This is a genomic window from Oceanipulchritudo coccoides (genome assembly GCF_010500615.1).
GTDB classification, from domain to species: Bacteria; Verrucomicrobiota; Verrucomicrobiia; order Opitutales; family Oceanipulchritudinaceae; genus Oceanipulchritudo; species Oceanipulchritudo coccoides.
In genome coordinates this window covers 576,363-634,033 of sequence record NZ_JAAGNX010000002.1, presented here as the reverse complement: position 1 = coordinate 634,033, position 57,671 = coordinate 576,363, and the positions used below count along the sequence as shown (strand labels likewise).

Genomic DNA, 57,671 nt, shown 5'->3' with positions numbered 1-57,671 from the left:
CTTCCAGACCTTGAAGGATATCGTGACCAAGGACCCGATGTATGCGCGCTATGAAATCCGGCTGGAACACTACATTATCTCGACCGGTCTTGCAGAAATGATCAGGGGCAGTGCGATTGCTCCATATGTCGAACAGGTTTATGGGTGCGAACTAATCGAAAACCCGCTCCCACCGAATTTTGCCTCGCAACCGGAGTTTGAAATTTCAGGCCCGCGCGAAGTTTCGCAGATCGGCCACCTCGTCGATAACACGATCAAGACGCGTTATGTTTTTGAAATCAACAAGGGGACCAACAAAATCACCTCGATTGATGTGAATTCGCGAATCGCGCCCGAGGACCGGCGCGTCCCGGTCCGCAATATGATCTATGTTGCCGATGGGCCCAGTGACGTTCCGGTCTTTTCCGTGGTCCGCAAGCATGGCGGGAAGGCCTACGCCGTCTATGAACCCAAGAACGAGAAGGAATTTGCCCAGAACGATGCCCTTCGCGCAAGTGAACGGGTCGATCATTTTGGCCGGGCTGACTATCGGGAGAAAAGCGACACCTACATGTGGCTGACCACCCATGTCCGGCAAATCTGCAATCGCATCGTCGAGGAATCCGAGCGGGCCCTGACCCATCGTGTCGGACGTCCGCCACAGCACCTGCACCGTGACGATCCGCCAGTCATGAAAGGGTCCTTTCAGGAGAACCTGTTTGAGGATGAGCAGACCCAGCCCGAGGAAAATTCGTCTAAATGACCAGGTCCGACGGTCCCGCCCCTGAAATTCTGGAAGGCAACCTGCGGCGGTTTATCTGGTTCAGGCTCTTTTTCAACGCCCGCTTTTACTATCCGGTCTTCACCATCCTGTATCTTGACTACGGATTGAGTCTGGAACAGTTCGCCATCCTGAACCTGATCTGGGCCTTGACCATTGTCCTCGCGGAGGTGCCATCCGGCGCACTGGCCGACCTGATCGGCAGGAAACGCCTTCTGGTGTTTGCGGCCTTTCTCATGTTTATCGAGATGGGCCTGTTGACCGTTGTCCCGATTGGGACCTCCACCCTGCTTTTTGTTGTCTTCCTGATCAACCGGATCTTCTCCGGACTGGCAGAGGCTGCGGCAAGCGGTGCGGATGAAGCATTGGCCTATGATTCCCTCAAGGCATTGGGGCGCGAAAAGGATTGGCCCCATCTTTTGGAGAAAACAACGCGCGTCGTATCGATTGGCTTCTTTGTCACGATGATTACCGGCGCCCTCTCCTACGACGAGCAGGTGATGAACACTTTCTTGGGGTTTCTGAACAAGGACTGGGAACTCCAGAAGGAGACCATCATCCGCTTCCCGATCATTCTCTGCCTGGCCACTTCTTGTATTGTGATTTTCACGACACTTGGCATGCGGGAGATTGAACCCACCGGGGAACAGGCGCCCAAGGCGGAACGCCTCGGGTGGCGGGTCATCATCAAGCCATTCAAGCAGATCCTTGCCGCGGCTGGATGGACCCTGAACCATCGCTTTGTCCTGTTCGTGATCCTTGCCGCCCTGGCTATCGATAGCGTGGCCCGGCAATTCGTCGTTTTAGCGAGCGAGTATTACCGCATCATTGATATACCACCGGCATGGTTTGGATTCATTGGTGCGGGCATGTCCCTGCTGGGCATTGTGAACGCCCGTATTTCGCGGTATCTTGTCACTCATCATTCCCCGTTTTTCAATTACCTCGTTCTTTCAGCAATTCTTCTCGTCGGCCTGACCGGGATTCTCTTCACCATTCCTTGGTTTGGAGTGTTCTTCGCCATTGGAGCCTTTGCCATGATGGGCATGGTCAACTACCAATCCAGTTACTATATCAACCGCGAGGTGGACTCTTCCAAGCGGGCCACCGTATTGAGTTTTCGCGGGCTGGCCCTGAATCTTGGCCTTGGACTGGCGAGTCTGTTCTATACGGGATTGATCGCGGCCCTCAAGGCCCGGGAGGAAGCCGGCCTGTCGCCGGAGGCCCTTCAGGAATCCGTATTTATCGATTCCCTTAAGGCCTTCCCGGTCTATTTCCTCTTCCTGTTTGCCCTGGTGATTGTCTTCGGCCGCATGTTCATACGCCGGAGCCAGCTTTGCTTCCAGGTGGGGAACGAATCCAAGTCCCCTTCCTGAGAAAAACCTCACCGCCCCTCTGCAATTCGGCGTGCGCGCTTGTATTGTTCACGAAAATGCTCACTCAGCTCACGGGCCAATCGCACTTCCTCAATCCTCGGCGCTTTCAGGACCGCATCGATTGTTGTCTCAGCCTCCTCGTAGGAAATCGGCGTCATGTCCTGCATGATCCGCTCAGCCTCTTCGGCATCGGCCAACCTGCCTGCATTCTTCGCCTTAATAATTGCGGCCCATGCCTCGACCAATTCCTTTCGCACGTCAATGAAGCAAATCCGGATGATTGTGCGGATTTCGCTGAAAAGGCGTCCGGTCCAATCTCCCCGGTAAGTAAAGTCCCGCGCTGCGACGTAGGGGTTGAATGAAGCATCGGATCGCTTCTGATTCCATTCAGGGCCATAGAGCTCTGGACGAATGGGGGGCCGACGCAAACTGAACAATTCCGGCCCGCCGGGTTCCCCAACCTTGAAATTCCAGAGTTTCTGTCCTTCGAGTGAGAGGACAAACTCAATGAACAGGATCGCCTGCTCTTTATTGCGGGCTCCTCGCAGCAAGCCAATCGGATCCGCAGAGACAGTCGTCCCACCCACGGGGACATGAAATCCAAAGCGTGTATCCCCGCTTCGATCGAGAATGTTCTCCTGTTGAAAGCGCCCGTAGAAATCAATTGACATACCGGCGGCACAGTCGCCTGTCGCCACGTCAATGTTGGGCTTCTGCGAGGTATCCGTGAAATAGCGGGCATTGGCGGCAATTTTCTGCACAACCTGCATCCCGCGTATCCAGCCCTCCCGGACCACCTCATGCTCGTCCCGGTTTCCTTGTCCCTCCAACAGATGCATCTGCTGCTGGATGATCATTTCGAAGGCCTGCGCCATGGATCCGCTTTTTGTCGGATCACTGACCGCGATCTGGCCAAAGTAACGCGGGTCGGTGAGATCCACCCATTGCCGCGGCTCATTGGGGATTTCGAGGCGAGCCAAGGCATCGCGATTGTAAATGATGCCGTAGCTCGAGAGTACGGTGCCGTACCAGCGCCCTTCCCCGTCATAAAAGCTTTCCCCCGAAATACTCTCCGGAATAGCCTTTGGGATGGCGCCCGGAATCACCGTTTCCTGAAACCAATCCGGACGGGATCGCAAAAGTCCGGCATCCACGAGATTGCCGATATTGGCCTGCTTACGGAAATCGTAGGCGCCACCACCAAAGAACAAGTCAATACCGCTGCTGGCCCCACTGGCCAGAAAGGCACGGCGCGCCGCTTCCGCGGGCGTATCGTCCCCCGGTGTCGAATCGGGCATGGTGTAGGGATTGGCGAAAGCCGCCTGAACCGCCTGGGTCCACTCCTGCTGCAGGTCATTCTCCCAATGGTTACGGAAGGAATTGGTAAATTCTGAATTCAGGAATTTACCAATTTCACTTGTTCCCCCAATCACCCGGTAGTCCACGTAAATGGACCGCCCGGTCTTCTGCTGGTACCACTTCTCAAAGGCACGGGCAAATTCGTAGCGAATTGATTCCGTGTGCGGGGTTATGATCACCACCGTGTCATCGGCGAAACGGGTCACTTTTTCCGATTTCTGCAGGAGAAACGGGAGGCCCAGAACAACCACCAGCGCCAGGACGATGAATAGCTTGCCCGCTTTATTCATTTGGAAAGAACGACCACATCATCCGGGTCAACATAGGCATACAGCCCTTCCTGCCCGACGCGGTTCAAATAGCGCGGATTCAATTCAAATACCTTGAGGTGGAAATCCTCGCCGCTGAAAAACTCGTACTGGGCCAATTCCCCGTAGTAGACCGACTCACCGATTTTTCCGGCAAATCCATTTTCCTCAACCGGATAGGTATCGAGTTTCACGCATTCCGGACGGATAGAAAGGGTGACCTGTTGTCCTTCCGTAAAGGAATCTTCCGGGTCGCCAGCCACCCCGCTTAGATCACCGATCAGGGTTTTCACAAGGATGTTGCCTGCTCCAGCGCGCACCACCGTCCCCTCGATGAAATTGGTCTCGCCGATGAAGTCTGCGACAAAGGCACTTTTCGGTCGCTTGTAGACACCGGCAGGCGTGCCCAGCTGGAGGATTTCCCCCTCACTCAGAATCGCCATCCGATCGGCGATTGAGAGAGCCTCCTTCTGGTCGTGAGTGACGTAGATCGTGGTCAGGTTGTATTCCTTGCAGACCCGCCGGATTTCCTGCCGCATTTCCATCCGCAGCTTTGCATCAAGATTGGAGAGGGGTTCATCAAGGAAGAGGCACTGCGGGCGAATTACCAGCGAGCGGGCCAGCGCGACGCGCTGCTGCTGGCCGCCAGAGAGCTGGTTAGGCTTCCGGCTGGCATACTTTTCCATCCTGACCGAGGCCAATGCCTCCTCCACCCGGGCCTGCTTCTCCTTGCGGTTCACATGGCGCTGTTCCAAGCCGAAGGCGACGTTCTCAGCCACAGTCATATGGGGCCAGAGAGCATAACTCTGGAACATCATCCCGGTGTTCCGCTTGTGCGGAGCCAGCCGGGTTACATCAGATTTGCCAAAATGAATTGTTCCCCGTTCCGGAATGTAAAATCCCGCCAGGCAACGCAGCAGGGTTGTCTTTCCACACCCGCTCGGGCCCAAAAGAAAAAAGAGCTCGCCCGGGGCAATCTCAAGGTCGACACCCTTGAGTGCCACCACGTTGCCAAATCGCTTCTCCACATTCGAAACCGTCACCGGAACCATGGGCCAAGAGCTATCCCATACGGAAGCCCTGTCAAAACACTTTTCCAGATAGTCCCGGCACCATGATTCCCTGCCCGATGTGAACAAGTTCCAATATCTCCTGCTTGTGTTTTCAAATGGAAATTCATCTCTGAATAGCTGCGGTATAGCTCGACCGGAGAAAAAACTAATAAGGACTATTAAATACCGTTGACACCATATCTAGTGCAATTTGAGTTTAACAACCCCAACATGTTGGGGTGGGTGTTCAAATCAACCTCAAATAGATATTCGTTATTTTTATTCACTTCAATATCAACCAGTTAGCAAAACAACTTCATGGAAACGACCGTCGTAAAAATCGGAAACAAGGAATTCGTACTCGATAAACAGAAAGCAGAAGCGGCCTTTTCGGCCAAGAAAGTCATCAACGGGAAGGAGACCATGTTCTTCAACATTCTTCCGTTGAAGTACCAGTGGGCTTACGAGCATTACAAGACAATGAAGGCCAACCACTGGGAGCCGGAAGATGTGCCCATGCAGAAGGATGTCGAGCAGTGGCGCGACACCTCCGGGGCAATCTCTGAAATCGACCGCTGGATCATCAAGATGGCCATCGGGTATTTCAGCGCCGCGGAAGGCATTGTCGGCGATAATATCCTACATGTTACCCGGGAGGTCGTGACCGCCCCCGAACTGAAGCTGGTCCTCGGCCGCCATGCGCACGAGGAAAACATCCATGCGGACAGCCTTGTCTACATGATCAGCTCCCTCGGGCTGAACCCGCATGAGTGTGAGGCGATGTTTGAGGATGTCCCGACGATCAAGGCCAAGAATTCACTCGTGGTGAACAACAGCCGGCAACTGCGACGGGATATTGACCTGACACAGACTGAAAACAAGCAGGAGCTGGCCAAGAACATGTTCCTGTTTGGCCAGTGTATGGAAGGGACCCAGTTCTACGGCCTCTTCGGCATGGTCCTGAGCCTGTACAGACAGAACAAATTCCCGGGAATCGGGCAGATGTTCCGCTACACCCTGCGGGATGAATCCAACCATATTTCCGTCTTCAAGAACCTCTTCGTGGATCTCATCGAGGAGAACCCGGACATTTGGACCAAGGAATTCCAGGCGGAGCTTGTTGACCTGATGAAAGAAGCCGTCCGGCTTGAGAAAGAATTCATTGAAGACTGCCTGCCAGTCAACGCCCTCGGTCTCAGTGCTTCCGAGTTTACCCAGTACATTGACTACATCGCGGACCGCCGCCTCGAAAGTGTCGGCCTCCAGCCAATTAATCCCGGCGTCAAAAATCCACTTCCCTGGCTCGCCGAGATGATGGATATCCAGAAAGAACAGAATTTCTTCGAAGGGCGCGTCACGGAATACCAGAAGTCCAGCTCGCTTGAAGTTGTTGATGACGACGAGCTATAGAAAAACCACTACAAACCAGACAAACGAAGAAAAAGGATTTCACACATGATTGAAAATACGGCCTACGATGAAGACATCGCCCTGAAACGCTTTACCCGGACCCCAAAGGAGGACAAGCCACGGTTTGACTGGCGGGGTGTTGTCGATGACGACACAAAGTTCCCAGCGGATATGATTCCAAGCTCCGTAAAGGTGAAAGCCGGCAACGGGGTATCTAACTTTGATCTGGCTGAAGTAGCTGAAACTGTCGGAAACGCGTTGACCAACCTGATCCTTTCACGCGATGCGGAGGAAACGGATATCTATAATGATAAAAACTGCCAGTTTGTCGCGGCAGTATCCTCAACCGTGGCCACGCGCCTTGGCGAACTGGCCAAGGAAGGAAAGCCACTCACCTTGAGCGAGTCGGAAATCTACCTCCTGATCGAAAAGACATTGATCGAGAACAACGCGCCTGACGTGGCCAAGAGCCTGCTCCTCCTGCGCAAGTCCACGCGTACACCCGGTCGGCCGGTTTCGCTCAATGTGGCCGTCATCCGGCGCAACAACAAGATTGTCCCTTGGGATACGACCAAGGTGGAAATTGCTGTCCGCAAGGCCATGCTGACCCTCGGGATGGATTCCGAACCGGCAGTCATGGTGGCCGACGCCGTCGCGGAGAATCTTCTCAACCAGCGCGTTTCGCGCGTCCACATTGAGGAAGTACAGGACATTGTTCAGGAAGAGTTGATGCGCCTTGGTCATTACAAAGTGGCTGAAGCCTATATCCTTTATCGTGCCCATCGCCGCCACCTGCGTGATTCGGAAATCTTCGAACCGAAGGATGACGAGCGCCAGGAGAGCATGATCATGATCACCCTCCCCAACGGAGCAAATGTGTTCTGGGACGGTGTGGACCTGAAAAAGCGGATTGAGTTTGGTATGATCGGCTTGGATCTATGCCTCAACAAGGAAGAGATTGAAGCCGAACTTCGCCGCTCCCTCTACAGCGAGATGAAGCAGGAAGACCTGCAGAAAACGATCATTCTCAACGCCAAGAGCCTCATCGAGCGCGATGCCGATTTCAGCAAGTTTGCCGGACGCATTCTTCTTAGCTACATCTACGAGGAGGTTCTCGATTGGGAAATTGGGCGTGACGGTATCGGCAAGCTGAAGGAAGCCCATCAAAAGGCATTTCGCCGCTATTTGAACCGCGGGGTGGAAATCGGACGGATCAACCCGCAGATTGTCCATAAGTACGACCTTGGAAAGCTGGCCCTGTCGCTTGATCCAGGTGCGGATATGGATTTTGATTATCTCGGGATTCAGACTCTCTTCGACCGCTATCTCATCGTGGACAAGGTGGCTGAGCCATCGCGGCGACTGGAAGTTCCACAGTTTTTCTGGATGCGCGTTTCGATGGGTCTCTTTATCAAGGAAGAAGAACAACCCGAGGAATGGGTCATCAAGCTTTACTCGATGTACAAGAGCCGGCGCTTCTGCAGCAGCACGCCCACCCTCTTCAACTCGGGTACCTTGCACAGCCAGCTTTCAAGCTGCTACCTCTACCAGGTTGGCGACTCCATCGAGAGCATCATGCAGCGCGGCATTTCCGAAAACGCCTACCTGTCAAAGTGGGCGGGCGGACTTGGCGGCTCATGGACTTCCGTTCGCGGGACAGGATCCTACATACAGGGAACCAACGGGGAGAGCCAGGGCGTCATTCCATTCCTCAAGCTGCACAACGACCAGCTGGTCGCGGTCAACCAAGGCGGCAAGCGGCGTGGTTCAGGATGCGCGTACCTTGAGACGTGGCACAACGACATCCTCGACTTCCTGGAACTCCGGAAGAACACCGGAGATGACCGTCGTCGTACCCACGATATGAATACAGCCAACTGGATTCCAGACTTGTTCATGCGGCGCATGGAATCCCGTCAGGAGTGGACACTTTTTCGCTCAAACCAGGTTAAAGACCTGCATGACCTTTACGGCAAGGCGTTCGAGGAAAAGTACGAGTACTACGAACAACTCGCCGAGGAAGGAAAGATCTGGGGACAAAAGATGCCGGCCATCGATCTCTGGAAACAAATGCTGAAAATGCTGTTTGAAACCGGCCATCCGTGGATCACTTTCAAGGATGCCTGCAATGTTCGCAGTCCACAGGATCATTGTGGAGTCATTCACAGCTCCAACCTCTGTACAGAGATTACCCTGAACACAGGAGCGGATGAGACAGCTGTCTGTAACTTGGGGTCCGTGGTTCTTGAAAACCACCTCGCTGAGGATGGATCCATCGATCACAAGAAGCTGCGTGAAACTGTCCAAGTCGCGATCCGTGCACTGGATAATGTGATCGATATCAACTTCTACCCGACGGAAGCCGCACGCAATGCCAACCAGCGCCACCGGCCCATCGGCATGGGCATCATGGGATTGCAGAATGCCTTGTTTGCACGCGGCCATTCCTTCGCCAGCGAGGAAGCTGTCGAGTTCAACGACACCTTCATGGAAGCAATTGCCTACTACGCATATGAAGCATCCAGCGACTTGGCAGGCGAACGCGGCACTTACAGTTCCTACAAGGGATCCAAATGGGACCGCGGGCTTTTGCCTCAGGACACCCTTGATCTTCTTGAGAAGGAACGTGGTGTGGAATTGGATATGTCACGCGGAGGAGCCATGGACTGGCAACCCGTCCGGGATAAGATCGCCCGACAGGGAATGCGGAATTCCAATGTCCTGGCCATCGCACCCACGGCGACAATTTCCAATATCATGGGATCAAGCCCCTGCATTGAACCGACGTACAAGAACATATTCGTGAAGTCCAATCTCTCCGGCGAGTTCATTGTCCTCAATGCCCACCTTGTCCGCGAATTGAAGAGCCGGAACTTGTGGGATGACGATGTCCGGGATCAACTGAAATACTTTGATGGGGATTTGAGTAAAATCGAACGGATCCCAGAGGATATCCGCATCAAGTATTTGACGGCTTTTGACATTGATCACACTTGGATAGTCAAGGCCGGTAGCCGGCGTCAAAAGTGGATTGACCAGTCGCAATCGGTTAACCTGTGGCTTGCCCACCCCGACCTCAAGACCCTCTCTCACATGTATCGAAGTGCCTGGCGCATGGGACTGAAAACAACCTATTACCTGCGCACGCTCGGTGCTTCAAATATCGAGAAAGCGACCGTTTCCATAAAACAGGAGACCCAGAACAAGAAGGTTTTCACCGAGGCTGAGAAAACGGCCTGCTCCATCGAAGCCATGATGAATGGCGAAGAATGCGAGGCCTGCCAGTAACGACCACGGTTTGCGATGGTATATCCAAGGCCCTCCGGTTTACCCCGCCGGAGGGCCTTTTATTTTAATCCTTCAAAATGGAGTTCTTATCGTCGACGTAGATGAGGGTCGGCTTATGGGCCTTTGCCTCGCTATCCTCATACTCCGCGTAACTTGCGATAATAACAATATCCCCCGGCTGTACCTTTCGCGCAGCAGCACCGTTGAGGCAAACTTCGCCGGGTTGACCAAGGATAACATACGTATGGAAACGCTCGCCATTGTTACAGTTATAGATGTCGACCTGTTCAAACTCCAGCAGGTCGGCCGCTTCCAGAAACTCCGGTCCGAGGGAAATGGATCCGGTGTAGTTCAGGTCAGCGTCAGTCACCGTGGCCCGATGGATTTTTGATTTTAGTAAAATACGATTCATAGGTCTGTTCCTCTTAAAGGGTTGAGTTTAATTCGACTGCACGACAAAGCCCGCGCAGGACAAGATCAGGCACATAGGCCGATAACAAAGATTCCTCACGAAAGAATCCAGCGTGGCCACCAGTTCCAATGACAACCGGTTCACGACCTTCGAAGGCTTCTTCCTTTAGGCGGCCAACCACCTCACGGATTAATCCAAGATGGCTGAAATAGAGCCCGTTTTGAATACTCTCCACGGTTGTCTTTCCAAGGCAATTGCCTGGTCGGACAAGATCCACATACGGCAACTTGGCCGTGTTCTGGGCCAGGGCCTTCATCGAAAGACCCATCCCCGCACAGATCACACCACCAAGATATTCATCCTTCTGGTTGATCGCGCAGAAGGTTGTCGCTGTCCCCATGTCGACAACAATACGGTCCATTGCCGGGTATAGTTCCACAGCGGCAATAGCATTCGCAATCCGGTCCGCGCCGACCTCAGACGGGTTATTCGTGCGAATCTTCAAGCCGGTTTTCACACCAGCCTTAAGGATCAAGGGATCAATCCCCAGATACGAACGTGCCGCCTCCCTCACCATTCCAATGCAATCGGGGACAACAGAGGCCACCGCGACCGCCTTCAGCGATTCCAGCTTCACGCCTTTGGACGAAAGTATTTGCCGGACAAATACACCAAACTCATCAGCGCTCGGATGGAAGTGGTTGGCCTTGCGGAATTCCGCAACCAACTCCCGCCCCTCGCAAACGCCGCCGTAGATGTCGGTGTTGCCAATATCAAAACACAAGATCATCTCTATTCCATCGCCTGAACATTATCGATCAACCGGACCCCCTCCAACTGGACGGCCCCCAGGCGGCGGCCATCACGCTCATCGACATACTCAACATCAAAGCCGAGCGATTCCAATTCAAGGCGTGCCATGGCACAATCCATTGCCGTGGAAAGAACCCGGTGAAACTCAGGCGCCAGCATGCGTGCGGAGGCGGAAAGGCGGACGTTGCGACTGCTCAAGGCGAGTCCGTCCTCTTCCCTCACGGTTGGAACGCCAACAACCTCCGTATCAAGAAAATACGCACCAGCCATTCCCCTGACAAGTTTGAGTTGCTGCCAGTCCTTTTCCCCGAAGTAAGCCTTGTTGGCATTGGCCAGTATCAGGAGTTTCATGACAACGGTCAGGACCCCGTCAAAATGCTCCGGGCGGCTTTCCCCCTCAAGGACAGTACTCTCTTCATTTTCTATGACCCGGTAGGTGTAATTGTCCGGGTAAAGTTCGCGGCGCTGAGGCAGAAAAACCGCATCCACCCCTGCCTTTTCACACAACTCCAGATCTTCCTTCAAGGGTTGCGGATAAGTTGCACAGTCATTCTGGTCATTGAACTGGGTCGGGTTGACAAAAATGCTGACCAGCGTCTTTTCATTCTCCGCGCAGGACTGCTCAATCAGTTTTCCGTGACCGGCATGAAGGGCCCCCATCGTTGGGACAAATCCAACCGATCCGGTGCCAATTGAGCGCCGCCAGTCCTTGAGTGAATTAATGTTTGCGAGTTGTTTCATAATGAAAACTTTCCTCCAGTGAAGGGAATGAGCCCGCTTTCACGTCCTCGTTATAGCTATTCAGCGCGTGCATGATATTTTGAGATCCTTCGGCATACGTCCTGAGGAACTTCGGTTTGAAACCAAGGTTCATGCCCAGGAGATCTTGCAGAACCAGAATCTGTCCACTGCAGGAGGGACCTGAACCTATCCCGATTGTCGGGATGCTCAACGACTCTGTCACGCGGGCAGCCAGCTCTGCCGGAACACATTCCAGGACCAAGGCGTATACACCAGCCTCCTGAAGAGCCAGGGCATCCAGTTCAATTTGCTGAGCGGCGGCGGCCTCTCTTCCCTGAACCCGGTAACCGCCCATTAGATTAACGGATTGCGGCGTCAGTCCCAAATGCCCCATGACGGGGACACCGCTCTGGACAATGTGCCGGATCACATCGAGATGCCCTTGGGCCCCTTCAATTTTCACAGCATTTGCCCCCGCCTTCATGATCGTGTCCACTGACTCCATCGCGCCCCGGAGACCCTTGCGATGCTCAGGGAAGGGGATGTCGGTGGTTACAAAGCGATCGCCGATTCCGCGCCGGACCGCCGCCGTGTGGCTCGCCATCATATCGGTGGTCGCGTGAACAGTTGACGGATGCCCGTGCATGACCATGGCCACGCTGTCGCCCACAAGGACCGCATCCACGTTGGTTTCCGCAATCAGTCGGGCGCTCCATGCATCGTAGCAGGTCACCATGGAAATGGGCTGCCCTTCGGAATGGTAGCGGGAAAAGTCGGTCACACTCTTCATGAGTGACCCCCTTCGTCTTTTATGGAGCCAATGGCTCGCTTTCTGGGTACCTGTCGCATCGATCAAGTCCTTTCAAATACGGGAATTAAAACTAAATAGACTGATTTCAAAGTCGCATCTGGAGAATTCCAGTATGCGCAAGGAGGGAAATGGACTCCATTTTCGGCTGGATATCAAGCCTCAATCGTCGATTGGGTATTTAGCGCTAGCCCCGAGGCCGGCCGATTCCTTTTCTGGACGCAACAGCCTCCAGTTGATGATCAGCAGTAAACAATGGCACCCCCCGATCAAGGGCAAGGGCCAGAAAAATTGCATCATAGCCCGAGAGTCCGGTTTCGATGGCCAGATGGCAGGCCCGGGAACCGTATGGCAGGTGCCCGTAATAGCGGATGGGCATTTGCCGGAGTAAGCTCATCAGGCTTTCTGCCTCTTCAGTCGTCAACTCTTCCCGGCGATGCTTCTTAACCACGACATTCAGGGCTTCCACCAGCAGCAACTCCGGGGCAATGGCCAAATTGGCCCCAGTCTCAACGCCTCGGAAAAAAGCTTCTAACCCATCGGGAATGGGCCCGTCCGGAATAAACATCCGAAGCACTGCTGAAGTATCAACAACAGCAATCATCGTGAACGGTCTTCTCGAAGGTCTTCAATGACTGTCTTGGCAGGATTTCGCCCGGATAAGTGGGCCCGGTAGGCGGCCGCCTGCTCGCACACAGACGGATTTCTCAGCTCGACTTCCTCGGTGAGCATGAGCCGCACCTGCTCCTGAAGGCTCCTGTGGTTAGCCCGGGCCATCTCCTGTAGACCCTTGTAGGTTTCATCAGGCACATTCCGTATCGTCATGGTTCTCATTGTTCTTTATGCACTCAATTTATTGCATGCATTTTGCATGCATTTTATCGTGCGTCAAGAATGTATAATCTGAAACGAAGGAGATCCCTCTGGCCACCTCTGATCCCGAACCGGGATCTAGAACGCGAAGAAGCCCTGGTAGAATCCGAAAAGGATGGTTGCCCCGGCGAGCAGGCCCATGACCAGGCGTGCGCTTAAAGCCGGTGAAGTAATGGCCTTGGCAGCATCCTCCGCGAGATAGGGATTTCCCATGGCGGCGGACCGCATCCAGCCGAAGTAGTAGTAAATGGAAATCACAACCCCAGCCAGCGCTACTCCGAGCACAGGGTAAAGCCCGGCCTGAAACGCTGCGATAAAGACCAATAGCTTGGCAATAAAGCCTGCCAATGGCGGGATTCCAGCCAGCGAACCGAGGCTGATGAGGAGGATTCCGCCCAGATAGGGATCCTTCTTGAGCAGGTTGTCGTACAGGTCGAGATCCTGGTCGGCATCGTTGCTTTCTGCCACATGGACCATCACCTCAAAGACGCCAAAGGACGCGAGGGCGTAAGTGACCAGATAGAATAATACCGCGGCAAAGGCCCAGTCGACTGTCAGGGAGGCGAGCAAGCCCATAAGCAGGATACCGGCATGCGCCACACCGGACATGCCCATGACGCGCTTCACATTCCGTTGCCCGAGTGCAGCAATGTTGCCGAAAAGGAGCGTCAGGATGGCAATGACGGTCAGCAGGGGAACCGTGACATGCTCAAGGGCCGCAAATGGACCCCGCAGAAGCAGGTAAAGCAGATAGAACCCGGCGGCCTTGGAAGAGACGGCAAGGAATGCGGTCACCGGTGTCGGTGCGCCTTGATAGACATCCGGAATCCAGATTTGAAATGGAACAACCCCGATTTTGAAAGCGATCCCGGTTAGGACGAGCACTGATCCAAAAAGGACCATGTAGTTGGTGCTGTTGTTGAACAAATCATTCGAGGCGCTGATGAAGGCCGTGAGCTCGGAAAAATTCAGCGGGCTGGTAGCCGTCATGGGGAGGGCCGGATTACTGGCAGCTCCATAAAGGAGGGCAACCCCGAAGAGGAAAATCCCTGAACTGAAAGCCGCCATGATCAAATACTTGAGTCCGGCTTCGAGTGACAGGCGGCTGTCGCGTTTGTAGGCGACCAGGATGTAGAAACCAACCGTCAGGGTTTCGAGGACAACAAAAAGGGAGATAAAGTGGTGCGTCTGCACTAGCAGCATGAACGCAGCTGAGACAATCAGGACGAGATGATAGAATTCAACATGGGCCAACTTCTGCTTTTTCAGGAATACTGATCCCAAGTGCGTGATGATGATTGAGGACAGCAGGAAGAAAAGGCGCATCCAGTCCGCTGTACTTTCCTGGGCAATCAGGCCCGCAAAGAGAACCTCTGCCCCATCACGGGACGCATTTGCCTGCATTCCCAGAATAAGGACTGCTCCAGCAATCAATTGCGCCAGAATGGACAGGCTGGATAAATGAGGTCGGGTCCTGGGTGCAAGCAAGTCGACGAAAAGGATCAGGACGGCAAAGCAACCAAGAATGATTTCCGGCAGGAGCGCACCCCATTGGTTGGTGCTGACAACGGATTGAAGGGTTTCAGTTTCCATCTTATTTGGTCAGGGAAAACTCACCGGAAGGGACAACCATCGTGGGAGCACTATCGGCAAAGGTTCGGGTGACACTTTCATTGACAGGATCTGACAAGAGCTTGGGCCAGATCCCGATGAGTAAAAGAAATGCAAGCAACAGGAGGGCCGGTATTTTCTCGCGCCAGCTGATGTCGCCGCCGGATAGCTCGCCCTTTTCCTCTCCGAAGAAGACGGAAGCGATTGCCCGTAATCCGTAAATTGCGGAAATGAGGATTCCGATCAGGGCCAGATATAGCGCCCACGGTGTGGCGGTGGCAAAGAGCGAAACAAAGATTCCAAGCTCGCCCCAGAAATTGGCAAATCCCGGCAGGCCGATACTGGCCAGCATGGCCGCAACAAACAAACTCATGAGGACCGGTGCCTTCTGCCCAAGTCCTCCTATTTCTTCCATGTCACAGGTCCCACCGCGTTTCTCGACGACATCCGCAAGGAGGAACAGCAAGGCAACTGAAAGTCCGTGCGCAAACAGCATCAGGACAGCGGCCCCGATACCAATGCTCGAATAGGCGTACAGTCCGAGAAAGGCGTATCCCATGTGCATGACCGAGGCATTCCCAAGCATCAACTTCAGGTCACGCTGGGCCATGGTCACAAAACCGATTATAAGCACGTTACCAAGCGCCAGAATGAGAAGGAGCGGTGCCCAGTCAGCTACACCCTGTGGCAGGATGGGATAGGCAATCTGGATCAAGCCATAAAGCCCGAACTTCTTAAGCACACCGGCATGCAGCATTGCTGCAGGCGCAGGCGCAGTCGCATAGGCCCGGGGAGCCCAGGTGTGAAAAGGGAAAAGGGAAACAAGGACACCAAACCCGATCAGCAACAGGCCAAAGATTGTTCCCTGCCGGGGAGCGGCAACAACCGCGTCACGAAGGGCAATCATGTTGAAATCGCTGGCTCCACTGAAAATGTAGAGGGCAATCAAGCCGGCCAGGGTGATCATCGCACCAAGGGTGAGGTAGATCGTCACTTCAAGCGCAACCGCCCGGCGACCGGAACGGCCCCAGATGGCAATCATGACAAAGGTCGGAATAAGGGCGAATTCGTGGAAAAAATAGAAGAAGAGAATATCCACCGAGGAGAAAACCCCCATCAGGCCAGCCTGCATGATCAGCAAAAGAATCAACATCAGGCGCAGGCGTTCAACACCGCTCTGCACGGCGTAAAGGCCAGCCGCCAAACCAACAATCCCGGAGAGGACATAAAATGGCAGGGCCAGACCGTTGAGGCCGAGATGGAGGCGAATCCCAAATTGTTCAAGCCCAAGGTCGGCAATGACAGGAAACGCATAAAGTCCGTTGTAACCACTGGAGAGGTAAACACCCGCCAGCCAGAGACTGATCAGACCGGGAACAAGAAAACCCAGAATCCCGCTCACTTTCACGACGCTTGCAGGAAGCTTGCCTGAAACAGCCAGCGAAAGGGCCATGATCAGGGGAATCGCGATCGCAAAAATGACCAGATAGGAATGCAGGACCGGATAACTCTCTCCAATGGTTCGGAAAAAGTCACACATCCCTCCCGTGGAGGCTATTGGCAAGTGCTGTGTCATTGGAAAATCCTATCAAGAAACCCACCGGCATAAGCGCCGAAAAGAACAAGGCCGGCAAAAAACCACCAGACGTAGGTGGCGACACTGCCGGTGTGCATACGCCGGGCTGCTATGCCAAGCAAACCAGCCAAACCGGCCGATCCACGGACAAGCATGCCGGAAATGAAAAGTGTATCGAAAAAGCCGATAATGTTGGCCACGCGATCCTGGATCAACCGGACATAGCCGTTGTACATCTCGTCAAAATAGAAACGCGACTTTGCCAATGCGTAAACCGGCGGAATCTTGGCCTCGAGGGTGTCCGTTGTTGAGCCGGCACCGTAAATGATACGGGCAAGTATCAATCCGCCGAAGGAAGCGACCGTGGAGATGATGATCATCAGGGTGTGGTCTGCTCCGTGCGGATGCGGGACCCAGGTACCAATCAAAACTTGGAGGGCCTCTGGATACATGACGAGGTAGCCGCCCCCAATCGAGAAAACCGCAAGCACAACAAGGGGCAGGACCATCGTCCATGAGGATTCATGGGCATGCTCCGCGGATTCGCTGTTGGGCTTGCCCAGGAAGGCGATGACAAATAGTCGGCCCATGTAAAGGGCGGTCAGGAGCGCCGTTCCCGTGAGGATAATAAATGCCGGCTGGCTGGTGGACTTGGCCACATAAAGGATCGCATCCTTACTGAAAAAGGCTGAGGCAATAAAAGGAATTCCGGCAATCGCGATCACGCCCGCGCCAAAGGTCAGGGTCGTCAAAGGCATTTTCTTGTACAGGCCACCCATCTTGAAAATATCCTGCTCGTGATGGCAGGCATGGATCACCGAACCGGATCCAAGGAACAGGAGCGCCTTGAAAAAGGCATGCGTTGTCAAGTGGAACATCGATGCGCCAATGCCGTAGTAAAGTGCGGTCGCTGAATCTCCGTGGTGCAATCCGTAAAGGGTTCCCAGACCAAAGCCTGCCACCATGTAACCGAGTTGGGACAGCGTCGAATAGGCAAGGATCTTCTTGATGTCGCGCTGGCCGAAGGCCCAGATTGCAGCGCAGACTGCGGTCACAACTCCCACCCAGGCGACAGTAGTCAGTGCTTCGGGAGTGAAAAGAGTCACGGTACGCCCAAGGAAATAAACCCCGGCGGCCACCATTGTTGCGGCATGGATCAAGGCGGAAATGGGTGTCGGGCCCGCCATTGCATCGGGCAACCAGACGTGCAGCGGCATTTGCGCGGACTTGCCGAGAACCCCGCAGAAAAGGAGAAGCGCACCAAGAGTTGTCACCAGCTCGGGCTGGAGCGATGTCTGGACGGCCAGCTCACTGAGAGAAACCGTACCAAAGGTCCAGAAAGTGAGGATAATTCCGATCAGGAATCCGAAGTCCCCCACCCGGTTCACGATGAAGGCCTTCTTCGATGCATCCGAGGCCTCTTGTGTTTTCAGGTAGTGGCCAATCAACATGTAGGAACTGAAGCCGACCAGTTCCCAGAAGATGAACATCATGAAAAGATTGTTGGCGAGGACGATCCCCAGCATCGAGAACATGAAAATTGATAAGCCACCGAAAAACCGTCCGCGTGCACCGTCATCGGTCATATACCCGACACTGAACAAGTGAATCCAGAAGCCGACGAATGAAACCACGAATAACATGAGCGCGCTCAAGTCATTGAGCAGGAAGCCCACTGAAAGCGTGAAATTTCCCAGGGTCAGCCACTCGACTTGGGCCTCGTAGGCCTCACCGTTCCAAAGCCCGAAGAAAAGCCATGCGCTCAAACCGAGGATGGTGGCTGCAGCAGCGAGCGAAAGCGCCATTGCAAGACCGGCCCGCTGGCGGGCAAACATCCAGATCAGGCCGGCAGCGATTAGCGGTGCCAGCAAAATTCCCGAAAGTACGGTTCCCAGATCCATCAGTGCTTCAACTCGTTGATTTCATTCAGTTCCACCGTCTGATGACGGCGCCAGAGGGTCACGATAATCGCCAGTCCGACCGATACTTCACAGGCGGCAATGGCGATGATAAATAGAACAAACAGATTCCCCTCCATGAGCGGGTTGGCCGCCGTGGCATTGTAGCGCGAGAAGGCGATCAGGGCCAGGATCGAGGCGCTTAGCATCAACTCGAGGCACATGAAAACCACGAGTGTGTTCTTTCTCAAAAGAACCCCGAAGAAGCCGATGGCAAAGAGGAGGATGGAAACAAAGACGTAGTGTTCGAGGGCAACGGTCATTCCGCACCTCCTTCTGCTTCCGCTTTCTTGCTGATGACGATGACCCCGACCATCGCGATCAGGAGCATGAAGCCGGTTATCTGGAAGGGCAGCAGGTATCGGGTGAACAATTCGACCCCGAAAGTTCGCGCCATGTTTGCCGGTGCGACAACGGAAATTTCGGCAAACGGGCCAGAGCCCCCGCCAAAGACCAGCGCATAACCTGCAAAGACCATCAGGGCGAGAGCCGCAAGGCTGGCCAGGTAACGGATCAGCTTGGGATGGGGCGACTTGCCGGCGTCAATCAACATGATGATGAACAAAAAGAGGACCACAATGGCCCCCGCGTACACCAGCACCTGAAGGATCGCCAGAAAGTAAGTCTCGAGCATGACAAACAGGGCCGACAATCCAACAAAGGACACCAGCATGTTCATGGCTGCGTTGACCGGCTTACGGCTCGTGGCCACAAAAAATGCGGGCACGATTGTCAGGGCGGCAAAAAAGTGAAAGAGCAGTTCTCTCATGATCACAGGACGCTCATTAGAACATCGCCAAATTTGATTGGAAGGTAAAAGTCACGGGTGATTAATGGTGCGGATTTCCGGAGAGCTCAGCATCCTTCTTTTTGCCCCATTTAAAATGGTTATCCGGAAGCGTTCCCCCAATTTCGTAGAGCTTCTTTTTCTTGAAAACCATTTCCTCACGGGAAAAACCGCTCAGAGAGTAGATATCCTGCAGGAAAATAGCCTCTTCGGGGCAGACTTCCTGGCAATACCCGCAATAAATGCAGCGCAACATGTTGATCTCGAACTCACGCGGTGCTTTCTCAACATGGGCATTTTCACTCTCCTCACTGATTTCGCCCGGAGTGATCCGGATGGCCTTGGGGGGACAGACAAACTCGCACAACTGGCAGCTGACGCACTTTTCCCGGCCGTTGGGATCCTTGACGAGGGTGGGAACACCACGATAACCGGTCGGGATCTCAGGCCGCTCTTCCGGATACTCAAGCGTGACCGGCGGCTTCAACATGTTCTTCATGGTGATTTTCAGGCCAGTCACAATTTGCGGAAGATAAGTTTGTTCCGCAAGGCTCAGGGGTTTCCGCTCAACTAATTTGGTAGCCATAATTAAAATTGTTCAATGAGGGCGATCAGGATCGCGTAGAAGACAAGGTTGGCGATGGCGAGGGGCAGCAAACGCTGCCATCCGAGAGCCATGACCTGGTCATATCGGAAACGCGGAAGAGTCCAGCGGATCCACATGAAAAAGAAGACCAGCGCGAGAACTTTGAAAAAGAAAACGCTGACTGAGAGCATGGATCCGAGGATTCCCTCCGGATAAGTGACAAAGGGAATATTCCATCCCCCCAGAAAGAGCAGGACAAAGGCACCTGAGCCGACAATCACATGGGCGTATTCACCCACAAAGAAGAGCCCGAATTTGAAGGAACCGTATTCTGTATTGTAGCCAGCCACGAGATCTGTCTCGGATTCCGGCATGTCAAAAGGAAGGCGGTTTGTTTCCGCGAAGAGCGCGACCAGGAAAATCAGTGCCGACAATGGCTGGTAAACGATTGTCCATTGCGGGAGAAACCCGAACAAGAGCTCGTTTTGCCCCTGGGCAATGTCGAACAGATTCAAGCTGCCGCCAAACCACATGAAAACAGGCAGAAGCGAAAGCCCCATCGCCAACTCATAGGAAATCATCTGGGCCGAGGCACGAATCCCACCAAGGAACGGGTACTTGGAGTTGGCTGACCATCCACCAAGGATAATCCCGTAAACGCCCAGCGAGGAGACCGCCAAAATGAAGAGGATGCCGATATCGAGATTGGCCAGAACCATCGGGGCAAGAGTACCCGCCTCAGTGGTGTAAACACCGACCGGCAGGACAATCATCGTTGTCATTGCCGGGATGAAGGCGATCAGTGGGGCCAAAAGATAATACAAGGCGTTAACATGCTTCGGGAAGGGATCTTCCTTGAAAAGGAACTTGAGCCCGTCAGCAGCTGGCTGGAACAAACCCAAACGAGTAATGATCGGGCCGATTACCGGAATATTGCCCAGAAAAGGGATCTTGGTCCGGTTGGGACCGGGACGGCCCTGGATAACAGCCGCCACTTTCCGCTCAAGGAGCACGGCGTATGCCGCGCATCCCATGATCACGGAGATCATGATCAGCGCTTTTGTGACGAGCCAGACGAATTCAGTCAGTTCCATGCTATCAGGCCTCCGCTAAGGCGTTATTCGGTTCAAAATGCAGTCCCTTTTCTTCGACAAAGGGAATTCCATCAAAACGGGCTCCATCAACGAGGGTTCCCGTCGATGGGATACGCTCAAATTCCATACCGGAAAGCTCCGGTATGACCGCCTGCATCTCTTTCCAGACCGCGGAAGGACTCGGCGCAATGACGACATCGCGATTCAGGCAATTGAGGAGCCGTGTGAAAGTACTCAAACCATGAAGCACGCCGGCCGGGCCAGGTACCGCCTGCGCGAATTTCTGTATCCGGAACTGCTGGTTCACCAATGTGCCTGATTTTTCAAACACTGTCAGGAGAGGTATTTCCACCGCAGCGTATTGTGTGCAGTTGGCGTGATCGACTCCCATGTAGAGCAGCTTGGCATCCGTCAGGGCTTCCGCCTCGATGCCACAACCGGTGATGTCTTCCCCCACGGCGAGGATCGTCTTCACGCTGCCGTCCTTTACCAGTGCGTTCAGCTTGTCCAAGCGGGCTTCAGGGTATGAATCAATGAGGCCGGTCAGCAGGGCCCCACGGACATTCGGGTTCCGGTCGGCCGAAAGAAGCTTGCCGTCACCTTCAGCAGTGCGACCCACAAGAAATGTCGGAACGGAATCACCGAGCTCGGACCGGATCCGGGTCAAGAGGTATTGCTCCTCAAGACTCAGGCGACCGCTGGCGACAATCGCCACCTTGTCTGTGCGGAGCAGCTCGGCGGCTTCCTCAATGGCTTCCTCTGCCTTGGCAGGACGGCCATTGATGGCATAGCGGTTAAGGCGCTCGTCCGAATCGACAATTTTATACAACTCCCGACCGCTGTCCGGCATCCAGGTATCGTTGACGTTATCATTCCTGCGCGGAGTGATACGATAAATTGTTCCTTCGCGACTGCCGACAACCGTATTACATCCAACACTTGATTCTGTGTCGATGGAAGGCGTCTCCTTGAGGAACCAGACCCGCATCTTGAATCGGAAGTCCGTCGAGGTCAGGGCTCCCACCGGGCAGATGTCCACCGTATTCAGGGAGTAATTGTTTTCCAGCTGCTTACCGGGGAAAGTGGTCAACGTGGAGAAGGATCCGCGATCAATGAATCCAAGGACTGGATCCTCCGCGATTTCCTCGCAAAAGCGGATGCACCGTGAACAAAGAATGCAGCGCTCATCATCAAGCATGACCCGTGGCCCGAGGCGGGTCCGCTTGGGCTTCACATTCTTCTGCTCGACAAAGCGGCTGTAGCCACGGCCATAATCCGTCGCAAATTCCTGCAGGCGGCACTCCCCTGCCTGGTCGCAGATCGGACAGTCGAGCGGGTGATTGACGAGAAGGAATTCCATCACCCCTTCGCGGCAGGCCTTGACGGTCTCGGACTCCGTGCGGACGTGCATGCCCGGGGAGACCTTGGTCGCGCAACCAATCACCGGCTTTGGAACCCACATTATCTTGGGACTGCCATCGTCGTTGAGCATCGGTTCTCCCGTGGCACGATCGCGTCCGGGTGTGCCCATCTCGATAAGGCACATGCGGCAATTCCCCGGGACGGAAAGTTTCGGGTGATAGCAATAGTGCGGGATCTCTTTGCCGACGCTTTCAACCGCATCCACCACATTGGACCCGGCTGGGACCTCGGCGGCAGTGCCATCAATGTAAATGGTGACCGTTTCCTGTTTGTTTTCTTCGCTCATGATCTGCGATTTGGCACGTTAGCGCTTACACCAGACGAAACGGCCTTTTGCTGGCCTTCTCTGGATCCTCCTTTGCCTTTTCGGTGAATTTGTCGCGAAATTTGGCTACAAAACTCTGTGTTGGCCAGGCGCAAGCCTCGCCGTGGGCGCAAATTGTCCGGCCGGCGATCTGGTCGCCAATCGAGGCGAGCAAATCAGCATCCTCTTCCCGGGCACCACCATTGACCATCCGCGTCGTAATCTTCTTCATCCAAAGCGAGCCCTCGCGGCACGGTGTGCACTGGCCGCAACTCTCATGCGCATAGAAGGCGTTGATGTTCGCAAGGACTTCCACGATGTCGACGCTGTCATCAACCACGATGACCGCCCCGGAACCGGACATGGATCCGGCAGCCATGGGACCGTCAAAATCAAGCGGGACATCATCGATGGCCCAGTCAAAAGCCTCTCCGCTGCGCAGCTTGCCGGAAAACCGTTCTCCCGCGCGCCAGACCTTCGCCGAGGAACCGCCCGGAATAACCGCCTGCAAGGTGCGTCCTTCACGCAGACCGCCACCGATCTTGTAGATCAGGTCGCCATAGGTGAATTTGCCATTCTCAAGCTCATAGTAACCCGGATTCTTAACGTGACCACTGAGGCACCAGATGCGCGTCCCGGTATTGCCGGGACGGCCGATCTTGGCATACTCTTTTCCACCCATCTCCGCGATGTGTTTCACATTACAAAGCGTCTCGACGTTGTTGACGATCGTCGGGCACATGTACAGCCCGAGCGCTGCCGGAAAGTATGGGGGCTTGATGCGCGGGTAAGCGCGTTTCCCTTCAAGCGACTCGATAAGACCGGTTTCCTCACCACAGATGTAGGCCGCTGCGCCACGATGCACGATCAGGTCGCAGGAATAATCACTCCCAAGAATGTTATCGCCGACATATCCTTTCGCACGTGCCTCCGCGATTGCTTCCTCGAGAATTTGCGCCCCGAGGGGCATTTCCTCACGGATATAAATGAACGCCTCCGCGGCCTGGATGGCGTAAGCGCTGATCATCATGCCCTCAATGAGCTGATGTGGATCCTTGTGCATGATCTGCCGGTCCTTGAACGTGCCGGGCTCCGATTCGTCCGCGTTGCAGATCAGGTAAATGGGTTTGCCGCTCTTGCGGTCGAGAAACTTCCACTTCATCCCGGCGGGAAAGCCCGCACCTCCACGGCCACGCACTTCGGAATCAAGAACTTCCTGGCAAAGCTCCTCCGGCTTGCGGGAGGAAAAGGCCTGCTTCATGACCTCGTATCCACCATGGCGCTCGTAGCAGTCTATGGATACATCGTAGTCTGGATTATCCGCATTCTTCAGGATGATGCGGCGCTCACTGGGATGAACCTCGGATTGTTTGGGTACGGAAATCATTTTCCTGTGCTTCTTTCTTGATACAGATTCAGGAGACGTCGGTATTTCCGGCTTTCGGGTTAGCCGGAGTTTCCTCCTTGATTTTGTTGCAGATGGCTTCCACCTGCTCGTCGTTCAGGTTCTCGTAAAGTTTGTCGTCCACCATGACAACGGGTGCCGTGCCGCAGCTGGCAAGACACTCTGCAAATTCGACTGTCACCCGCCCATCCGGCGAGATTTCGTCCAGCTCCGTGTCGAACGCTTCCTTGAAGCGATCGCAGACCGCATAGCTCCCATTAAGGGCGCAGGAAAGTGTCCGGCAGACCCGTATATGTCGCTTCCCGATTGGCTTTTCGCGATAGAAAGGATAAAATGTGACGACTTCCCGCACTTGGATGGGCGTCAACTCGAGCTTCTCCGCGACCCATTCCTGGGCTTCCAGGGAAAGGAATCCCTTTTCCTTCTGGATAGCGTGCAGGATCATCATGATCGCGCTGCGTTTTTCCGGGTAGCGTGGAATCAGCTTGTCGATATATTCCAGGATTTCGGTTGAAAGTTCAAATGCCATGGGAACCAGTTTTTAATAAGGTTAACGGTCGCATTCTCCCAGAACAAAATCCAGGCTGCCGAGAATGACAGGAATATCCGGCACCATGTGGCCGGGAACCAATTTCGGGAGAATCGACAAATTGCAGAAGCTGGGGGCGCGGATCTTGACCCGATAGGGAACACCGCCGCCTTTGGAAACAATGTAGAAACCGAGGGCGCCCTTCGGGTTTTCCGCCTCAAAATAGACTTCACCGGCAGGCATTTGCGGACCCTCGGTGACAATCATGAAGTTCTGGATCAGCTCTTCCATGCTCGTCAGGATCTTGTCCTTGGGCGGACTGTAGATCTTCCGTGCGTCCTCCGCATACCAGAGGCCGTCCGGCAGCTTGTCGATCGCCTGGCGGATTATCCGGATGGACTGACGCATTTCCTCAAGGCGTACCAACCAACGGTCATAGCAGTCGCCGCTCACGCCGATCGGCACATCAAAATCATAATTCTCATAACCGAGGTAAGGCGTATCCCGGCGCAAGTCCATAGCCACACCGGAGGCCCGCAAATTCGGACCGCTGAGGCCATAGGCCACGGCATCTTCCTTGCTAATCACGCCGACACCAACTGTCCGGTCGTAAAAGATCTTGTTCCGGCTCATGAGGCGGTCGATTTCCTCAACGGCGGGCTCAATCTCATTCATGACCTTGAGAACATTGCCCAACCAGCCTTCGGGAATATCCCGGGCCACTCCACCGATGCGGGTGTAGCTCGTCGTGAAACGCGCGCCCGTCAATTGCTCGATGAGTGTGTAGAGTTTTTCACGCTCGGTGAAGGTGTACATGAATGCGGTCAGGGCGCCGCAATCCATGGCATAGACCCCGCACCCGAGCAGGTGGCTTTGCAGCCGGGCCAACTCACAGCAAATGAGACGAATGGCCTCGCAGCGCGGCGGGACTTTGAGCCCGGCCAGTTTTTCCACCGCCAGCGCAAAGGTCACATTGTTGTGTAGCGGACCTATATAATCGAGCCGGTCGGTGTAGGGGATGAACTGGTTGTAGGTCATGTTCTCGGCGATCTTCTCATCGCCGCGATGCAGGTACCCGACAACCGGGTCGCAGGAAGTGACCGTTTCACCATCCATCTCCACGCGCAGTCGCAAGACCCCGTGTGTCGCCGGGTGGGACGGGCCCATATTGATCATCATCTGATCGCCCTTGAACTCTTCGTCGGCGGCGGCTGCCCGTGTCCCGATATCTCCTATACTGACTTCCTTAATGGCCATTTCTAAATGCTGGTTAGTCGTTCTCTCTCAGTTCGCGGGGCGTGCGGGTGCTTTCGTCACCGGTTTCGCCTTCGCGTTCGTTGACCTCCGTCCATGACTCATCATCGGCTCGGGGCTCACGGGTCGACATATGCCCCTTTTGGGAGGCATGGAAGGGACCGCCCATCATCGGGGCCGGCTTGGCGGATGTTCCAGTCACTTCAGACAAGTCCGCTGAAGGAAGTTCCACATCAATCCCGGCGAGAGGAAATTCCTTGCGCAACGGATGATACGGGTAGCTGTCCCACATCAGGATGCGGCGGAGATCCGGATGCCCTTCAAAAGAAATTCCGAACATGTCGTAAGTCTCACGCTCATGCCAATCCGCCGAAGGCCAGATGGACACAATACTGGTGCAGGCAGGATCCGTCACTCCCGAACAGGGCGTGGCGATCCGCAGGTAGACATGCTGATCCGTGCTATACAAATGATAAACAACCTCGTACCGGGGGTCGGAGTCGAAGTGATCAATTGCCGTCAGATCGGAGAGGAAATCGTACCCGTGGTTTTCCTTCAGGTCGCTCAGCAGTTCGTGAACATTTTCCTGCGGGCAATTGAAAGCCGGCCAATCCGCGCTTTCCCGCTCACTTAAAAACGGATGGGACTCCTTGATCGCGTCAATACGCTCGTCCATGTCTCTATATCTCCTTTTGGAAAGCCAGATCGCGAACCTTGCGATTCCGTAACAAGTCCCGCGTGGAGGACTCATTCTTGATTTTTTCCTGCAACCTCATCATGCCATCGAGAAGCGCTTCAGGCCGGGGCGGGCAACCGGAGATGTAGACATCTACAGGAACAATACGGTCGACTCCCTGGAGGACTGCGTAAGAACGATACATGCCGCCGGAAGAAGCACAGGCTCCCATGGCAACAACCCATTTGGGCTCTGCCATCTGGTCGTAAATCCGCCGGACCACTTGGGCCATCTTGTAGGTCACCGTTCCCGCAACAATCATGCAGTCGCTCTGTCGCGGAGAAAACCGCATCACTTCCATCCCAAAGCGGGATATGTCGAACCGCGAGCTGCCGCTGGACATCAATTCAATCGCACAACAGGCCAGTCCCATTGGCATGGGCCAGACAGAGTGCCGGCGAATCCAGTTAATGACCGCATCGGCTTGCGAAACAATCACTTCACCCTCGATTTTGCTGTTGTAGCCGTAGTCGGTGGAGGTGCTCATAAAAAGTGGTCTTTAGTTGCTCTAAAAATCAGAAAAGTGCAGATGAGGATGGCTAATGGCAAGCATCTATCAGACTGGCGGTTAATTTCCACCGTGGATGACCCTTCTGCCCGGATGGACCAGATAAATTTCAGGTGATTTCCGCAATTTAAAGGCTGTATCCGGGATTCCGGGATTGATCCCAGGCATAAGTTAAGATAATAGTATTATGAAGCCACTCTTATGCACGACAAAGAAACAAACCCTATGGCAAAAAACCGAATATCCTGGGCATTGCGGCTCCTCGCCGCGGCCATCCTTCTCCAGACCCTGTACTTCAAGTTCACGGCGGCGCCGGAATCGGTAGAAATTTTCACAATCCTGGGCATGGAGCCACATGGCCGGATCTTCATTGGCGTGTTTGAATTAATCACGGCGATTCTCCTGATCATCCCGAGAAGCACAGCCCATGGAGCCCTTCTGGGCGCTGGAATCATGAGCGGGGCAGTTTTGGGGCACATCACCAAGCTGGGCTTTTCAGGCCCAATGTTTTCCCTTGGTCTCCTGGCAATCCTCGTCCTTGTCTGCTGCTTGATTGTCCTCTTCCTGCACCGAAATCAACTGCCGTTTAGGCGGTTTCTCTTCCTTCCGCAAAATCCTTGAATTGATGCATCGATTTCAAGGACTGCTTCTTGAACATGCCTGGCATAAAAAACACCATTAGCCTCATGAAGCCCCCACACTTGAATTCACTGGTGAACAGCCACTTAGTTCCGCCGGCCGGTGTCGCTTCAAAATCATTTTCCACCTTGTTCCAGACTTTACCGGCCTCGTAGGTGCAGACAAAACGGTTTGGAAGGTCGTTTTCAAGAATGGTTTCCTTCATCTCGAGGGTGGACTTCCCCATCTGGTATTTCAAAAGGGCGGTAGACCCCTTTGCACCGGGTTCCCCATCCAGATGCTGGATCTCCAACAGATCCGGTTGCCAGGATTTGAGGTGATCCGGATTGCCGATCAAAGCACCGACAACATCAACGGGCTGGGCTATTTCAATTTCCAGGAAATACTTCATATGGCATTATCAATAGGGAGGTTGGAATTCTTAAACACCTCTTGCTTAGCTAGATGCGCCCATCGAGGCAAGATCGAAGCAGGACTAGTCATGACCGGGCAGGGTCTTCTCCATTTGCCGATGTGGAATACCCACCTCTTCAAAGACTTCTCCAACAACATGATAACCCAGGGTTTCGTAAAACCCGACTGCGGTGTGCCTCGCATGTAGCATGAATCGCCCCACCCCATCCGATTTGAGCAAGGCCTCCACCTCCTCCATCAGGCGGCGTCCAAGGCCCCTGCCTTGATACTGGGTCAGGACTGCCATTTGCCGGATTTTTACCCGGTCATTTTCCAGCGGCACGCACATCAGGCAGGCAACCATCCGGTCCCCATTCTCAATTCCAAAATGCCGGTAGTCGACCTCCGCCTCGCTTGCCTCAGCGTAGACCTCCAATCCGAGGGGCTTGCGTAACATCTCATCCCGCAGGACGAGCATTTTTTCATACCGGGGTGATCCGTAGGCAAATTCAACAAATTCCATAATGAAGGACCTACCAATTTGGCATAACCTGGCAAAAGAAAAGCCCCGGCCTGCCAAAGCAAGCCGGGGCTGAAATGAATAGAGACTGAGCTACGCTTAGCTCTCGTCGCGAGTCGCTTCGTCGAGAATATCGCCGAGGCTGGTGAGCTCGTTGTTGCCGATGTTGTCGAAAGCGGCCGTTTCGGCAGCCAGCTGGCTGTCGTCGTATTCGGCTGCCTTGACACTGAGGCCGATACGGCGCTCATCACGGTCAATCTTGATCACACGGGCCTTGATCTCGTCGTCGACATTGAGGACGTCCTTGACCTTCTCAATGCGCTCTTCGCTGATCTGGCTGATGTGGACGAGGCCGTCGATGCCTTCCTTGAGCTCAACAAAGGCACCGTAGCTGGTGACCTTGCTGACCTTGCCCTCGACGAGGTCGCCGATCTTGAAGTGCGTGTCGATTTCGTCCCATGGATCGTTAGCGAGCTGCTTCATGCCGAGGCTGATGCGCTGCTGGCTCGGATCGACGTCGAGAACGATCGCGTCGATCTCGTCGCCCTTCTTCACCTGCTCTGAAGGATGGTTGATCTTGCGCGTCCAGGACATGTCCGAGACGTGGACCATGCCGTCGATACCTTCTTCGAGTTCGATGAAGGCGCCGTAGCTGGTAAGGTTGCGGACCTTGCCGCGGACACGTGCCCCAACCGGGTAGTTGTGGCGGACCATATCCCACGGATTCGGATCGAGCTGACGGACGGAGAGGCTGATCTTCTGGTCATCCTTCTGGATACCGAGGACCACCGCTTCGATTTCGTCACCCACCTTGAGGACTTCGTTCGGCTTGTTGATGCGCTTGACCCAGGACAGCTCAGTGACGTGGACAAGACCTTCGACACCTTCCTCGAGTTCGACGAATGCGCCGTAAGGAACGAGGTTGACGACCTTGCCGCGTACGCGGGCATTGACCGGATAGCGGTTCTCGATGCCTTCCCACGGATTGTCCGTGGTCTGCTTGAGACCGAGGGAAACACGCTCGCGGTCGCGATCGACTTCAATGATCATGACTTCGATCTCTTCACCCATCTTGAGCATTTCGCTCGGATGGCTGATGCGACCCCAGCTCATGTCTGTGATGTGGAGCAGGCCGTCGAGGCCGTCGAGGTCAACAAAGGCACCGTAATCGGTGATATTCTTGACCGTACCGCGGCAGACGTCGCCCGGCTTGATATTGTCGAGTAGCGAACGGCGCTTCTCGAGGCGTTGTTCTTCAATCAGTTCGCGACGGGAAATAACAATGTTTTTCCGGTCGGTGTTGATCTTCAGGACCTTAAAATCGTAAGTCTGGCCGACATACTGGTCGAGATTCTTGGGAGGCTGGATATCGATCTGTGAAGCTGGCAGGAACGCATCCACACCCACATTCACGACGAGACCGCCCTTGACCTTGGTCTTTACCCGGCCACTGAGAATCGATCCTTCTTCACACTGCGTGAGGATATTTTCCCAGTTTTTCTTCTGTTGTGCCTTGTCATAGGAAACGACAGGATTTCCATCCCGGTCTTCCAGACGCTCGAGGAATACTTCGATTTCCTCACCGACCTGCAATTCAGTCAGATCAATGAATTCGTAAGCGGGGACAACCCCCTCGGCTTTGGCACCAATGTCCAGAATGACTTCGTTATCACGAATTTCGGTAATAATCCCATTGATGATTGAACCTTCGACAAGGTTCTCGAACTGGCTTTGCGCCAGTAGTTCTTCCATTACGGATGACATATGTTTGTTGAACTCCTATATAAGTCCGGTGGGTTGGAGATTCCCAAGGGACAGTTGATGGTTATTGTCTATTACATCCGCTCCCAGAAGTGGAAAACGGACAAAAGAGCCGGCGAAACTCGCAAAGGCTTTTCTTCATGGCAAGTCTTTTTCCTCACTCGCCGGGCGGCCGCTGCAAGACAATCCGGCCGCCGTTGTTTTCCGGCTGGTCGTCGGCAAACCCATCCACCATGCGGGCAATTGCCGTGACCTCAAAGCGTTCCCCCGCATTCAGCCGGGTGAGTGGGATAGGCACGGTCACGCTCTCTACCCGGCCCGGGGCCATGCCCGGCAGGCGGTAAAAGAAAGGATTCCCGTTCACGGAAATGTCGACTGACGTGCCGGGCGTGAATTCGCTCCCACGGTTCTGGAAGGTCACATAAAGGGGTATCGTGGCGCCGTCGCTCTCCTCGACAGCCGGGTACAAGTCGGCGAGGGCGAGATCATTGATGCCCCGCTGTCCGGAGGTCTCGAGCCGGGCTGCGCTGAGGATTCCGGCCCCGTATTGCAAATCCTCCCCGGGAAGGCCGGTGTCATTGGCATAATTCCGAATCAGGGACTGGACCGCTGCGGGGGTCGTGGCCGCCCCGGTCTGGAGCAGGCGGGCGGCCATTCCGGAAACGAGCGGGGCGGAGGCCGAGGTTCCATCAAAAAAGACATAGCCTTCCTCATCCCAGAGCGCGTGGACATGATAGCCCGGAGCGGCAATGTCCAATCCTTCGCCATAATTGGAAAAAGGTGTCCGGTTGCCGTTTGCGTCGACTGCATTGACTCCAATCACCGAGGCGTATGCGGCCGGGTAAGTGAGCCGGTTCATTCCGTCATTACCTGCTGCAGCGACCATGACGACACCGTTCTCGGAGGCATAATTAACCGCCTGTCTCAGGACGCCGCTGTCGGAATATCCTCCAAGGCTCATGTTAATGACACTCGCGCCGTTGTTTACTGCCGCAATAATTCCCTGGGCCAAAGTGAAAGCATCCCCCTGACCATCCGTGTCGAGCACCCGGATGGCTAGGATTTCACTCCCCGGGGCAATTCCCGGGGCGAAGAAGTCATTGCTGGCAATCAGTCCGGCGACAGCTGTCCCGTGGGCCGAGTATGTCCCGTCATCATTGCCACCAAGCATATCCAATTGCCGGACACTCCCATCTGGCACAGACGGATGCCCACTCCAGCCGGTATCGAGAACCGCGACAACAATCCCTTCGCCCCAGTCAATCCGGCCGATCGCAGACGGCGCCCCGAGATAGGAAAGGGCATTCCCGTTGAAGGCCGCCAGAATGCCTGCCTGCCAAAGCTGTTCATCCGGAATTGTCGGGGTGCGGACGCGATAATTGTTCTCGAGTTCTGATCCCTCCGGGACCAGCAAAGCCAATTCCGCACCGGAGCCGCGAACGCGGACCATCAGCAGCTCAGGTATCGTGCCCAATACGGACAGACCCGAAGCACCAGCCTGCTCAAGAAAGGCTTCCATTGCCTCCTGGTCAGCAAAGCGGATCGTATATTCGCCGGGCAGGCTATCCTCAGAAGGTGCAGGGAGGGAAAGACGGGAGGACTCATCCTCAAGAAAAACTGTTGCTTCCTCCGGTGAAAAGAAAAGGGCATCATTTAGATCAGGACGAGAAGCCTTTGAAGGTGAATTCGTGGCAATCGCACCATCCCCCGCTGTAGGATGTGGGGATTTCAATACCAAGAACCCGGCCAGGATCAGCAACAATACCAATCCGATCAAAGCGATCCGTCGAAAATTAATCACACCCTGAAGATAGCACCGAGCTTCTTTCCAAGCAAGCCGCTGGCGGCGAGAATTGTCACCGCAAGGAAAGCCATGGCCCAGACACCGAGGGCACTTGCGATGTAGCGCCCGTCACCGAGAAACTGCATAAGCTCGTAGATCGCCTTGGTAATCGGATAGAAATTGGACTTCTGGGCAAGTATCAGGGAATCGGAAACCTCCAGCATGGATTGGGAAAAGGCCAACAGGGCCCCAGCGAGAAGGTTGGCCAAAATCAGCGGAATGGTGATCCGGAAAGCCGTCTTGACGGGTGGCGCGCCCAGGTTCTGCGCGGCTTCCTCGTAGGTCTCGCTGGTCGTCTGGAGGCCAGCCACCGCCGCCCGGACGACAAAGGGCAGCTTCCTGACCGAGTAGGCAATTATCAGCAGGTAGACCGGATTATCGACGGCATTGATAAAGTCGAAAAACTTCCCTTCCTGGCTCATGGCAAGGTAGCCAAAAGCCATGACGAGGCCGGGAACGGCCAGCGGGAGCATCGCCAATGTATCCAGAATGTGCCGACCCGGGAGTCGGGTCCGCACCACCACATAGGCAATCCCAATTCCAATGATGACATTGAGAAGGGTCGCCATCGCCGCGTAGAAGAGGCTGTTCTGGATGGAATGAACCGTCAGGTTATGCCCGAGGGCCAACTCAAAGTTGCGCAGCGTATACGTCTCAGGAAGGACGCTGTTGTACCAGTCGCCGGCAATCGAAATCAGAATAACCCCAAGGTGCGGTAGAAGGGCAATCGCTGTGATGAGGGTGAAGAAGCCCGTGCAGAGGAGTTTGCCAACAAGCCCGGGACGCTTTGCCTCGGCGGCATGACTGGCCTTGGCCATCATGGAGAAGGTGTTCCTTCCAAAGAAGCCTTTGCCAAAGGCGTAAAAGAGAACCGAAAAGCCCAGCATCACGCTGACCAGGGCGTAGGGAAAAGGATTCCCTCCAATATCCTTGATGCCGTAAAAGATCTGAACCGAAGCAAGGCGGGAATAATCGAAAATGAGCGGAACCCCGAGCTCTGTGAAGGACCAGATGAAGACAATCGTGCAACCGGCAAAAAGTCCTGGCCGCATTAGAGGAAGAGTGATCTTGAAAAAACGCTTCCAGCCACGGCAGCCAAGATTCTCCGCGGCTTCCTCCATGGCGGGATCGATACTTGCCAGGGAGGCCACGGCGTTCAGGTAAAGAATCGGGTAGAGGCTGAAGGCGCTGACAAAGACCACGCCCCAGAACTGGCCTCGGCCGATCCAGTCAATGACTTGTCCGTCTGCCAGAAGGCCGACGTTCTGCAATAGTGCGTTAAAGGCTCCAAACTGACCGAAAATCTGCTTTACGCCGATGGCCCCGACAAAGGGAGGAAGCATGATCGGAAGGAGCGCCGCCCCCATGAAAAACTTCTTTAATGGAAATTCATACCGGTCAGCGATAAAGGCCATCGGGAGAGCGATCAACAATGAGCCGAGGGTGGAAAAAACCGCCACCCCAAAGGCGTTCCGAAGGCCCTCCAGATAGATTGGATTACGGAAGACCTCGAGGACGTAGGTCAGCGTGAAACCGTTGGCGTCATAGAACCCTCCCTGAAGAACCTGCCAAATCGGCCATATGAAAAAAGCCCCGAAAAAGAGGAGTGTGAAAGCGTAGAGGAATGTGGCCACTGGCTTTGACATAGGAAAAGTCCGGGGAGTGTCATGACGAGCCCACAGGTCGTCAAGATATCCTTGTTCCAAGGGTTTTCGATTGGACAATATTCCGGTTTATCCTGATTCTGCCGAATTCCAAAAAATGAAGAAACATAGATTCATTCCTCTGTTACTCGCCATCCTGGCGGTATCCAGCCTTCAAGCACGGATGCAGTTGGTCGTGGGTATCGAGGATCTCTTCCGAGAAATTGACGGAAATCCCGATCAGATATGGGTCGGGCTGGAGTACACAACGGAGTATAGCCTATTCGACTTGTTTAATCCCTACTTCAAGGGAATGGCTGGGCTAAAGACGGGTGATGACTACATTCTGGCCACAGGTCTCGCTTTTGAATGGCAACCGCTCGATGAAATGCCGGATTGGATGATCAGCCTGCATAGCGGCCCCAGCTACACGAATGTCGGGCCACCCCACTCCGGGGCGCGCTTCAATTGGACTTCGGAAATATCCATCCATTATAAATACCTGATGGTCGGCTATTCGCATACCTCCAATGGTGGCGTCTACTCACCCAATTCCGGACTCGATCTGTTTTTGATTGGGTTTACCCTTCCATAAAGCACCTCCGGGAAGGAATCGCATCGTCCGTAGTCGATTGTCCACTCAGTTTGACAGGTCTGGAGAGCGCTCCATCTTCGTCGTATGGATACGCCCTCGCACATTCTGATGACACCGGTAAAAGTCGGAGACCTTGAACTACCGAATCGCTTTATCATGGCACCGCTTACGCGCTGCCGGGCCAGCGAGGGGCGTGTTCCCAACAAGTTGATGGCTGAGTACTACGCCCAACGATCATCAGCGGGTCTCATTCTTTCCGAGGCAACTGCGGTCACACCCATGGGAGTCGGTTATCCGGACACCCCGGGAATCTGGTCGGAGGAACAAATTGAGGGATGGAAATTGATTACCGATGCCGTGCACGAGGAGGGGGGAAGGATTTTCATGCAACTGTGGCATGTCGGGCGGATCTCGGATCCGGTTTATCTGGATGGGGCCTTGCCGGTTGCCCCAAGTGCGATCCGGCCAAGCGGACATGTCAGTCACATCAGGCCCAAGAGGGAGTTTGTCACCCCGCGCGCCCTCGAGACAGAGGAGATCCCGGAGGTTGTTGAGGCTTATCGAAAGGGCTCCGAAAATGCCAAGCGCGCCGGCTTTGACGGAGTCGAACTACACGGTGCAAATGGCTATCTTCTCGACCAATTTCTACAGGACAGCACCAACAAGCGAACGGACCGCTATGGCGGGTCAGTCGAGAACCGTGCCCGCCTGATGATTGAGGCCGTTGACGCAGCAATCAGTGTGTGGGGTCCGGGAAGGGTCGGGCTGCATATCGCACCAAGGTGTGACGGGATGGGAGATTCTGATCCGGCGAAAACTTTCGGATATGTCGCCCGCGAAATGGCCAAACGGGAAATAGCTTTTATTTTTGCCCGGGAAGGCATAAAAGAACCGCGCTTGGGCCCACAACTCAAGAAGGACTTCGGCGGGGTCTTTATCGCAAACCAGCAATTGAGTTTCTCAGATGGGGAGAAACTGGTCCAGTCCGGTGAGGCGGATGCTATTTCCTGGGGGCAGCTCTTCATTGCCAATCCCGATCTTCCGCGGCGATATTTCGAGGGAGCTGCCCTCAACGAGCCAAACACTTCAACCTTCTACGCAGACGGGGCAACGGGCTACACGGATTACCCGGCCCTCGCCTAGGCGGTTTCCAGAGACGAGACCCTCCACCAGTCATTACTTCAATTTCAATTGCAATCAGAGAGTGGTATTGCCGGGTCTCAGGAAATGGGCCTGCTTATGCAAGCGACTTCTTCATGGTAATGTTAATGGCGATTCCCTTGTCGTCATTGTTTCTCAACTGGACAAATCCACCGTAGAGGGAAATGACACGCTCTGCCACAACGGGTTTCAGTCCAAGAACTTCAGCCTGCGTGCTGCTGCGTACGCTGCTGGACAGGTCGAAGAACCCTTCAATTGTCTTTTCGTCGAGAATCCGGCCTGATGATTCCATTACCAAAGTTACGGTAGTGGCTCCATCGATACAACGAACCGATACCGACTTTCCCGGATCAGTAAAAACAACGGCCGTCATCGCGAGAGCCGTCAGGGACATCTTGAACAGACCGGCATCTCCATCGACATCAGCATTACAGAACGGCATGGAACCCGTTTCCACCTCCTGTTCCCTCGCAAAGCCGGAAGAGGTCCGGAACGCCTCGGCAAGTATCTCACTCAACGGGACGGGCACAGTCTTGAAATCCTTCTGTGAAAAGTCGACTTCGGCAAGGAGGAGGGAGTCATCCAAAACGGATATCATGCGGTCGCGGGATTCCTCGAAATACGGGCGCAGGGCGATCACATCCTCGCTCTCCGCACAGCTCTTAATGACCACCTCGGCAACGCCCAGGATGCCGTTGGCAGGTGTGCGCAACTCGTGGGAAATTAATTTGAGAAACTCACCCTTTGTCCGCGCGACCAGTTCCAAACGGTCATGAGCTTCCGCCAGCTCCTTGCTTTTACGGCGAACCAGCTCGTCCAGATGATCATTATGCTCCTCCAGTTGCTTCTGTACTTTTCTCAAGGTGAGGTGCGTATTGACGCGTGCCAACAACTCTTCCGGCTGGAACGGCTTGGTCACATAATCAACCCCGCCGGTCGTGAAGGCCTTTATCTTGTCATCCACTTCCTCAAGTGAACTGATGAAAATGACTGGGACATCGCGAAGATGGCGGTGCTCCTTCAGGGCCCGGCAGACTTCGATCCCGTCCATCTCAGGCATCAGGATATCCAGCAAAATTAGATCCGGCGGGCTGCCGGCCGTGGCCAGCTTGAGCGCATTATCACCGCTTGTGGCGACTTTGACCTTGTACTGGTCATTGAGCAGTCCAATCAGGACATCGAGGTTCGCCGGTGCATCATCAACGGCCAAAATAACGGGCTTGGAATCTTGAATCATGAATTTTTCTCCTGTTCAGCGTTAGGACCGTAAACCAGATCCTGAAGCACTCCGCCAGCTTCTTCGAAACTGTAGGCCTCAATCAAGTCCCTCAAGCGGGTGGTCTCCGGGCTTGGGGACGGCAATAGTCCTGTCTTCTCAAGTTGATCCAGGCAGGCCAAAGCTTCAGAGTCACCGGCCTCCAGCAAATTTGACAACTGTTCAGCCAAGGGCAGGGCCTCCTTGCGGGATAGTGTTGTGCCTTCGGGGAGGTTGTTGCCGGAATCCGGATCATCTTCTTCCAGTTGGGCCAACCCTTCGAGTACTTCCTTCAAGGCTCCTTCCATCCCGGCCAAGGGGGAATTTAATTCCTCGCCTTCAATGCCCTTCTTCAGGGCAGTTTCAAGCTCCCGGGCGGCTTCCTGTAAGTGTGTGGCGCCAAGTGTCCCCGCGAGGCCTTTCAAGGTATGGGCAAGCCGACGAGCCAACTCCTGGTCACCATTGTCCAAAGCATCACGGATTTCTCCGGCAACACCGGCCTGGTCTTTGGCAAATTTGCGCATTAACTTGATCAAGCGCTCTTCCTTGCGCACGTGAGCTAACCCAATTGAGAGGTCGATTCCCGGAAGCTGTCCAAGACTCGTCAGCGGGTCCGGGTTGGAATCTGCCGTGGTGGGAGGCTGCATCGTCTGGCTCGGTATCCACTTTGCAAGTACTTTGAAGAAATGGTTTGGATCCACAGGCTTCGAAAGGTGATCATCCATTCCCGCCTCAAAAGCACGGTGCTTGTCCCGGCTCAAGGTGCCAGCAGTCATGGCGATAATGGGGAGATGGTCATCCGTTGAGTCCCCCTCCCCTTTAGTTGGAATTTCGCCCTTTTTCGCCAATTCGCGGATGCACCGAGTTGTCTCATATCCATCCATTTCCGGCATCTGGATATCCATCAACACCAAGTCAAAGGGCTCCTTTTGGGCCGCCTCAAGCGCTGCCTTGCCGTTTTCAACGACGGTGACCTTGCAGCCCGTTTCCTCCAGCAAGCCCAAGGCAACCTCTTGGTTAAGCTCATTATCCTCAGCAAGGAGCAAATGGGCATGGGTAAGTTGTGGAACGTTGCCCTGATCCCCCTCCTTGAAGGAATTAACTAAATTCGGGACTTCCTCAGGGAATTCACGGATAATGGTGTCCAGCAGTGTCGATGCATTGAACGGTTTCGAAAGAAACCCCCTGATCTCATTTTCCTCCAGTTCCTTGCGCAGCTCATCATTCCAGAACCCGCTCATGATCATGACTCGCGGCTTGATGAGAATTGAATCAAGTCCTGCGACCAACTTGACAGCCTCGATTCCTGTCCTGCCGGCGATTTTCCAGTCGAAAATGGCAAGCCGGAAAGGATCACCGAAAGGGGCCATCCCCAACATCTCGATCGCTTGATCCACAGAGCTCGCGCAGGCTGGACGGAAGGAAAGGTCTTTCAGCATGTGGGAGATCACGACTTGCAGTTCCTCCTCATCCTCAACGACCAGTACCCGCAAGCCCTCCAAGCCAGCAGGGGGCTCCGGGGCCGATTTGAAAGTGGCCTCCTCAAAGGTTGCCGTGAAACTGAAGGTGCTCCCCTTGCCAAAGCAACTTTCGACAGTGATCTCACCGCCCATCAATTCCACAAGGTGTTTACTGATGGAGAGGCCAAGGCCGGTGCCCCCGAAAATGCGGGTTGTGGACTCATCACCCTGCTTGAATGTGTCAAAGACCCTGGCTGTGAGTTCTTCATCCATCCCTTTTCCGGTATCGGAGACGGAAAACTCGAGTGTAATCCGTCCCTCCATGCGTCTCACCGACCGGACAGAAAGTGAGATCTGTCCTTCATCCGTGAACTTGAGGGAATTGCCAATCAGGTTGATCAGGATTTGGCGAAGGCGCAATGGATCACCCACAACAGTCGAAGGGACGTCAGGGGAGAAATCAACCAGCAGGGACAGGCCTTTCTCTTCCAAGCTGAGGGAGAACAGTTCTGTTATGGTCCTTGCCTCATCGTACAAGTCGAAGGTGATCGATTCGAGCTCGATCTTGCTCTGTTCAATTTTTGAGAAATCCAGAATATCGTTGATAATGCCGAGGAGGGAATTGGAAGCTTGGCGAATCTTTTTGAGGTAGTCCTTCTGTTTCGTTTTGGAATCCGATTTCAGGGCCAAATCTGACAGCCCGATTACAGCATTCATAGGCGTGCGGATCTCATGGCTCATGTTTGCCAGGAAATTACTTTTCGCATGGTTTGCCGCTTCTGCAGCATCCTTGGCCTTTGCCAAAGAGGCCTGGGAACGCGTAAGCTCCGCAAGGGCTTTCTCTGCACGTCCCTTCTCCCTGTTGGCCTCTTCCATTGAAGCCAGGGCGGCCTTTCGAGATTCCTCAAGGTCTTTGGTCCGGGCAGTCACCATCTGCTCCAGGCTGTCACGGTGCCCGATCAGCTCCTTTTCCGCCTGTTTTCTCATGGTGACATCGCGGGCGTTCACAACAATGCCGTTGACTCCTTCAACTTGGAGCATGTTTCGGGCAATCGCGCCCAGAGTCATCCATGAGCCATCCATACATTTAAACTGGAAATCGAAACGCTGGATGGAATCGCTTCTTTTCAGGACGCTCTTGATGTTTTGTTGGACCCGCCAAGTGTTCGTTGGGTGGATGAATTCGTAAAAAGACTTGTTGAGATAGTTTTCCGGCTTGTCCCCACATAGCCGACTGAGGGAAGGACTTCCATAAAGGATCACGCCATTGGCGTCCAAAATGGCAATGATGTCCGACGCGTTTTCCGTCAACGCACGGAAGCGCAACTCTCGCTCACGCAGGATTTTTTCCTTCTTCTCGATCTCCTTCAACATTTCATTGAATGAATCGATCAGCTGTCCGACTTCGTCACGGTAGGGATTTTGTGACTGGGTAGCATACCCCTTCTTGTCGCTGAGTTTCCGCGTATTACTGGCCAGTTCGAGAATTGGTCTGGAAACGGCGCGGCCGAGCATACTGGACAAAAGAAGGGCCACCAGGATCGAGACCGTGAACACCCCGCCCAGAATTCCGGCGTAGCTGAAGAGGCGATTGTTCATCTCGGAAAGGTCTCTCGAGATATATACTGTTCCCAGAAGCTTATGCTTATAGTAAATTGGCTCAAAAAGGTGGAGGAATCCCCCTGCAAATTCCTGACTTTCTTCTTGGACCGCGGGAAATTCGGTTTCGGCGGGAACATCCCTCAGGTAGGTTGCAAAGATCTTGCCGTCGGCGTCATACAAACAGGCAGATACGATATTCGGGCTGCTGTTCAACGTCTGCAGGATTACCCAGGCCGCTCTCTGATCCTTGTTCAGGAGGGCAGTCCGGCTATTCTCGCCAATAACCCGCGAATCTGTCTGGACGCGCTGGATCATTGCGCTTCTCGCCGTGATCATCTCATACGAGATGAAGGCCAATAACACCAATCCAAGGGAAACAAGGCAACTGACCATCACCATGGCCATCAGTTTGCCTTGAATGGAAAGGGTGCTGAAAAATCTCATAGTCGCCCGTGTCCCCGCTTTAATGGCCCTTGCAAGGGCACACAGAATGGGGGAATTGCACAATCGTTTCTGTTAAATGACAGGTAAGTCACCAAGGATTTTGTGCCCTCAGGCTCGATCAAAGTCAAGCTGGTTGAAGTTTTCCCCAATCGGGCTTTACCCGGCTTGAAATCGGGTCTTAATTGAAGCCTTATGCCGTCCGACGCTGAGAAACCATTTGTTCACCTCCACTGCCACACGGACTATTCCCTGCTCGATGGCTGTGCCCGGATTGACCGATATATGCAGCGCTGCCAGGAGCTGAACATGCCCGCCTTGGCAATGACCGACCATGGCAACCTCTTTGGCGCCATCAATTTCTACAGGGCCTGTCAGAGTGCGGGCATAAAGCCTCTTGTTGGCTGTGAAATCTATCTTGTCCACGACCACCCCCAATCGGAACGCCCAAAGCGTGACCGTGCCCGCTCGGATGATATTGACGATGTCCCTGAGGATGAGCTTGGACCCGAGAACTACCCCAAATACCAGATTCACCATAAGACCCTCATTGCCAAAAACTTCACCGGCTACCAGAACCTCGTGAAGTTGATTTCCGACGCACATGTCAACGGAATGTATTACCGTCCCCGGACGGACATGGAGAAGCTGGCCGAACATGCGGAGGGGATTCTCGCCCTGAGCGGCTGTATCAACGGTGTTGCCGCCCAACACTTGATTTATAACGATGAAAAGGGCGCCCGGGAAGCAACTGGCCAGTTCATCGATATTTTTGGCAAGGAAAACTACTTTATCGAACTCCAGAATCACGGCATGCCCGTGCAAAAGCGGATTCTTCCGAAGTTGATCAAGCTGGCCCGGGAATTCGACCTGCCGATAGTCTGTGCCAACGACGTCCACTATGTATATAAGGACGACTGGAAACCACACGATTCACTCCTTTGTATCCAGACCGGAAAACATCTCGCGGATGAAAATCGCATGCGCTATCCGAACCAGGAGTTCTACCTGAAGAGCCGGTCCGAGATGGAGGCCTTCTTCGGTGAGCTGCCAGAGGCCATGGACAACACGCTCAAGGTCGCGGAAATGGTCGATCTTGATATCAAGTTCAATGTCGATCACTATCCCGTCTACGAAAAGCCGGCTGAACTGGTCATCCCCGAGGATCCGGACCGCTTCAACGCCATTCTCGATATTTATGTCACTGAAAAGAACAAGGTGCTCGACCGGGACGGGAAGCCACCGATCAGCCTGACTGAAGAAGAGCGAGAGGAATTCCGACGGAACGGTCTCTACCTCCTCGATCTCTGCAAGGCGGGCCTCAAGGACCGCTATGGAATTGATTATGAATCTGTCCGCTCGGAGTTTCAGGAATTCCTTCATCCGGAACCGGATGAACAAGGCCTTTTTGATCCGGATAGTGAGAGCTTCGCTCGAGAGTTGTGCGACAAGTTGGATTACGAATTGGCCATCATCACGGGCACTGGCTTTGTCGACTATTTTCTCATTACATGGGACTTCATTCACTGGGCCAGAAACAAAGGCATCCCCGTCGGACCCGGCCGGGGTTCAGGGGCGGGCAGCCTGATTTCATACATTCTGAGGATTACCGATATCGAGCCGCTCCGCTTCGGTCTTCTATTTGAGCGAATGCTATCCCTTGAACGCGTTTCCCCGCCCGATTTTGATGTCGATTTTTGCATGCGTCGGCGCGATGAAGTGGTCAACTATGTGCGGGAAAAATACGGGGCCGACCGGGTTGCCAACATCATCACATATGGCAAATTCGGGGCCAAGATGGTCGTGCGTGACCTCGCCCGTGTAATGGATATTGAATACACTGAGGCCAACAAGATCGCCAAGATGGTCCCCGATGATCTCAATATCAAACTTGAAGACGCAATTGAGAAATCCTTCGAGCTGCAGAATGCCATTCAGAAGGACCCGCGAGTGGCCGAGGTTGTTCGCCAGGGAAAAGTGATTGAGGGCATGGTCCGCAACACGGGCAAGCACGCTTGTGGAATCATTGTCGGGGATCAGCCACTCACCAATCTTGTCCCGGTCACCTTGCAGGAGGGCGACTTGACCACGCAGTATGCGAAGGGCCCCGTTGAGGAACTGGGCATGCTCAAGTGCGACTTTCTCGGACTGAAAACACTGACCGTGATCGCTGATGCCCAGGATCATATACGGCGTCTGCCAGGAATGGCTGACTTTGATGTGGAGAAGCTTCCCTTGGATGACCCAAAAACCTATGAGCTGCTCAACTCGGGGCGCACGATCGGGGTTTTCCAGTTGGAATCCTCGGGAATGCAATCCTTGTGCAGGCAGATCGGGCTTTCGAAATTCGAGGAGATCATCGCCCTGATCGCCCTCTACCGGCCGGGCCCGATGCAGTTTATCCCACAGTTTGTCGAGGCCAAGAAAGACCCCTCGAAGGTGGTTGTTCCCCACCCTCTCCTGAAGGAACTTGTCGAGGAAACCTACGGCGTGCTGGTCTATCAGGAGCAGGTGATGGAAGCTGCGCGCATCATTTCGGGTTACACTCTTGGGGATGCGGACCTTCTCCGCCGGGCCATGGGGAAGAAAATCCCCGCGATCATGGCCAAGCAGAAGAAGACTTTTGTCGAAAGGGCTATGGAAGCAAACAGCATCGGCCCGAAGGAGGCTGGGGAAATTTTTGCCATCCTGGAAAAGTTTGCCGAGTACGGGTTCAACAAATCCCACTCAGCTGCCTATGCCATGCTATCCTACCGAACTGCGTATCTGAAAGCCAATTACCCGGTCGAGTTTATGGCAGCCCTTCTTGGCTGTGAGCTCGGGAAAGCGGACAAGGTATCCCATTTTATAGAGGAAGCAGTTGCTATGAACATACCTGTTCAGGGACCGGATGTGAATGTTTCACTGGAGTCCTTCTCTCCAGCCCGGGACAAGGACCGCCCTTGCATCCGCTTCGGGCTTGGGGCCATCAAGGGTGTTGGCGGGGGACCTTCCAGCGGCATTCTGGAGGCCCGGGAAAAAGACGGGCCTTTCAAGGACTTCCGGGACTTTGCCCGCCGGGTTGATGCAAAAGTCGCCAACCGGCGCGCCATTGAAAGTCTGGTCAAGGCTGGTGCCTTCGATTCACTCGGGGAGGATCGTGGCACAATCATGGAGTCCCTGGATTCGACATTGAACGAAGTCCATGCGCTGAGAAAGGATGAGGAAAAGGGTCAGGCTCAATTGTTTGATATTTTTGGCATGGAGGATGATACCCCGGCAAAGGAAGACAGTCCAAATCCGGCAAAAGGGCCGGTCATGCCCCTCAAGGAGAAACTGCAATACGAAAAAGAACTGCTTGGTTTCTACGTTAGTGGGCATCCCATGAATCCCTACAAAGAGTTTGCCCGTGCAATCGATACTTTCCGCGGTGAGGAATACCTGAAAATGGAAAACCGGGAACCTTACCGTATCTGTGGAGTCATTACGGGAGTTGTCCGTAAGATTGCGAGGAAGGACAACCGGCCATGGGCAGTCATTACCCTCGCGACAACCCGTGATTCCTACACGATCAATGTTTTCGCTAATTGTTATGCCGATCATATGGCGGCGATCGAGGAGGGAAGCTTGGTTCTTGTGGAAGGACAAATTATCCGGCGTCAGGATGACGAAATCCAATTGGCTTCCAATGCCGTCCGTTCCCTGGATTCAGCTGTTAATGATCTGATCCAGGATGTCACCTTTATCATCAGTGGGAACGGAAATTCGAGCGGTTTTGTACAACTCTTGCGGGAGGAATTGGACAAGAGCATGGGCGATACCCCGGTCCGGCTCGGTATTGATCTGGAAAACGGGCAAGTCGCGGTTGCTGACTTGGCCTCTTCCCTTGAATGGCAACTTGATAAGGACCAGTTCCAGGTTCTCTACAGGCATCCCGCTGTCCGCGATGTGCGCTTCACTGTTCCCAGCCCTGTGGCCCCCGAACCCAAGTGGGGCCGCCGAAACAAATCGTGACGATTATGGAATCCAGATTCAACACAAGCTTCGACAAGATAATTCCCTTTTTCATCTTCATGGTCACAGGGTTGGTGTTCCTGCCCGTGATCAACTGGCTGACTGAACAAACATTCGCACATGAACAGCTTCTGCATGCCTTCCTTGTGTTTGTTCTGACTGGTGCGTTGCTGGTCTATGAGCGCCGTATTGGAATCAGGCCCGTCTTCGAATTTTCCGACACAGCGCAGAATGTCTTGATTTTATCCTACGCGCTCCTTGTTGCAGCCATCTTCTCCAGAATCAATCTGGTCCTGCTTGCCGCGCTCTCCCTGAGTCTTCTCTCACTCCTCCTGTTCATCTTCGGCAACGACAAGCGGCGTCTCATCCTTTCCAGCATCGGAGCCTTTACCATTTTCACAGCATTCGCTGTCATGTTTCCCGTAATGGACTGGCCACTACGTTCAATCGCCGGAAAGTGGGCCGGATATGGTCTCCAATTAATCGGACAGAATGTTCAACTCGGAATATTCAACGGCCAGAACGAGCCCATGCTGATGCTCCTCAACAATGGCCGGCCTTTTCATGTTGCGGCTGAATGCAATGGGTTTGGCATGATCACCTCCTGCCTGCTAATGGCTGCCATCCTTGTCCTTTATCGTAAATTAAGCTTTTTTGATCGCCTGGGGTGGATGGGAATGGCGCTCATCATTGGACTCCTTTTCAACAGTATCCGGATAATTATTATCGTTATCCTCGCGCCATTGTTAAGCGATTCATCCTACATGCTAATGCATGAGGCAGTGGGTTTGCTCACAACCTATGGTGGACTTGGGGTCCTTTACTTCCTGCTCATGCCAAGGGAGCGGGATACTATTAAAACCCTGTAACGCTTACACTTTGGCAAGAACCAGAGAGGCATTGGTCCCGCCGAAGCCGAAGCTGTTACTCAGCACGACATCAAGCTTCCCATCGCGGGTCTCCTGAACAATGGGGTATCCCTCTGCTTCCGGATCGAGCTGCGTTATATTGGCTGTGCCCGAGATAAAACCGTCCTGCATCATGAGCAATGAGTAGATTGCCTCCTGTGCACCGGTCGCTCCGAGGCTATGCCCAGTCAGGCTCTTTGTTGAACTGATTGCCGGAAGATCATCGCCAAATACTGAGCGGATTGCCTTCAGCTCGGTCATGTCACCAGCTGGTGTGCTTGTACCGTGCGCATTGATGTAGTCGACCTTCCGGTCAACACCGTCCAAGGCCAACTGCATGCAACGGACCGCACCTTCACCACTTGGGGCAACCATGTCCGCGCCGTCACTGGTGGCACCATAGCCAATCAACTCCGCGTAAATCTTCGCTCCGCGGGCCTTTGCCCGTTCGTATTCCTCAAGGACGAGCATTGCTCCTCCACCACCGGCAACAAACCCGTCGCGCGTGACATCAAAGGGGCGGCTCGCTGTTTCCGGGGTATCATTGTACTTGCTGGACAGGGCGCCCATGGCATCGAAAAACAGGGAAAGCTCAGCACTTTCTTCCTCTCCCCCGCCAGCAAACATGACATCCTGCTTGCCCCAGGCGATCTGCTCCGCCGCGGCACCAATGCTGTGTGCACTTGTTGCACAAGCCGAGGTGATGGAATAGTTCAGGCCCAGTATCGAAAAGGCCGTGCAAAGGTTGGCCGATACAGTGCTCGACATGATCCGTGGAACACGGAATGCGCCAACACGCCGGATCCCGCGCTCCTCGAGGATATTCATTCCCTCGACCTGATTAACCGGCGACCCGCCTCCCGAGCCCGCAATGAGGCCAGTGCGAGGATTGGAAATGTCCTTGCCCTCAAGGCCGCTGTCGGCGATCGCCTGTTCCATGGAAAGGTGGGCAAAAAGAGCTGCGTCCCCCATGAAACGTGTGAGTTTCCGGTCCACTTGTGCCGCCAATTCCTTCACGCCCTGAATGCTGCCGGATATCTGGCTTCGCATACCAAGCTCTGCATAGCGTGCATTGGCACAGATCCCGGACTTCATTTTCTTCAGGGATTCGGTGACCGATTTAACATCATGGCCAAGGCAAGATATAAGGCCTATGCCCGTTATCACTACTCGTCGATTTGTCATAGAAAGATAATTACAATTGGTTAAAATTCAGCGTCATTCGTAAAGAGCCCCACCCTCAGGCCATTGGCAACATAGATGGTTTTCCCGTCGACCGATACTTCGCCATCCGCGATGGCCAGCTTCAGCTTGCCCGTCATGAGGCGCTTGATGGAAAGCCGGTAAGTCACTTTCTTGTCAGTGGGCAGGATCTGGCCCGTGAATTTGACATCCCCGACTCCGAGGGCACGACCACGACCAGCGTGACCACGCCAGGTTATGAAAAACCCGACCAACTGCCAAAGTGCGTCCAACCCAAGGCATCCGGGCATGACCGGATCCCCTTCGAAGTGGCACTGGAAAAACCAAAGGTCCGGCTTGATATCCAATTCAGCAACAATCTGCCCTTTGCCATGATCGCCCCCGTCTTCAGTGATGGAACTGATCCGGTCGATCATCAGCATGTTAGGAAGGGGCAATTGGGCGTGGCCCGGTTCGAAAAGGGAGCCCTTCCCGCACTGGATCAATTCCTCGTAGCTGTAGCTGGATTTACGTTCGATCACTGGATACCTTTGGTAGATGTTAGGGAACGGGATTAGAAACGAATACCGAGACCGGCATGGACATAGACCTGTGAGCTAAAATCCACACTTACTTCCCGTTCTTCGTTTTGCTGTGTGTATGAGCTTCCACTCTGCACCTGCAGACCACTGAACAAGCTGACCCTTTCGGAGACGTTAAAATAGGCGCTGGCATCGACATAACCGCCAACCTGCCATTCGCTGTCGTCGGTTGTGGTCAGTCCACGGCTCGGATTTATCCCCTCGGCGGGGTTTTGGAGAATCTCATAAGCGGAGAATTCACCGGAATAGTAGATTGCGCTCACGCCAAGACCGACGCTGAAGGCAAATGATTGTCCAAGTGACAAGTTGTATGTTGGACCAGCCCGGAAATTATAGACACTTGAGCGAAGGTCCGCCTTCGAGTCGACAACCGCACCGTCAGCAATAAGCTCTTCAGTCTCTTCACTGGCAATCCACTCAAGCAAGTTGCCGGAGGCAACATCCTCGCGCTCGATATCACCCGTGTAGGGATTTTGAGTGAAAGTACCGTCATCATTTTCAACCGGATCGGGCAAGTCCGGCACATTGGCCCCATTGGCCATGTTATGCCTGAACTCCTGGATGTAGAGATCGGCATCAATGCTCTTGTTGAACCCGGAATCAAAGCCATTGAAGCTAAAACCGACTTGTATGCCGAGGTTTCGCTTCCGGTTGATGTACTTCGTGTAATTGAGTTCCCATCCGAAGGCCCCATCACTCGCCCCCGCAAACTCCACGTCCGGATCGCCGGTCGAGGAGTAACGATGAAAAAGGAGGGCAGTGGGATCGTTTGGAACCACCTGATTGGGGTCAGAGTAGCTAAAATTCGAAGTGGCATCCGTATTGGTTGACGGAACGCTCTCGGAGCCGTCGAGTCCACCCGCCACAAGGGTTGTCGAAATATAATCCTGACGCAGGAACCCATCGTCATAGTCAATGAACCGCTCGGTCCCGAGCAGGATATTGTTGGAGCCCTCAAGTTCGTATTCCGAAGGAACTGAGCCAAGGCCCTTGAAGGCGATATCCGGGGCAACCAGATATTTTACCCGCAACTCGAATTTGACGTTCTTGGTTGGAGGCGGGGGTGGGATATAGCCGGGGGACTGTGCCGAGATGTGGGCACCCAATCCGAGTAGCCCGCCGGTCAGCAACAGCCATCCAATCTTTATTTTTCGGTTATTCACGGAATTCCTGATTAAAATTGAGGTCGAAGGCATACCATTGGTCGCCATTTAGGCTGTCAAACACAATGCCCAGCAAATGCCCAGGAAAGCATTTTTCCTTTGCTCTGTGGCAAATTTCAATACCCTGTTGAGAAGATGCTGGTCTCTTGGGAAATCATTTTTATCTGCCTGTTGCTCGCCGCCGCGCTTGCCAGTTTTGTCTGGGAACGGATTCCCACCGACCTGACGGCAATTCTGGTCTTTGGCGCACTGATAGTTGCTTCCTTCCTTCCCTTCAACAGGACCCTTCCCAGCCTTGAACAGCTCCTTTCAGTCTTTTCCAATCCCGCCCCACTGGCTATTGCCGCCCTTTTCATACTGAGCGCCGCGCTTGAACGCTGCGGCTTGATCGACGAGCTGGCCCGTTTTCTCGAGCATCTAACGAAACTCGGGTACCACGGGCTGCTTCTCTGCATGATCCTACTTGTGGCGCTGATTTCCGCGTTCATCAACAACACGCCAGTTGTCGTGATCTTCCTTCCGGTCATTCTGACTCTCTCCAAGAAGATCAAGACCCCTGCCTCCAAGCTGCTCATTCCCCTGAGTTATGCCTCCATCTTCGGGGGAGTTTGTACCCTTGTCGGAACCAGTACCAATATCCTGGCCAGTGGACTCCTCCAAAAAGCGGATTTCCCGCCTCTATCCATGTTTGAGCTCTCTAGGGTCGGCGTCCCCCTGATGGCCATCGGCACGCTCTATCTTCTCCTGTTTGCCAAGCAGCGCCTACCAGTTCGTGAATCCCTGACCTCGATTCTCAGCGATGAGGAAAGGAAGGAGTACTTCACTGAGGCGTTTGTCCGCGTCAACAGCCCGCTAATTGGTAATACTTTCAAGGGCAGTGACTTACAAAAAGCCAAAGGGTTGCGCCTTCTGGAAATCATCCGGAACGGGGTCGCGGTCAGCGGGAACATCTTCATGGCTGAGCTCCAGGCCGGTGATCGGCTCGTTCTGGCCTGCCGGCCCAGCGGATTTGTCCAGGCCCGTTCCGTCGCGGGGCTTAAGTTGGCTGCGGAGGAGCGGGAGGGACTGGAGACCATTTCCGCGCATGAAGGCTCTATCGTGGAAGGGGTGATCGGCCCACGTTCCACAATTGTTGGCCGCACCATCTCCGAGCTGAATTTCCGCCAACGCTTCCGTATGATCATCCTCGCGATCCATCGCCGGGGAATCAACATGCGCGACCGGATCGATTCCCTCCCCCTTGAGGAGGGCGATACCATTCTCATGATGGGCACCGATTCCGCTCGAGAGCAAATCCGCCGGGGAGATGATATCCTTCTCCTAGACATGCCTCACACGCCCTCCAAGGACTTCAGCAAAAAAGCCCCAATCGTGCTCCTGACCATGATCAGCGTGGTCGGCCTTGTCTCCTTCAACATCATGCCGATTACGGCTGCCGCCATTCTGGGAACCGCCGTTGTCCTTGCCTCCGGGGTTCTTCGCCCCAAGGAAGCCTATGCGGCTGTCGACTGGGGAATCCTCATCCTGATTTATGGAATGCTTGCCCTTGGAACCGGCATGCAGACTTCCGGCGCGTCAGGTCACATTGCCAGTGCGATTGCCAATATTCCGCACTTCGGGCTCTCCGACGGAATGCATCTTCTCCTGATCCTTGCCTGCCTTTACCTGACGACTTCCATTCTGACTGAGGTCCTCTCGAATAATGCCACAATTGTCTTGATGGTTCCGATCGCCCTTAACCTCGGAATTGCCCTCGGGGTCGACCCGAGGCCCTTCGTCATCGCGGCCTGTGTCGCCAGCTCGGCCAGCTTTTCCACACCCATCGGATACCAGACCAATACCTATGTCTATTCAGTCGGGGGATACCGCTTTGCCGACTTCCTGAAAATTGGGCTACCGCTCAATATCTGCTATTTCCTTGGGACGGTTGCGCTTGTTCCCCACTTGTGGTCCTTCTAAGGGACAATGCCTGAACTGGCCGAAGTTGAATATTACCGCAAGCGATGGAACCCCGGTTTGGACGAATCGGTCAGGAAAGTACATCTCCACCCGAAGGCCCGCGTCTTTCGTGACCTCGACCCGGCAAAGCTCAAAAAGGTGCTCATCGGGACCACATTCAAGGGCTCCCAGTCCCATGGGAAGCAACTCTGCTTCATGTTTTCCGATTCTGTCTTTCTTGGAATCCATCTCGGCATGGCTGGCCGCCTCCTGACTGCACAAACTGCGATTGTCCCCGATCGACACGAGCACCTCGTCCTTGTCATGGAGTCCGTCGCCCTTGTCTTTTCCGATTACCGCATGTTTGGAAAAGTCCTCCTCCACGAGGGACAGACAGGCCCCGGGAAGGGAGAGAAATCCCTTCCAGAGTGGTGGAGCCAGCTGCCTCCGCAGCCTCAGGAAGCCGCATTTGACCAGACTCGCTACCGTTCCATTCTCGTCCGCCATCCGCGAAGACCCCTGAAGGCACTTCTTTTGGATCAATCGGGTTTCCCCGGCATTGGCAACTGGATGGCCGATGAAATTCTCTGGCGGGCACGGATTCATCCGGCCAGCACTGCAAATCACCTGTCCCCATACAAGAAGCGACGGCTCTTTGAGGAAATTAAACAGGTCTGTGAAGATGCCCTTCGTGTCATAGGGTCAGATTGGGGTGATCCTCCAGACCAGTGGCTCTTTAACCATCGGTGGAAGCGCGGGGGGACCTGTCCGGCCTCCGGCAAGCCGCTCGTGCATGAGACGATTGGCGGGCGCACCACCTGCTTCTGCCCGGCTATCCAGAAGAAATAGGGCCGTTTTTCGGAACGGAAATTTGGATAAAAAAAAGCCCCGGCTCCGCAAAAGCAGAACCGGGGCTGAAATCAATAATCAGACTCGATTAGTACTGATTGGTCGCTTCAGTTTCACGAACCGGACGACCCATCTGATCGCTTTCCAGTTGGACCGAGAAACGAATGTCCCCTTCGGAAAGGGCCTTGACGACAACCTGCCAGGTGGCGTTGGCGCCCGGTGCAATTGAAGGCACCGCATTCATCACGATGGTCTGGCCAGAAGCGCGAGCACTGGTTGTACCACTTGAAGTGACATAGGATTGTTCGTCTTCAAGCTGGGCTGTCACGCGGACGTTAGTGGCCGGGGCCGAGCCCTGATTGGTAACGACAATCTGGTAAGTCTGGTTGGATCCAACTTCGATCGGGTCTTCAAGGTCGATAACCTCAAGAAGGATAGCCGGAATACCGGTGACTTCCGTTCTGCAGACCGTGGAAGCAACTGGTGCGCAATTTCCTTGTACGGATCCAGAGAAGGATACCATGCCAGCCTGCTTGCCAGTGAATGTGGCACAAACTTCCGTGACACCTTCAGCCGCGATTGAACCGAGGTTCCAGACAACGGCATTGCCCGAGAGGTTTCCACCGCCAGTAGCACCTTGGAAGGTTGCTCCTGCAGGTACCGGAACGGTCAGCACGGTATTGGAGGAAGTTGCATTACCTGTATTCTTAACCTGGTAGCATACGGAAATCGGGCGACCGATAAAGCGTTCGCTCGGTGCTTCGCAGGAAACCATAAGGCTTGGAGCGCTGACAACAACAGAGCCCATGTCCTCAGCGGAGATGCCTTGAGCCGAGTTGGCAACAGGGCTGGCTTCATAGCGGCCCGTGCTGGATGCCTTGAGATCCAGATCAAATGCTTTTGATTCACCTGGATTGAGATCGCCGGCGTTCAAGCTGATGCGGGTCTGGCCGTCAGCGGTGGCAAGACCGCTTGGGAGCGCGTCTGTCACAACAACATTGGTCAGGCGGCTGCTGCCCGAATTACGGACAGTGATGCGAGCCGGGATTGGATCACAAACTGTGACGGCCGGAACGAGATCAAGAACCAGTTCGAGGTCAGCACGAACGACCTTGATGGTCTCGCAGTAACTCGGAACGAAGGTGACGGCTGAGCAAGTTGTCGCATAGCCTTCTTCAGGAGAGCTCGCCTTGAGGATCACGTTACGTGTTCCACCGGGAGCAATTTCCCCGAGCATCCAAGTGGCGGTATCGCCATCGACTGCGTCAGCCGCAGGGGCTGCATCGCTGAGGCGGAAGTTGCTGCCGACAACATCGGTCAGGACAACATCCTTGAGGGTCACGTCGGAAAGGTTACGCAAAGTGTAGGACACTTGATAAGGAGCCCCAACCATGACTTCCGAAGGAACAACCTTTTCCAGAAGCAATGAGCTCGAGGAAAGGATTCCCGTAGGATAAGCAACCGCACCCTTGGTGTAGTTGACTCCATTCCGGTCAAAAGTTGTGTAAGCTGGGCCATATCCCGATTTGGCAACGGTCTTTTTGGCCGGAGCTGGTTCGGCAGGCTTTGTAGACTTGGAGCTCTGCTGGGTTGCGCAACCCGTCAGAACCACGGCGGAGGCCAATGAAGCGGCTGCCAGTAGTTTTAATAGTTTAGATTTCATAACTCGTTAGTTCTTTGGATGATGGATGATTAAAAAAAATACCTAAGGAGAAAACCTGCTCCAAAAGACACGACTTCCCACCTTATTTATCGGGCTGAGTACACAAATATACTGATAAACTGCAATCAAATAAAAAATCTGACCCCAAAAAGACCCTAGAACCACATAATTCTGATACGCTAATTCCGGCAGCTTGGCCAGCTAATTTTGGCTGTTTTCGGGAGTTGTAGGGGCATATCGGCCCCAAAAAACTGGGTAAATCTGATCATGACTGCCCGGAAACAGATTATCCTTTTGATTCTTGCTCTTGGCCCGGGAATCACTGCGGAGGGCATATCGCCAATCAGGGACCAATGGCAACTGGCCTGCAAGGACCTCGCGGCCGGGCGGGCTGCCGAAGCCCTCCACCATTTCCAGGAATTCAATGACTGGTATGGAGAGGAGCCAGAGGTGAAGGATCCTGAATTCCACGAGGGGTGGATCCGCCTCTGGGGACTGGCTGCCCTCCAGTCAGGCTCTTTGGAGGAGGCTGCCACGTTGCTGGAGCGCTGGTTTTCAGAAAATCCTCAAAACAAGGCATACCGCGCTTTCCTGCGCTTCCAGCTAGTGGGGATCTATCAGTCATTGGGCCTTTCTTCACAGGTTTCCCGCCACCGGGACAAGTTTCTGCAAGAGCATCAGGACTTGCCTGAGTGCGCCCTGATCCGCTGGGGATGGGCTGATGAAGCCATTCGCGCCGAGGATTATCCGTTAGCCATTCGCCAATTAAGGGCCGTGATCAATACTGTGGGCCTCTCCAAATCAGGCCAATCACTCGCGGAAGCTGCGCTGGCCCTTGTTGAAATGTCTCGAGGATCGGACGAGTCGGCGATGGACCTTCTCTCTGGGCCCGGCCTCGAGGAAAACCAACTTGTTGGATTCTGGAAGGCTCTTGCCGCTCCAACGCTCGCGCAGAAACTGATGGCGACATCACAACCGGCGAAAGCGCTAAAAGCTTCCTCATGGTTTGATTCCCCGGAAAGGATGGTCAGCCGACTGGATGACTTTGGGCGGAAGTTCAGGACAAAATCGGCGGCCTTGAAGCCGGCGGCCATTCGGCAGAATATCTGGAACAAGCATTGGGAAACCCAGCTTGACCGCCTCCGATGGTCGCTTGACCAGCAGGCGGAGGACCTGACCCTCATGGCATCGCTCTATGCACTCCGGTTGAGGGTCCTGCTGGAAGCAAATCAACCCGCGCTGGCAAGCACTCTGGGCAGGGCCATCCTTGAAAGCCCCGAAATCTCCACCCGGATGCTCAGGGCAGCCAGCTTTAAAGCCATTATTGAGTCCAGTATCGCCTTGAAGGACTGGAAACAGGCGGAAGCCTTTGCCAACCGCTTCAGGGAGAATTATCCAGACGATCCAGCCCTGCCGGAAATTTTGTTCCTCAACGCCCGCACGGCTGCCTCGCGCAAGGAATGGGCCCGGGCAATCAGCCAGATGGAACAACTTTTCATGGCATTTCCCACTCATGCATCCGGATACTCCTGGAAAATGCTCTACGCAGACTGGCTCCTGCAGTCTGGTAATCCAGGTGGCGCATTGAGAACCTATTCCACAATAGCGGATGGATGTCCTCCCGCGTGGCGGGCATTTGTGACATTTCATCAGGGCCGCTGTCAGGAGGCCCTCAGCCAATGGGATAAAGCAACCGGGCTTTACAAATCCGTGAAGGCCAATGAGCACGCACCGGCCAACCTTCGTGAGTTTGCGTTGACCAGCTTGCTGAAATTGTTCCTCAAGCGAATGAGTCCCGAAGCGTTCACAAATGCCCTGATGGAATATCGAAGCCAATGGAAAGACGGGATGAACCACCTCATGGTGGAAAATTTGGCGGGCATGTTTTTCCAGCGATCCGGCAACCTCACCCTTGCTACAAGCACTTACAAGGCCGTTGCTTCAGGGTCGGGTTCCGAGGCGAATTTTGCCAAGGAACAACTTTCACTGCTCTATAGGGATACCGGTGACATCGACTTGCTGCGCAAGCATGCCCTTGAGTGGATTGAATCAGACTTGCTTGCGGAATCGAAAATCTCGGAAACCCCGCTTATCGACTGCGGAATCTATCAGGAAAAAACAAGGACCCCCGCCCTTCCCGAAAGCCTGCTCCAATCGCTTCGGGAGAGCCTTGAGGCTCGCACCCGTTCCATTCCTGTCGGTCCCTGTCTTGATCTCATCTCCCAGCTCTGGGATCAATACCGACAAGGCATTCCCTCCAGTCCGGATATGCCAACACAATGGATTGAGTCGATGGTGCACGACTTCAGATCCCATGATAACTGGTCCGGCTATGCAGCCTTCCAACTCTATCTGGCCCAGCGGCTTGAGGAGGAAGGCCGGTTGGATTCGGCCGATACCCGAAGGATCGAGGTGCTTCAAGCTGCCGGGAAACTCAGACTGGGCGAAAACGCTGACTTCATCCTTTCCCAAATCGCGCATAAGTACGACTTTCCTGAAGCAGAGGAGCGCCTTGAGATGTTCCTCTCCAACTATCCCGAGTCCCCTCATCAACCGCAGGCAATTCTCTGCTCAGCACTTCGCAAACGACGGGCCGGGCAAACCGCCAAGGCCCTCAGTCTTGCCGGTTCCATTGTCAGGCTTTGGCCAGATGCGAAGATCTTTATTGAAGCAGCCCTGCTCTTTTCCCGGTGGTCTCTTGAGGACAGGCAGGTTGATCAGGCCTTGGCGGTGATTGACACGGTCCTCAACAAGCCGGGACTTTCCCCGGTATCAACTGCTGAAGCACTTTTCATCCGGGCGGAGGGGGATTTTCATGCGGGCAACACCAGCAGGGGATTCCTCAACTGCCTGCGAATATTGACCCTGTATCCAGATATTCATGACAAAGCAGACTGTACCATCAACCTTCTTGGGCGGCATCTGGCTCTCCTTCCCGAAGGCGATGAGCGGCGAAAAATTGAATCAAAACTATGCCAAAGCCTTCAACCTCAACAATTGGAGAGACTGCAACTCAATGAAGTTTGATCCCACTCCAAAACTCCTGGTTTCATTATTGATCCTCGTCCAACCCGTCCTGAGTGGAATGGAAATCCGTGGGCAAACTGTCAACGGGGTGCAATTTGCGGGAAACTTCACCAGCCTGCGTTCCGGAGTGCTGTATCTGTCATCTGAAAAAAGGGAAGAAACAGACTCTCTTGGAATCCCGGTAGACATCCTTGAATCCGCATCGATTGAAATCCGGAAGCCCTACGGCCCCAACCTGTCCAAGCGTTTGGAAACCCTCGCACCCCTGCTCCCGCATTTGGGGATGAAGACAATTTCAATCCTGCTCGAATGGATCCGACACTTGGGAGGTACCGGTGACTGGACGGGGGTTTACCTCTGGTCAGGGCGAGTGAGGCAAACAGCCCCGGATCCTGGATTCCAGCTGGAGGCAGCGCTCCTTGAAGCCCAGTCACTTCTGAAAATGGGCATGTATCGGGAATTGGGGCTTAAGCTCGTTCCTCTGAACTCATCCGTCCAACCCATCGATGCCTCTCCGCTGCTTTGCCTCCTCAATGCAGCATTCTGGGAATGGTCTGGTGACACTGATAAATCATGCTTTTGGAAGCAATTGCCGGAATTGCAAATTCCCTCGCGCGACATCCGCCAAAACTGATCCGGAGCAAAATTATGCCACTCGCTCAAATCACTCTCTTTGAACTGCTCCAGCAGGGCGGCTGGGCCATGTATCCATTGGGCTGCCTTTCCATGACCCTCTTTGCACTCATTCTGTTTTCATGGATGCAAACATCCCGTGGCCACTTCGGGTTGCGGCCTTCTCGCTGGACGGATCGTCCCCTGACCCGTCAACTCGAGGACAAATTGGGCCCGCTTCAAACAAAATCCGGGACGGCTCGGCAGCGCGAAAAAACGGAGGATTTCTTAAACGGCATTGAAGGCAATACGCTCCGCTGGATTCAATACATGAATGTCATCGCGACAATTGCCCCCATGGTTGGGCTCTTGGGAACGGTCAGTGGCATGATCGGCGCATTTCAGACCATTGCCACCGGAGGCATGGGAAAACCCGAACTCCTCGCAGGGGATATTGGCGAGGCCCTTATTACAACCGCGACCGGGCTGACAATTGGGATTCCTGCGATGATATTCTACTTCATGCTTCGCAACCGCCTGGATGCGAGACTTGAAGAATTCGAGGAATGGCTTGAGGAAACGTCCTCAGGAAGCGGCATCGAGAGCAAGCCGGTCCCGCAGGGAATTGGCCCGGAAAATCCAAAACGGTGAGTTCAACTCGAGAATAATATCCGTAATTTCCGTCACGCGTTCAGTGTCCCCGGCCTCCCAGTAGGTCACAGCAAGATTATAAGCTGCTTCCCCACGTGTCTGGTCAAGCGCTGTGGTATCGAGGGCCACCGCCTCCAAAAGGGCGCGACCGGATTCGAGAGAGCCACCCATGAGCAGACTCATGCCTTGTCCGAGCAGTGCGCGTGAAGCCATTGTTGGATCCTCAAATCCCTTGGCTGCTTCGGCATATGCATCCGCCGCCTCGCCATAGGCCTGTTCCTCGTAACGGCTGTCCGCAACCTGAAGCTGGGCAAGGGCCGCCAACTGGTGGTCAGGATACTCCCCGGCAAAAGCGACCTTCTCCTCAACGGAGCTGCTTGCGGCAAATGCTTCCTGAATCGAAGCTTCCTTCTTTTCACCAAAGTATTGAAACAGCTGGATTCCAACGACAATCAAAGCGCCAATGGCGATGCCACCGAAAATTCCCGTCCCGTTGTTTTTCCAGAAATCATTGAAGCGTTCCTCCATATCCGCATCGGGCGGGAGATCGCTGTCTGGATTCAAACCCTGGGGAGGGAGAGGTTTATTGGGTTCCTTCTTTTCCTTGCTCATGGTAATTCGTTAAATTTGAAGTGTTTGGAGAAGAAGACGCTTCGCTGGAAAAGGTCAAACGGATTTCAGCCCCAGCGGGAAATGTGGGTTGCACCCATGCGTCTGAACCGTTTGCGTCATCTCAAAGTCACTTTTAGTCGACTCCAACCGACAACTTTTCGAATTTTCCCCGAAATATGAAAGCATCC

48 protein-coding genes (2 of these 48 cut by a window edge) are annotated in these 57,671 nt (G+C 54.2%); 15 read left to right on the top strand and 33 right to left on the bottom strand.

Translation table 11 applies throughout. From position 1 onward, the window contains the following. On the top strand, window positions 1–742 hold the 3' portion of the coding sequence (locus G0Q06_RS08255; RefSeq protein ID WP_238710436.1) for an HAD family hydrolase. The gene continues 311 nt to the left of window position 1, outside the view; only the last 742 of its 1,053 coding nucleotides appear in the window; the start codon falls outside the window, past its left edge; its stop codon occupies window positions 740–742. Continuing rightward, entirely contained in the window at window positions 739–2,136 is a 1,398-nt protein-coding gene (locus G0Q06_RS08250; protein ID WP_163964308.1) for an MFS transporter, read from the top strand. Before G0Q06_RS08255 ends, G0Q06_RS08250 begins: the two co-directional genes overlap by 4 nt. A gap of 8 nt (window positions 2,137–2,144) precedes the next feature. On the opposite strand, the gene G0Q06_RS08245 is transcribed toward G0Q06_RS08250, so the two are convergent. Together G0Q06_RS08245 and G0Q06_RS08240 are read right to left on the bottom strand one after the other, a co-directional pair. Beyond that, on the bottom strand, window positions 2,145–3,785 hold the full coding sequence (locus G0Q06_RS08245; RefSeq protein WP_163964306.1) for an ABC transporter substrate-binding protein: 1,641 nt from the start codon (window positions 3,783–3,785) through the stop codon (window positions 2,145–2,147). Further along, complete coding sequence (locus G0Q06_RS08240; RefSeq protein WP_163964304.1) at window positions 3,782–4,855, bottom strand: ABC transporter ATP-binding protein; 1,074 nt, start codon at window positions 4,853–4,855, stop codon at window positions 3,782–3,784. The genes G0Q06_RS08245 and G0Q06_RS08240 overlap by 4 nt, the downstream gene beginning before the upstream one ends. A 318-nt stretch (window positions 4,856–5,173) precedes the next feature. Between G0Q06_RS08240 and G0Q06_RS08235 the strand changes: the two genes are divergently transcribed. Both G0Q06_RS08235 and G0Q06_RS08230 read left to right on the top strand, forming a co-directional pair. Further along, a complete protein-coding gene (locus G0Q06_RS08235) occupies window positions 5,174–6,265 on the top strand; it encodes a ribonucleotide-diphosphate reductase subunit beta (protein ID WP_163964302.1) in 1,092 nt (363 codons plus the stop codon). Between the two features lie 45 nt (window positions 6,266–6,310). Beyond that, window positions 6,311–9,553: a ribonucleoside-diphosphate reductase subunit alpha gene (locus tag G0Q06_RS08230; protein ID WP_163964300.1), complete on the top strand. Its 3,243-nt coding sequence runs from the start codon at window positions 6,311–6,313 to the stop codon at window positions 9,551–9,553. A 64-nt stretch (window positions 9,554–9,617) separates the two neighbouring features. On the opposite strand, the gene panD is transcribed toward G0Q06_RS08230, so the two are convergent. From panD to nuoB, 19 genes are all read right to left on the bottom strand, one after another. Next, a complete protein-coding gene (gene panD / locus G0Q06_RS08225) occupies window positions 9,618–9,965 on the bottom strand; it encodes an aspartate 1-decarboxylase (RefSeq protein ID WP_163964298.1) in 348 nt (115 codons plus the stop codon). A 13-nt stretch (window positions 9,966–9,978) separates the two neighbouring features. Next, the gene (locus G0Q06_RS08220; RefSeq protein WP_163964296.1) at window positions 9,979–10,755 is read right to left on the bottom strand and encodes a type III pantothenate kinase; all 777 of its coding nucleotides are present in this window, start codon (window positions 10,753–10,755) and stop codon (window positions 9,979–9,981) included. Between the two features lie 2 nt (window positions 10,756–10,757). Beyond that, the gene (gene panC / locus G0Q06_RS08215; RefSeq protein WP_425496122.1) at window positions 10,758–11,522 is read right to left on the bottom strand and encodes a pantoate--beta-alanine ligase; all 765 of its coding nucleotides are present in this window, start codon (window positions 11,520–11,522) and stop codon (window positions 10,758–10,760) included. Beyond that, entirely contained in the window at window positions 11,497–12,309 is an 813-nt protein-coding gene (gene panB / locus G0Q06_RS08210) for a 3-methyl-2-oxobutanoate hydroxymethyltransferase (protein WP_163964293.1), read from the bottom strand. The genes panC and panB overlap by 26 nt, the downstream gene beginning before the upstream one ends. A gap of 205 nt (window positions 12,310–12,514) precedes the next feature. After that, on the bottom strand, window positions 12,515–12,931 hold the full coding sequence (locus tag G0Q06_RS08205) for a type II toxin-antitoxin system VapC family toxin (RefSeq protein ID WP_163964291.1): 417 nt from the start codon (window positions 12,929–12,931) through the stop codon (window positions 12,515–12,517). Beyond that, window positions 12,928–13,152: a FitA-like ribbon-helix-helix domain-containing protein gene (locus G0Q06_RS08200; RefSeq protein ID WP_163964289.1), complete on the bottom strand. Its 225-nt coding sequence runs from the start codon at window positions 13,150–13,152 to the stop codon at window positions 12,928–12,930. The genes G0Q06_RS08205 and G0Q06_RS08200 overlap by 4 nt, the downstream gene beginning before the upstream one ends. A 126-nt stretch (window positions 13,153–13,278) precedes the next feature. Further along, window positions 13,279–14,793: an NADH-quinone oxidoreductase subunit N gene (locus tag G0Q06_RS08195; protein WP_163964287.1), complete on the bottom strand. Its 1,515-nt coding sequence runs from the start codon at window positions 14,791–14,793 to the stop codon at window positions 13,279–13,281. A 1-nt stretch (window position 14,794) separates the two neighbouring features. Then, on the bottom strand, window positions 14,795–16,387 hold the full coding sequence (locus tag G0Q06_RS08190; RefSeq protein WP_238710426.1) for a complex I subunit 4 family protein: 1,593 nt from the start codon (window positions 16,385–16,387) through the stop codon (window positions 14,795–14,797). Further along, entirely contained in the window at window positions 16,384–18,288 is a 1,905-nt protein-coding gene (nuoL, locus tag G0Q06_RS08185) for an NADH-quinone oxidoreductase subunit L (RefSeq protein WP_163964285.1), read from the bottom strand. The genes G0Q06_RS08190 and nuoL overlap by 4 nt, the downstream gene beginning before the upstream one ends. After that, on the bottom strand, window positions 18,288–18,608 hold the full coding sequence (nuoK, locus tag G0Q06_RS08180) for an NADH-quinone oxidoreductase subunit NuoK (RefSeq protein ID WP_163964283.1): 321 nt from the start codon (window positions 18,606–18,608) through the stop codon (window positions 18,288–18,290). Before nuoK ends, nuoL begins: the two co-directional genes overlap by 1 nt. Next, window positions 18,605–19,114 carry an NADH-quinone oxidoreductase subunit J family protein gene (locus G0Q06_RS08175; RefSeq protein ID WP_238710424.1) on the bottom strand — a complete coding sequence of 170 codons (510 nt, stop codon included), beginning with the start codon at window positions 19,112–19,114 and terminating at the stop codon, window positions 18,605–18,607. The genes nuoK and G0Q06_RS08175 overlap by 4 nt, the downstream gene beginning before the upstream one ends. A 61-nt stretch (window positions 19,115–19,175) precedes the next feature. Then, window positions 19,176–19,718: a NuoI/complex I 23 kDa subunit family protein gene (locus tag G0Q06_RS08170; protein WP_163964281.1), complete on the bottom strand. Its 543-nt coding sequence runs from the start codon at window positions 19,716–19,718 to the stop codon at window positions 19,176–19,178. A 2-nt stretch (window positions 19,719–19,720) separates the two neighbouring features. Then, window positions 19,721–20,812, bottom strand: coding sequence for a complex I subunit 1/NuoH family protein (locus G0Q06_RS08165; RefSeq protein WP_163964279.1), 1,092 nt, complete (start codon window positions 20,810–20,812; stop codon window positions 19,721–19,723). Between the two features lie 4 nt (window positions 20,813–20,816). After that, entirely contained in the window at window positions 20,817–22,520 is a 1,704-nt protein-coding gene (locus G0Q06_RS08160) for an NADH-quinone oxidoreductase subunit G (protein ID WP_163964277.1), read from the bottom strand. A gap of 25 nt (window positions 22,521–22,545) precedes the next feature. Further along, window positions 22,546–23,925, bottom strand: coding sequence for an NADH-quinone oxidoreductase subunit NuoF (gene nuoF, locus G0Q06_RS08155; RefSeq protein WP_163964276.1), 1,380 nt, complete (start codon window positions 23,923–23,925; stop codon window positions 22,546–22,548). A 28-nt stretch (window positions 23,926–23,953) separates the two neighbouring features. Then, window positions 23,954–24,472 carry an NADH-quinone oxidoreductase subunit NuoE family protein gene (locus tag G0Q06_RS08150; RefSeq protein WP_163964274.1) on the bottom strand — a complete coding sequence of 173 codons (519 nt, stop codon included), beginning with the start codon at window positions 24,470–24,472 and terminating at the stop codon, window positions 23,954–23,956. 21 nt (window positions 24,473–24,493) lie between these two features. Beyond that, window positions 24,494–25,729: an NADH dehydrogenase (quinone) subunit D gene (nuoD, locus tag G0Q06_RS08145; protein ID WP_163964272.1), complete on the bottom strand. Its 1,236-nt coding sequence runs from the start codon at window positions 25,727–25,729 to the stop codon at window positions 24,494–24,496. Window positions 25,730–25,742: 13 nt separating this feature from the next. After that, on the bottom strand, window positions 25,743–26,402 hold the full coding sequence (locus G0Q06_RS08140; protein WP_163964270.1) for an NADH-quinone oxidoreductase subunit C: 660 nt from the start codon (window positions 26,400–26,402) through the stop codon (window positions 25,743–25,745). A gap of 4 nt (window positions 26,403–26,406) precedes the next feature. Then, a complete protein-coding gene (nuoB, locus tag G0Q06_RS08135; RefSeq protein ID WP_163964268.1) occupies window positions 26,407–26,949 on the bottom strand; it encodes an NADH-quinone oxidoreductase subunit NuoB in 543 nt (180 codons plus the stop codon). A gap of 246 nt (window positions 26,950–27,195) precedes the next feature. Between nuoB and G0Q06_RS08130 the strand changes: the two genes are divergently transcribed. Continuing rightward, on the top strand, window positions 27,196–27,591 hold the full coding sequence (locus G0Q06_RS08130; protein ID WP_163964266.1) for a DoxX family protein: 396 nt from the start codon (window positions 27,196–27,198) through the stop codon (window positions 27,589–27,591). Here G0Q06_RS08130 and G0Q06_RS08125 read toward each other — a convergent pair. The 5 genes from G0Q06_RS08125 to G0Q06_RS08105 form a co-directional block, all read right to left on the bottom strand. Next, window positions 27,557–28,000 (bottom strand): SRPBCC family protein, encoded by a 444-nt coding sequence (locus G0Q06_RS08125; protein WP_163964264.1) that lies wholly within the window; start codon window positions 27,998–28,000, stop codon window positions 27,557–27,559. The genes G0Q06_RS08130 and G0Q06_RS08125 overlap by 35 nt on opposite strands. Before the next feature lie 84 nt (window positions 28,001–28,084). Next, window positions 28,085–28,525: a GNAT family N-acetyltransferase gene (locus G0Q06_RS08120; RefSeq protein WP_163964262.1), complete on the bottom strand. Its 441-nt coding sequence runs from the start codon at window positions 28,523–28,525 to the stop codon at window positions 28,085–28,087. 96 nt (window positions 28,526–28,621) lie between these two features. Further along, entirely contained in the window at window positions 28,622–30,286 is a 1,665-nt protein-coding gene (rpsA, locus tag G0Q06_RS08115; protein WP_343203182.1) for a 30S ribosomal protein S1, read from the bottom strand. Window positions 30,287–30,440: 154 nt separating this feature from the next. Then, window positions 30,441–32,015, bottom strand: coding sequence for a S8 family peptidase (locus G0Q06_RS08110; protein ID WP_163964259.1), 1,575 nt, complete (start codon window positions 32,013–32,015; stop codon window positions 30,441–30,443). Window positions 32,016–32,080: 65 nt separating this feature from the next. Then, a complete protein-coding gene (locus tag G0Q06_RS08105; RefSeq protein WP_163964256.1) occupies window positions 32,081–33,772 on the bottom strand; it encodes an ABC transporter permease in 1,692 nt (563 codons plus the stop codon). Between the two features lie 115 nt (window positions 33,773–33,887). On the opposite strand from G0Q06_RS08105, the gene G0Q06_RS08100 reads away from it, so the two are divergent. Next, window positions 33,888–34,364, top strand: coding sequence for an acyloxyacyl hydrolase (locus G0Q06_RS08100; protein ID WP_163964254.1), 477 nt, complete (start codon window positions 33,888–33,890; stop codon window positions 34,362–34,364). An 84-nt stretch (window positions 34,365–34,448) separates the two neighbouring features. Then, window positions 34,449–35,507 (top strand): alkene reductase, encoded by a 1,059-nt coding sequence (locus tag G0Q06_RS08095; RefSeq protein WP_163964252.1) that lies wholly within the window; start codon window positions 34,449–34,451, stop codon window positions 35,505–35,507. 94 nt (window positions 35,508–35,601) lie between these two features. On the opposite strand, the gene G0Q06_RS08090 is transcribed toward G0Q06_RS08095, so the two are convergent. Both G0Q06_RS08090 and G0Q06_RS08085 read right to left on the bottom strand, forming a co-directional pair. Then, window positions 35,602–36,762 (bottom strand): hybrid sensor histidine kinase/response regulator, encoded by a 1,161-nt coding sequence (locus G0Q06_RS08090; RefSeq protein WP_163964251.1) that lies wholly within the window; start codon window positions 36,760–36,762, stop codon window positions 35,602–35,604. Then, window positions 36,759–40,286 carry a sensor histidine kinase, YfiR-like protein-associated gene (locus G0Q06_RS08085; protein WP_163964249.1) on the bottom strand — a complete coding sequence of 1,176 codons (3,528 nt, stop codon included), beginning with the start codon at window positions 40,284–40,286 and terminating at the stop codon, window positions 36,759–36,761. The genes G0Q06_RS08090 and G0Q06_RS08085 overlap by 4 nt, the downstream gene beginning before the upstream one ends. Before the next feature lie 192 nt (window positions 40,287–40,478). On the opposite strand from G0Q06_RS08085, the gene dnaE reads away from it, so the two are divergent. Both dnaE and G0Q06_RS08075 read left to right on the top strand, forming a co-directional pair. Next, window positions 40,479–44,276: a DNA polymerase III subunit alpha gene (dnaE, locus tag G0Q06_RS08080; protein WP_163964247.1), complete on the top strand. Its 3,798-nt coding sequence runs from the start codon at window positions 40,479–40,481 to the stop codon at window positions 44,274–44,276. Between the two features lie 5 nt (window positions 44,277–44,281). Continuing rightward, the gene (locus G0Q06_RS08075) at window positions 44,282–45,145 is read left to right on the top strand and encodes an archaeosortase/exosortase family protein (RefSeq protein ID WP_163964245.1); all 864 of its coding nucleotides are present in this window, start codon (window positions 44,282–44,284) and stop codon (window positions 45,143–45,145) included. A gap of 3 nt (window positions 45,146–45,148) precedes the next feature. On the opposite strand, the gene fabB is transcribed toward G0Q06_RS08075, so the two are convergent. Genes fabB through G0Q06_RS08060 form a run of 3 tightly spaced genes read right to left on the bottom strand, consistent with a single transcriptional unit; the run spans window position 45,149 to window position 48,131 of the window. Beyond that, window positions 45,149–46,369, bottom strand: a complete 1,221-nt coding sequence (gene fabB / locus G0Q06_RS08070; RefSeq protein ID WP_163964243.1) for a beta-ketoacyl-ACP synthase I — start codon at window positions 46,367–46,369, stop codon at window positions 45,149–45,151. Between the two features lie 20 nt (window positions 46,370–46,389). Then, window positions 46,390–46,908 carry a bifunctional 3-hydroxydecanoyl-ACP dehydratase/trans-2-decenoyl-ACP isomerase gene (gene fabA / locus G0Q06_RS08065; protein WP_338045120.1) on the bottom strand — a complete coding sequence of 173 codons (519 nt, stop codon included), beginning with the start codon at window positions 46,906–46,908 and terminating at the stop codon, window positions 46,390–46,392. 32 nt (window positions 46,909–46,940) lie between these two features. Then, the gene (locus G0Q06_RS08060; protein ID WP_163964241.1) at window positions 46,941–48,131 is read right to left on the bottom strand and encodes a hypothetical protein; all 1,191 of its coding nucleotides are present in this window, start codon (window positions 48,129–48,131) and stop codon (window positions 46,941–46,943) included. Between the two features lie 135 nt (window positions 48,132–48,266). On the opposite strand from G0Q06_RS08060, the gene G0Q06_RS08055 reads away from it, so the two are divergent. Both G0Q06_RS08055 and G0Q06_RS08050 read left to right on the top strand, forming a co-directional pair. Next, window positions 48,267–50,090, top strand: a complete 1,824-nt coding sequence (locus G0Q06_RS08055; protein WP_163964239.1) for an SLC13 family permease — start codon at window positions 48,267–48,269, stop codon at window positions 50,088–50,090. A gap of 6 nt (window positions 50,091–50,096) precedes the next feature. Then, window positions 50,097–50,918 (top strand): Fpg/Nei family DNA glycosylase, encoded by an 822-nt coding sequence (locus tag G0Q06_RS08050; RefSeq protein WP_163964238.1) that lies wholly within the window; start codon window positions 50,097–50,099, stop codon window positions 50,916–50,918. Between the two features lie 88 nt (window positions 50,919–51,006). Here G0Q06_RS08050 and G0Q06_RS08045 read toward each other — a convergent pair whose 3' ends face one another. Then, entirely contained in the window at window positions 51,007–52,581 is a 1,575-nt protein-coding gene (locus G0Q06_RS08045) for a COG1361 family protein (protein ID WP_163964236.1), read from the bottom strand. Between the two features lie 267 nt (window positions 52,582–52,848). Between G0Q06_RS08045 and G0Q06_RS08040 the strand changes: the two genes are divergently transcribed. The 3 genes from G0Q06_RS08040 to G0Q06_RS08030 are packed head-to-tail and all read left to right on the top strand — an operon-like array spanning window position 52,849 to window position 56,871. Then, the gene (locus G0Q06_RS08040) at window positions 52,849–55,608 is read left to right on the top strand and encodes a tetratricopeptide repeat protein (RefSeq protein WP_163964234.1); all 2,760 of its coding nucleotides are present in this window, start codon (window positions 52,849–52,851) and stop codon (window positions 55,606–55,608) included. After that, window positions 55,598–56,242 carry a hypothetical protein gene (locus tag G0Q06_RS08035; protein ID WP_163964233.1) on the top strand — a complete coding sequence of 215 codons (645 nt, stop codon included), beginning with the start codon at window positions 55,598–55,600 and terminating at the stop codon, window positions 56,240–56,242. Before G0Q06_RS08040 ends, G0Q06_RS08035 begins: the two co-directional genes overlap by 11 nt. Window positions 56,243–56,256: 14 nt before the next feature. Next, window positions 56,257–56,871: a MotA/TolQ/ExbB proton channel family protein gene (locus G0Q06_RS08030; RefSeq protein WP_238710422.1), complete on the top strand. Its 615-nt coding sequence runs from the start codon at window positions 56,257–56,259 to the stop codon at window positions 56,869–56,871. Here the strand turns inward: G0Q06_RS08030 and G0Q06_RS08025 are convergent. After that, entirely contained in the window at window positions 56,806–57,483 is a 678-nt protein-coding gene (locus G0Q06_RS08025; RefSeq protein WP_163964230.1) for a tetratricopeptide repeat protein, read from the bottom strand. The two genes, G0Q06_RS08030 and G0Q06_RS08025, sit on opposite strands and share 66 nt — an antisense overlap. 176 nt (window positions 57,484–57,659) lie before the next feature. Between G0Q06_RS08025 and purD the strand changes: the two genes are divergently transcribed. Beyond that, window positions 57,660–57,671, top strand: partial view of a phosphoribosylamine--glycine ligase gene (purD, locus tag G0Q06_RS08020; RefSeq protein WP_163964227.1) — the start only. It continues 1,284 nt past the right edge of the window; 12 of the gene's 1,296 nt are visible here — the first part of the coding sequence; its start codon is at window positions 57,660–57,662; its stop codon lies off the right edge, out of view.

Coding starts and splice junctions, on each gene's coding strand:
- G0Q06_RS08250 (WP_163964308.1), top strand. CDS start 739: ATGACCAGGTCCGACGGTCCCGCCCCTGAAATTCTGGAAGGCAACCTG.
- G0Q06_RS08245 (WP_163964306.1), bottom strand. CDS start 3,785: ATGAATAAAGCGGGCAAGCTATTCATCGTCCTGGCGCTGGTGGTTGTT.
- G0Q06_RS08240 (WP_163964304.1), bottom strand. CDS start 4,855: ATGGTTCCGGTGACGGTTTCGAATGTGGAGAAGCGATTTGGCAACGTG.
- G0Q06_RS08235 (WP_163964302.1), top strand. CDS start 5,174: ATGGAAACGACCGTCGTAAAAATCGGAAACAAGGAATTCGTACTCGAT.
- G0Q06_RS08230 (WP_163964300.1), top strand. CDS start 6,311: ATGATTGAAAATACGGCCTACGATGAAGACATCGCCCTGAAACGCTTT.
- panD (WP_163964298.1), bottom strand. CDS start 9,965: ATGAATCGTATTTTACTAAAATCAAAAATCCATCGGGCCACGGTGACT.
- G0Q06_RS08220 (WP_163964296.1), bottom strand. CDS start 10,755: ATGATCTTGTGTTTTGATATTGGCAACACCGACATCTACGGCGGCGTT.
- panB (WP_163964293.1), bottom strand. CDS start 12,309: ATGAAGAGTGTGACCGACTTTTCCCGCTACCATTCCGAAGGGCAGCCC.
- G0Q06_RS08205 (WP_163964291.1), bottom strand. CDS start 12,931: ATGATTGCTGTTGTTGATACTTCAGCAGTGCTTCGGATGTTTATTCCG.
- G0Q06_RS08200 (WP_163964289.1), bottom strand. CDS start 13,152: ATGACGATACGGAATGTGCCTGATGAAACCTACAAGGGTCTACAGGAG.
- G0Q06_RS08195 (WP_163964287.1), bottom strand. CDS start 14,793: ATGGAAACTGAAACCCTTCAATCCGTTGTCAGCACCAACCAATGGGGT.
- G0Q06_RS08190 (WP_238710426.1), bottom strand. CDS start 16,387: ATGACACAGCACTTGCCAATAGCCTCCACGGGAGGGATGTGTGACTTT.
- nuoL (WP_163964285.1), bottom strand. CDS start 18,288: ATGGATCTGGGAACCGTACTTTCGGGAATTTTGCTGGCACCGCTAATC.
- nuoK (WP_163964283.1), bottom strand. CDS start 18,608: ATGACCGTTGCCCTCGAACACTACGTCTTTGTTTCCATCCTCCTCTTT.
- G0Q06_RS08175 (WP_238710424.1), bottom strand. CDS start 19,114: ATGAGAGAACTGCTCTTTCACTTTTTTGCCGCCCTGACAATCGTGCCC.
- G0Q06_RS08170 (WP_163964281.1), bottom strand. CDS start 19,718: ATGGCTACCAAATTAGTTGAGCGGAAACCCCTGAGCCTTGCGGAACAA.
- G0Q06_RS08165 (WP_163964279.1), bottom strand. CDS start 20,812: ATGGAACTGACTGAATTCGTCTGGCTCGTCACAAAAGCGCTGATCATG.
- G0Q06_RS08160 (WP_163964277.1), bottom strand. CDS start 22,520: ATGAGCGAAGAAAACAAACAGGAAACGGTCACCATTTACATTGATGGC.
- nuoF (WP_163964276.1), bottom strand. CDS start 23,925: ATGATTTCCGTACCCAAACAATCCGAGGTTCATCCCAGTGAGCGCCGC.
- G0Q06_RS08150 (WP_163964274.1), bottom strand. CDS start 24,472: ATGGCATTTGAACTTTCAACCGAAATCCTGGAATATATCGACAAGCTG.
- nuoD (WP_163964272.1), bottom strand. CDS start 25,729: ATGGCCATTAAGGAAGTCAGTATAGGAGATATCGGGACACGGGCAGCC.
- G0Q06_RS08140 (WP_163964270.1), bottom strand. CDS start 26,402: ATGGACGAGCGTATTGACGCGATCAAGGAGTCCCATCCGTTTTTAAGT.
- nuoB (WP_163964268.1), bottom strand. CDS start 26,949: ATGAGCACCTCCACCGACTACGGCTACAACAGCAAAATCGAGGGTGAA.
- G0Q06_RS08130 (WP_163964266.1), top strand. CDS start 27,196: ATGGCAAAAAACCGAATATCCTGGGCATTGCGGCTCCTCGCCGCGGCC.
- G0Q06_RS08125 (WP_163964264.1), bottom strand. CDS start 28,000: ATGAAGTATTTCCTGGAAATTGAAATAGCCCAGCCCGTTGATGTTGTC.
- G0Q06_RS08120 (WP_163964262.1), bottom strand. CDS start 28,525: ATGGAATTTGTTGAATTTGCCTACGGATCACCCCGGTATGAAAAAATG.
- rpsA (WP_343203182.1), bottom strand. CDS start 30,286: ATGTCATCCGTAATGGAAGAACTACTGGCGCAAAGCCAGTTCGAGAAC.
- G0Q06_RS08105 (WP_163964256.1), bottom strand. CDS start 33,772: ATGTCAAAGCCAGTGGCCACATTCCTCTACGCTTTCACACTCCTCTTT.
- G0Q06_RS08100 (WP_163964254.1), top strand. CDS start 33,888: ATGAAGAAACATAGATTCATTCCTCTGTTACTCGCCATCCTGGCGGTA.
- G0Q06_RS08095 (WP_163964252.1), top strand. CDS start 34,449: ATGGATACGCCCTCGCACATTCTGATGACACCGGTAAAAGTCGGAGAC.
- G0Q06_RS08090 (WP_163964251.1), bottom strand. CDS start 36,762: ATGATTCAAGATTCCAAGCCCGTTATTTTGGCCGTTGATGATGCACCG.
- G0Q06_RS08085 (WP_163964249.1), bottom strand. CDS start 40,286: ATGAGATTTTTCAGCACCCTTTCCATTCAAGGCAAACTGATGGCCATG.
- dnaE (WP_163964247.1), top strand. CDS start 40,479: ATGCCGTCCGACGCTGAGAAACCATTTGTTCACCTCCACTGCCACACG.
- G0Q06_RS08075 (WP_163964245.1), top strand. CDS start 44,282: ATGGAATCCAGATTCAACACAAGCTTCGACAAGATAATTCCCTTTTTC.
- fabB (WP_163964243.1), bottom strand. CDS start 46,369: ATGACAAATCGACGAGTAGTGATAACGGGCATAGGCCTTATATCTTGC.
- G0Q06_RS08055 (WP_163964239.1), top strand. CDS start 48,267: ATGCTGGTCTCTTGGGAAATCATTTTTATCTGCCTGTTGCTCGCCGCC.
- G0Q06_RS08050 (WP_163964238.1), top strand. CDS start 50,097: ATGCCTGAACTGGCCGAAGTTGAATATTACCGCAAGCGATGGAACCCC.
- G0Q06_RS08045 (WP_163964236.1), bottom strand. CDS start 52,581: ATGAAATCTAAACTATTAAAACTACTGGCAGCCGCTTCATTGGCCTCC.
- G0Q06_RS08040 (WP_163964234.1), top strand. CDS start 52,849: ATGACTGCCCGGAAACAGATTATCCTTTTGATTCTTGCTCTTGGCCCG.
- G0Q06_RS08035 (WP_163964233.1), top strand. CDS start 55,598: ATGAAGTTTGATCCCACTCCAAAACTCCTGGTTTCATTATTGATCCTC.
- G0Q06_RS08030 (WP_238710422.1), top strand. CDS start 56,257: ATGCCACTCGCTCAAATCACTCTCTTTGAACTGCTCCAGCAGGGCGGC.
- G0Q06_RS08025 (WP_163964230.1), bottom strand. CDS start 57,483: ATGAGCAAGGAAAAGAAGGAACCCAATAAACCTCTCCCTCCCCAGGGT.